Consider the following 56,411-nt stretch of genomic DNA (forward strand, 5'->3'; position numbering starts at 1 on the left):
CCGCCGCCGCTGCGGGGGGGCCGGGCGCCCGCCCCCGGCCCCCCCGCCCCCCCCCGGGCCCCCCCGGGCGGGGGGGGGGGGGCGGGGGGGGTGGGGGGGGGGGGGGGGGGCCCCCCCCCCCCACCCCTTCGTCGTGAGCGCCCCCGGTGGTGTGGGACGATGCAGGCTCACCCACACCGCTGGAGGGGACGCCTGGTGGAGACCGCGGTCGAGGCGAAGGCCGGACAGCAGACGGCGTCCGGCCGTACGGGGCCCGGGCACGCGCGAACTTCCCTCTGGCACTGGGCCCTTGCCCTGGCCGGCTGCGGAGCGGTGGTCGCCACCGCGCTCGCCGCCTCCCCGGCGACCGGCAGCCCGGTGCCCGTCCACGCCGCCCCCTCGGCGCTGCCCCCGGCCGCCGCACCAGATCCGGCCAAGGCCCAACTCCCGCTCGACTGCGGCCCGTTCCCGGTGAAGACGGCGCTCAGCGTGCCCGCGGTCCTGGCCGACGGCAAGCCCGCCACCCTCGTCGCCGCGCACTGCGACGCCGAGACCGGCAACCCGCCGGACGCCGTCTACCTGCTCGGCTTCGGCACCGACGGCGCGCCGAAGGTGCTCGCCACCCTGCTCTCCGAGCGCGACAACCTGACCGTCGGCCGGCTCGCGCTGCGCTCCGACGGCGCCATCACCGGCCACGCGCAGGGGTATTCGAGCGAGGACGTGCCGCGCTTCAGCCCCGACGTCTCGCTCGACCTCGTCTGGACGCGCAAGGGCGGCGGCTGGGAACGCACCCAGACCGCCGCCCCGGTCACCCGTACCTGAGCCCGCGCTAGTCCGCGTCCGGCCCGTACACCTCGACCCGGTCCGAGACCCGGCGCACGTGGATGCAGTCGCCGGGGCACTCCTTCGCCGAGTCCACCACGTCCTGAAGGATCGTCAGCGGCACCGGGGCGGTCTCCCCGGGCTGCTGGCGCAACTCCTCGTCCGGGCCCTTCACATAGGCCAGCCCGTCGATGTCCAGCTCGAAGACCTCGGGGGCGTACTGCGCGCAGATGCCGTCGCCGGTGCACAGATCCTGGTCGATCCACACCTCCAGCTGCTCGGCCTCCGTCGCCGTCTGCTCGGTCACCGACATGTCCCCTGCCGTTTCTGTCCCGGGTCGCCCCCATTCCGGGGGCAATCCCGCCATTCGTACAACGATCCGACCCCATAGCGCCGGTCGCGATCGGATATCGCTTCGCTCGACGATACATCTGGCCCGCTTTGGGCCGTGCGCGGTGGGTATCCCCTTAGCAGAGGGGAAGCACGCTGGGGCGAAGATCGGACACGCCCGTTCCATCTTTCTTGATCTAGGGGTTTACGGACCCCTGGTCCCAGGTAGGGTCTGGAAGCGTCCAGCTCCCCGGAGGAGGTGAGGACCGTGGCAGCCCACGATGACGACTACAACCGCAGCACCGGCAGGCCCGCTCGTGGTTCCGACGAGGCCGCTCAGGTCTCGTTCCTTGAGCAGGAAATCGCCGTGCTGCGCCGCAAGCTCGCCGACTCGCCGCGCAATTCGAGAATCCTCGAAGAGCGGATCGTCGAGCTCCAGACCAACCTGGCCGGCGTGTCCGCCCAGAACGAACGGCTCGCCTCCACCCTGCGCGAGGCCCGCGACCAGATCGTGGCCCTCAAGGAGGAAGTGGACCGGCTGGCACAGCCCCCGGCCGGCTTCGGCACCTTCCTCGAAGCGAACGAGGACGGCACCGCGGACATCTTCACCGGGGGGCGCAAGCTCCGCGTGAACGTCAGCCCCACCGTCGCCCTGGACGAACTGCGGCGCGGCCAGGAGGTGATGCTCAACGAGGCCCTCAACATCGTGGACGCGATGGCCTTCGAGCGCATCGGCGAGATCGTCACCCTCAAGGAGATCCTCGAGGACGGCGAACGAGCCCTGGTCATCGGCCACACCGACGACGAGAGGGTCGTGCGGCTGGCGGAACCGCTGCGGGGGATCACCATCCGGGCGGGGGACGCCCTGCTGCTGGAACCGCGCTCGGGCTACGTGTACGAGGTGGTGCCGAAGTCCGAGGTCGAGGAGCTCGTCCTCGAAGAGGTCCCGGACATCGACTACCGCCAGATCGGCGGCCTCGGCAACCAGATCGAGCTGATCCGCGACGCGGTCGAGCTGCCGTACCTGCACGCCGACCTCTTCAAGGAGTACGAGCTGCGCCCGCCCAAGGGCGTGCTGCTCTACGGCCCGCCCGGCTGCGGCAAGACGCTGATCGCCAAGGCGGTCGCCAACTCGCTGGCCAAGAAGGTCGCCGAGGTGACCGGACGCCCCCAGGGGAAGAGCTACTTCCTCAACATCAAGGGCCCCGAGCTCCTCAACAAGTACGTCGGCGAGACCGAGCGGCAGATCCGCCTGGTCTTCCAGCGGGCCAGGGAGAAGGCGAGCGAGGGCACGCCCGTCATCGTCTTCTTCGACGAGATGGAGTCGCTCTTCCGCACCCGGGGCTCGGGCGTCAGCTCGGACGTGGAGAACACCATCGTCCCGCAGCTGCTCGCCGAGATCGACGGCGTGGAGGGCCTGGAGAACGTCATCGTCATCGGCGCCTCGAACCGCGAGGACATGATCGACCCGGCGATCCTGCGGCCCGGCCGCCTGGACGTCAAGATCAAGATCGAGCGCCCCGACGCCGAGGCCGCGAAGGACATCTTCTCCAAGTACCTCAAGGACTCGCTGCCGTTCCACCCGGACGACCTCAAGGAGCACGACGGCTCCCTGGGGGCGACGGTGGCCGCGATGATCCAGTCCGTGGTCGAGCGGATGTACTCGGAGACGGAGGAGAACCGCTTCCTGGAGGTCACCTACGCCAACGGTGACAAGGAGGTCCTGTACTTCAAGGACTTCAACTCCGGCGCGATGATCCAGAACATCGTCGACCGCGCGAAGAAGATGGCCATCAAGGACTTCCTCGACCACGGCCAGCGCGGTCTGCGCGTCTCCCACCTGCTCGCCGCCTGCGTGGACGAGTTCAAGGAGAACGAGGACCTGCCCAACACGACCAACCCGGACGACTGGGCCCGCATCTCCGGCAAGAAGGGCGAGCGGATCGTCTTCATCCGCACCCTGGTCACCGGCAAGCAGGGCGCCGAGTCCGGCCGCTCGATCGACACCGTCGCCAACACGGGGCAGTACCTGTAAGCACCAGCGGTTCTCCGGAGCCGTACGCACAACCGTCCGGCTGTGGCGCCTCGCGGCCCCGCAGCCGGACGGCGCGTCTCGGGGCCCGCCCGTCAGTGCCGGGTTCTAGGCTCGACCCACCGTCCGCGGGCACAACGCCGGCGCCGGTGTTGTTCAGCGGTACGTCAGCGTGTTCCGCCCGTCCGGGGCGGAGCACCGGGCAAGGAGGGCCGCATGACCGTACGGCGCGTGATGGGGATCGAGACCGAGTACGGGATCTCCGTGCCCGGGCACCCCAACGCCAACGCCATGCTCACCTCGTCCCAGATCGTCAACGCCTACGCGGCGGCGATGCACCGGGCCCGGCGGGCCCGCTGGGACTTCGAGGAGGAGAACCCGCTGCGCGACGCGCGGGGGTTCGACCTCGCGCGCGAGGTGGCGGACGCCAGCCAGCTGACCGACGAGGACATCGGCCTCGCCAATGTGATCCTGACCAACGGGGCCCGGTTCTACGTGGACCACGCGCACCCCGAGTACAGCTCGCCCGAGGTGACCAACCCGCGCGACGCCGTGCTCTGGGACAAGGCCGGTGAGCGGATCATGGCCGCCGCCGCCCGGCGCGCGCTGGAGCTGCCCAACGGGCAGAACATCCTCCTGTACAAGAACAACACCGACAACAAGGGCGCCTCCTACGGCACCCACGAGAACTACCTGATGAAGCGGGCGACGCCGTTCGCCGACATCGTCCGCCACCTGACCCCGTTCTTCGTCTCCCGCCAGGTCGTCACGGGCGCCGGCCGGGTCGGCATCGGGCAGGACGGCTCGGCGCACGGCTTCCAGATCAGCCAGCGGGCGGACTACTTCGAGGTCGAGGTCGGCCTGGAGACCACCCTCAAGCGCCCGATCATCAACACCCGCGACGAGCCGCACGCCGACGCCGAGAAGTACCGCCGGCTGCACGTGATCATCGGGGACGCCAACCTCTCCGAGGTCTCCACCTACCTCAAGCTGGGCACCACCTCGCTGGTCCTGTCGATGATCGAGGACTCCTTCATCGCCTCCGACCTCGCCGTCGACCAGCCGGTGCGCACCCTGCACCGGGTCTCCCACGACCCGTCGCTCAAGCACCTGATCACCCTGCGCAACGGGCGCAGGCTCACCGCCGTCCAACTGCAGCTGGAGTACTTCGAGCTGGCCCGCAAGTACGTCGAGGACCGCTTCGGCACGGACGCCGACGAGCAGACCGTGGACGTGCTGGCCCGCTGGGAGGACGTCCTGGGGCGGCTGGAGAACGACCCGATGTCGCTCTCCCGGCAGCTCGACTGGATCGCCAAGCGGGAGATCCTGGAGGGCTACCGGAGCCGGGACGCGCTGGAGTGGGACAACTCCCGGCTGCACCTGGTCGACCTCCAGTACAGCGACGTCCGGCCCGAGAAGGGCCTCTACAACCGTCTGGTGGCGCGTGGCCGCTTCGAGCGGATGGTGACCGAGGAGGAGGTCGAGCGGGCCGTCTCGCAGCCCCCGGAGGACACCAGGGCCTACTTCCGAGGGCGCTGCCTCGACCAGTACGCGGAGCACGTCGCGGCGGCCTCCTGGGACTCGGTGATCTTCGACCTGCCGGGGCGCGACTCGTTGCAGCGCGTGCCCACCCTGGAGCCCCTGCGGGGCACCCGCAACCACGTCAAGGAGCTGCTGGACCGCTGCCGCACGGCGGAGGACCTCCTCCGTGTCCTGGCCGGCGGGTAACTTTTCGATCACCACGGGTGAACGTCCGCCGAATGGGAATCATCCGGGGTGGCAGCGGGTGTTGGACAGGAAGCGCCACGGCAAACCGGCAGCGGCCGTCGCACCTTGTGTATAGGGTCGGTGCCGAACGGCATCGACCGACCGACCAAACCGTGCCAGACGAATCGAGCGGGGTGAGGGAAATGGCGAGCAAGGACACCAGCGGCGGCCAGCAGCGGGCGAACCGCTCCTCCGAGGAGGTCGAGGAACAGGCCGCGGAAACCCAGAATTCCGACGACCTCAAGGAGCGCCAGGAAAAGCTGAGCGACGACGTCGACGCGGTTCTCGACGAAATCGACGAGGTGCTCGAGTCGAACGCCGAGGATTTCGTGCGCGGATTCGTGCAGAAGGGCGGGCAATAGCCCCGTACCCGGTATTCCGGAATTCACGGTCGCGACCGTCGAAACGCGGCCGGGCGGCCCCGCCGCCCGGCCGTCCGGCACCGGCCCTCCAGCCCCCGGTGATGATCGTCGGGCGGGTAGGGTGCGGGCAGCGCGCGCTTCAAGCTACCTGGAAGGAATCGTGTGGAAGCCAACACTCGTGGCACCGGGCGTCTACCGGCTGCCTTCCTGACCCCGGGGTCGTCCTCGTTCCTGGACTTCCTCGCCGAGCACAAGCCGGAGCTGTTGCCGGGCCGGCGCGGACTCCCCGAGGGGACCGTGGTCGAGGCGCCGCACGGGACGACCATCGTCGCCGCGGTGTTCGACGGCGGCGTGGTCATCGCCGGTGACCGCCGGGCGACGATGGGGAACGTCATCGCCCAGCGCGACATCGAGAAGGTCTTCCCCGCCGACGAGTACAGCGGGCTGGGCATCGCCGGCACCGCCGGCCTCGCGGTCGAGATGGTCCGGCTGTTCCAGCTGGAGCTGGAGCACTACGAGAAGATCGAGGGCACCACGCTCTCCCTGGAGGGCAAGGCCAACCGCCTGACGACCATGATCCGGGGCAACCTCGGCATGGCGATGCAGGGCCTGGCCGTCGTCCCGCTGTTCGCCGGATACGACCTCGACCTCGGTCGCGGCCGGATCTTCAACTACGACGTCACCGGCGGGCGTTCGGAGGAGCGCGGGTTCGCCGCCACCGGCTCCGGCTCGGTGTTCGCGCGGGGCTCGCTCAAGAAGCTCTACCGCGAGGACCTGACGGCCGAGCAGGCCTCCACCCTGGTCGTCCAGGCGCTGTACGACGCGGCCGACGACGACTCCGCCACCGGCGGCCCGGACCTCGCCCGCAAGATCTACCCGATCGTCTCGCTGATCACGGCGGACGGCTTCCACCGGCTCACCGAGACCGAGGTCGCCGCGATCGCCGTCGCGATCACCGACGAGCGCCTGACCCGCCCCAACGGCCCGCAGGCCCCGCTGATCTAGTCACTCCCAGCTGATCTGGCCACTCCTACAGGAAAGGGACGACCGCCGGTGTCGACACCGTTCTACGTCTCGCCCCAGCAGGCCATGGCGGACCGCGCGGAGTACGCCCGCAAGGGCATCGCGCGAGGCCGCAGCGTGGTCGTGCTCACCTACACCGATGGCATCGTCTTCGTCGCGGAGAACACCTCGCGGGCGCTGCACAAGGTCTCCGAGATCTACGACAAGATCGCCTTCGCGGCGGTCGGCCGCTACAACGAGTTCGAGAACCTGCGCATCGGCGGCGTCCGCTACGCCGACCTGCGGGGCTTCTCCTACGACCGGGCCGACGTCACCGCCCGGGGCCTGGCCAACGTCTACGCCCAGACGCTGGGCACCATCTTCTCCTCGGTCGGCGAGAAGCCGTACGAGGTCGAGCTGATCGTGGCCGAGGTCGGCCGCGACTCCGACCAGGACCAGATCTACCGGCTCACGCCGGACGGCTCGGTCGTGGACGAGAAGAACTACGTGGTGGTCGGCGGCAACGCCGACTCCATCGGCAACTACCTGGGCCAGCGCCACCGGGCCGGGCTGAGCCTGACCGAGGCCGTCAGGGTCGCGGTCGACTCGCTGGCACGGGACCCCAACGGGGGGAGCCCGCGCACCCTCACGCCGGAGCAGCTGGAGGTGGCCGTCCTCGACCGCCAGCGGTTCCAGCAGCGGAAGTTCAAGCGCATCCTCGGCAACCAGCTCGGCCGGTTGCTGGAGGGGGACGAGTCCGCCGAGGCGGACGACGAGGACAAGCCGGCGGCCACCCCGCCGTCGGACGAGTAGTGCCTGCGGAGTCCCGTGCGGCGGCCCAACCGCCGTACGGGGCTCCGGTGCCCCTGCGGCGCGTGCGTCGTGGAGGCGGTTTCGGACAGCTCCGACGAACAAGGGAGTGCTCATGGACCGCCGGATTTTCGGGCTGGAGAACGAGTACGGCGTGACCTGCACGTTCCGCGGGCAGCGACGGCTGTCGCCGGACGAGGTGGCGAGGTACCTGTTCCGCCGGGTCGTCTCCTGGGGCCGCAGCAGCAACGTGTTCCTGCGCAACGGCGCCCGCCTCTACCTCGACGTCGGCTCCCACCCCGAGTACGCCACCCCCGAGTGCGACGACGTCGTCGAGCTGGTGACGCACGACAAGGCCGGCGAGCGCATCCTCGAAGGGCTCCTCGTGGACGCCGAGCGGCGGCTGCACGAGGAGGGCATCGCGGGGGACGTCTACCTCTTCAAGAACAACACCGACTCGGCCGGCAACTCCTACGGCTGCCACGAGAACTACCTCGTGGCCCGGCACGGCGAGTTCTCGCGGCTGGCGGACGTGCTCATCCCGTTCCTCGTCACCCGGCAGCTGATCTGCGGGGCCGGCAAGGTGCTGCAGACCCCGCGCGGCGCGGTCTACTGCGTCAGTCAGCGGGCCGAGCACATCTGGGAGGGCGTGAGCTCGGCCACCACCCGCTCGCGCCCGATCATCAACACCAGGGACGAGCCGCACGCGGACGCCGAGCGCTACCGCCGGCTGCACGTGATCGTCGGCGACTCCAACATGTCCGAGACCACGACGCTGCTCAAGGTCGGTGCCACCGACCTGGTGCTGCGGCTGATCGAGGCCGGCGTGGTGATGCGCGACCTCACCCTGGAGAACCCGATCCGGGCGATCCGCGAGGTCAGCCACGACCTCACCGGCACCCACCAGGTGCGCCTGGCCAACGGCCGGGAGGCCAGCGCGCTGGACATCCAGGAGGAGTACTTCACCAAGGCCCTGGACTTCGCCGACCGCAAGGGGCTCAACACCGGCACCATCGCCCAGGTGCTCGACCTGTGGGGCCGCACGCTGGAGGCCGTCCGCAGCGAGAACCTCGACTCGGTGGCCACCGAGATCGACTGGATCATGAAGTACAAGCTCATCGAGCGCTACCGCGCCAAGCACGAGATGAGCATGTCCAACCCGCGGGTGGCGCAGATCGACCTCGCGTACCACGACATCCACCGCCGGCGCGGGCTGTTCTACCTGCTCCAGGGCAAGGGCCAGGCGAAGCGGGTGACCACCGACCTCAAGACCTTCGAGGCCAAGTCGGTGCCGCCGCAGACCACCCGGGCCCGGCTGCGCGGGGACTTCATCCGCCGGGCGCAGGAGCAGCGGCGGGACTTCACCGTCGACTGGGTGCACCTGAAGCTGAACGACCAGGCGCAGCGCACGGTGCTGTGCAAGGACCCGTTCCGGTCGGTGGACGAGCGGGTGGAGAAGCTGATCGCCGGGATGTGATCTTCGCGGCGTCCGGCCCCGGTGGTGTCTACCGGGGCCGGACGCGTGCCGGGCATACGCTGTCCGTCGAATCGGGGGAGCCGACTTCGACCGACAGTTAGGACCACCGTGCGCCGCACCGCCGGTTTGCTTCTCACGCTGCCGCTGCTGCTCGCCGTCGGGTGCAGCAGCTCGCCCAAGGCGGCCTCCCCGGCGACGCCGTCCCCGGCCAGTGCGCCCCCGACCGTGCCCGCTCCGGTCGGCGAGGCCTCGCCGATGCCCGTCCTGTCCGGCGGCGGCTTCGGCTCGAAGGCGACGATCACGATCCCCGAGGGCGCGCAGCCGAGCGGGCAGTTCGTGGTGAACACGGTGAGCGAGGGCGAGCGGTCGACCGTCGGCAAGGGCGACTGGGTGACGGTCAACTACACGGCGAAGGACTGGACGACGGGCAAGGACCTGCCCAGTTCGTACGACCCGAACGGCAAGCCGCAGCTGTACCAGGCGGGCAGCGGGCAGCTGGTGCCGGCGCTGGACCAGAGCGTGATCGGCAAGAAGGTGGGCGCCCGGCTGCTGGTGGTGGCCCCGCCGGCGGCGGCGTTCGGGGACCAGGGGTCGAACCAGCTGGGCGTGGCCAAGGGGGACACGGTGGTGTTCGTGCTGGACGTCATGGAGGCGCTGCCGCCGGACTCCACGCTGACCGGGGCGATGACCCAGCCGGCGGCGACGCTCCCGCAGGTCAAGGACAACGGCAAGGCGCCGATGACGATCACCGTCCCGGCGGGGCAGGCGGCTCCGACCGACCTCCAGCAGGCGGTGCTGGTCAAGGGCGAGGGCAAGCCGGTCAAGAGCGGGCAGACGCTGGTGGTGCAGTACACCGGGGTGCTGTGGGCCAACGGCCAGCAGTTCGACGCCTCCTGGACGCACGGCGGCGCGCAGGCGGTGCAGATCGGCACGGGCAGCGTGATCGAGGGCTGGGACAAGGGCCTCGTCGGGCAGAGCGTCGGCAGCCGGGTGCTGCTGGTGGTGCCGCCCGCGCTGGGCTACCAGGACAAGGCGCAGGGCGCCGTGCCCGCCAACTCGACCCTGGTCTTCGTGATCGACATTCTGGAAGCGGTCTAGGAAGTCGACCGGGGGATTCCGTAGGCTTGGGCGGACGCTCGCAGATCGCGGCGTCCGCCCTCATCCTGAGCTGTCATACTGCCCTCGCACTGTGGCAGGCGCCCCCCGGCGCCCAGGTCCGGGGCGGGCGGTGCGACGGGCGGCCCGGCTCTCACCACGCCGGGTGTGGACCTAGGACCTCGTGGCGAGATGGATGGGGAGTCATGACTGAGAAGACGCCGAGCCCGGGCGGCGACGGCACCGCGGCGAACGGCCCTGCCGGTGACCCGGCCGCCTCGCGACCCGGCGGCCCGATCGCGGCGGATCGCGAGTCGATCGTCGTGCCCCCGGCGATCCTCGCGCAGCAGGCGGGCTGGGCGCAGCCGGGCGAGCAGCCCCGGCCGTCCGGCGCGTCCAAGGAGGACGGCGACGACGCCCCGCAGATCTTCGCCAGCAACGTCCGCCGTGCCGACGTCTCGGAGGCGGGGTACGACGAGAACCCGCCCGGGGTGGGTCGGCTGGGTGTGATCCTCGGCTCGATCCTGACCGTCCTCCTGGTCGGCAGCGCCGTGACGCTCTACCTGGTGAACAAGGACGGCGGGACGAAGGACGAGCCCGCGGCCGCCAAGCCGGACGCGGCGACGACCGCGCCGCCCACGCCGACCGCCGCGCCGGTTCCGCCGATCAAGGACAGCGCCAAGGTGCTGCCGACGATCGGTGGCGACTTCGGCAAGAAGGCCGACATCCAGGTGCCCGGCGAGAAGTCGGACGGCACCTTCGTGGTCAAGGTCCTCTCCGAGGGCAGCGGCCCCAAGGTGGAGAAGAACAACTGGACCTCGGTGGACTACACCGCCAAGGACTGGAACACGGGCAAGGACATCCCGAGCTCGTACGACAACAGCGGCAAGCCGCAGATCTTCCAGGCCGGCACGGACGCGCTGATCCCGGCGCTGGACCAGGCCGTGGTCGGGAAGAAGGCCGGTTCGCGCGTGCTGGTGGTGGCCCCGCCGGCCGCCGCGTTCGGCGACAAGGGCAAGGCCGACATGTCGATCGGCGCGAAGGACGACCTGATCTTCGTGATCGACATCCGCAACACCAACGCGCCGGACTCGGTCGTGAGCGGCACGGTCACCCCGCCGCCGGCGGACTTCCCGCAGGTCAAGGACAACGGCAAGAAGCCGGCGGAGATCACCCCGGTCGCCGGGGCGAAGGACCCGACCGAGCTCAAGTCGCACGTCCTGATCAAGGGCACGGGCCCGGCGGTGGAGAAGGGCGAGAAGGTCGTCGTCCAGTACACCGGCGCGCTGTTCAAGGACGGCAAGGTCTTCGACTCCTCGCTCAGCAAGGGCCAGGCGTTCTCCTTCCCGGTCGGCGGCGGCCAGGTCATCCAGGGCTGGGACCAGGGGCTGGCGGGCCAGACCGTCGGCAGCCGGGTCGAGCTGGTGATCCCGGCGGCGATGGCCTACGGGGACAAGGGCCAGGGCGACATCCCGCCGAACGCCGCACTGGTCTTCGTGGTGGACATCCTCGACGCGGGTCAGGGCTGATCCACTTTCGGGTGACAATGGTGGGCGTGTGACCTACGGGTCCGGCCGCGTGGCCGGGCCCGGACGGGCGGCGGGTGCCCGTACGGTGGTCTGCCAGGCTCTTGGTGTCTGGGCGGACCGGCGTGCGGATGCCCGCCGCTCGGTCGTGTACGGAATTGCGAATGTGAGAAGAGGGACCATGGCTGTCAACCTGAACGAGAAGCCCGAGATCGACTTCCAGGACGGCGACGCCCCCACCGAGCTGCAGGTCCGCGACATCGTCGTGGGCGACGGCGAGGAGGCCAAGCCTGGCCAGGTCGTCAGCGTCCGCTACGTGGGCGTGACCCGTGAGACCGGCGAGGAGTTCGACGCGAGCTGGAACCGCGGCACCACGCCGTTCCAGTTCCCGCTGGGCGCCGGCCGGGTCATCAAGGGCTGGGACCAGGGCGTCGCGGGCATGAAGGTCGGCGGCCGTCGCGAGCTGACCATCCCGTCGCACCTGGGCTACGGCGCCCAGTCGCCGACCCCGGCGATCCCGCCGCACTCGACCCTGATCTTCGTGGTCGACCTGCTGGCCGTCTGAGCCTGCTCGGACCGCGGGCCGGACCCCTTCGGGGGCCCGGCCCGCAGCCGTATCGACCGGCGGCTTTTGCGGTGCGTACCGCTACCGGTACGGTCGGTCTCGCCGGGTTCTGGATCGCCCGGTTGGCGCACCCCGCGCGCGGCGCGGCACACCGGAAGGGTCAGCGATGGCGATCGCCAAGGCAGAGCGGCTGATGAATCTCGCCCTGTGCCTGATGAACACCAGACGTCCGCTCTCCAAGAAGGAGCTGCGGGAATCCATCGAGGCGTACCGCGAGGCCTGGCAGCACAGCAGCGAGGACGCCTTCAACCGGATGTTCGAGCGGGACAAGGACGACCTGCGCGAACTCGGTCTGGTGATCGACGTCGACGAGAGCGCGCTGGACGGGGAGCTGGGCTACCTGGCCCGCCCCGACCGCAACCGGCTGCCGGAGATCGCGCTGGACGCCGAGGAGGCGGCCGCGCTGACCCTGGCCGCCCGGGTCTGGCAGCAGGCCAAGATGTCCGGCGCGGCCAGCGGCGCGCTGCAGAAGCTGCGGGCGGCCGGGGTGCCGTTCGCCGAGGCCGAGGGCCGTACCGCCCTGGAGCCGCGCATCCCCGCCCGGGAGGCCGCGTTCGAGCCGCTGCTCACCGCCGCCCGGGACCGCCGCCCCGTGACCTTCGAGTACCGCAAGGCCGGCGCCGCCGCCGCGGACCTGCGCAGTGTGGAGCCGTGGGCGCTGGAGTGCTGGCGCGGGCACTGGTACCTGGCCGGGTACGACCGTGACCGGGGCGACGCCCGGGTGTTCCGGCTCAGCCGGATCACCGGCAAGGTGCGCAGCAGGCCGGGCGCCTTCGCGGCGCCGGTGCCCGAGCACGTGGACGTGCGCGCCACCGTCGCCAAGTTCGCCGGGGAGGGCGCCACCGCCACCGCGACCGTACGGGTCCGGCGGGGCGCGGGCTTCCCGCTGCGCACCAAGGCGCTGAGCAGCGCCCGGGTCGACGAGGGCTGGGACGAGCTGGAGATCCCGTACGGCAACGGGCTGGGCGCCGACCTCGCGGAGTTCGGGCCGGACGTGCTGGTGCTCGGGCCGGAGGAGCTGCGGGCGGATGTGATCGACCGGCTGCGGGCGGTCGCGGGTAGCGAGGATGTGCGGGCATGAGCAATGCGATCGACCAGACGCGGCGGATGCTGTCGCTGGTCACCTATCTGCGGGAGCGTCCCGGGGCCGAGGTGGCCGAGGTGGCGCGGGCGTTCGGGATCTCCGAGCGGGAGCTGATCGGGGACCTCAACGTGCTGCCGATGTGCGGCACCAGCTTCCGCGGCGGGGACCTGCTCGACATCGACACCGACGGCGAGCGGATCTGGTGGCACAACGTGGACGACGTGGCGCAGCCGCTGCGCCTGGCCGCCGACGAGGCGACCGCGCTGCTGGTGGCCGCCCGCGCGGTCGCCGGGCTGCCGGGGCTGCGCGTCGGTGACCGCGAGGCGCTCACCCGGGCCGTCGCCAAGATCGAGAACGCGGCCGGGGAGAGCGCCGAGGGCAGCGCCCGGGTCGGGGTGACCTTCGAGGCGGAGAGCCACGTCTTCGCGGACATCGACCGGGCGCTCAGCGAGGGCCGGCGGCTGTGGCTGCGGTACTACTCGCACGGGCGCGGCGGGATGACCGAGCGGGAGGTGGACCCGATCCGGCTGCTCACCGAGGGCCACACCTACCTGGAGGCCTGGTGCAGGACCTCGGAGGACCACCGGATGTTCCGGTTGGACCGGGTCGCCGAGATCCGCGTGCTGGACGTCCCGGCGGACCCGCCCCGGCGGGAGCCGCGGGACCTGAGCGGCGGGCTGGTCAACCCGGCGGCGGACGACCCGGAGGTGGTCGTCGAGGTGTCCTCGGGCGGGCGCTGGGTGGCCGAGTACTACACCCACGACAAGGCCGAGGAGCTCGCGGACGGCGGGCTGCGGATCACCCTGCGCAGCGCCGACCCCTCCCAGCTGCGCCCGCTGGCGCTGCGGCTGGGCCGGGACGGGCGGATCGTCTCGCCGCCGGAGCTGGCGGAGCAGGCGCGTTCGGCCGCGCGGGAGGCGCTGGCCGCCTACGGGGAGGGGCGGGCCTGAGGGGTGGAAGCCGGGACGAGGTTCAAGGTGTACTGCTCGGAGTGCCGCGAGAAGGTGGAGCTCCCGGCGGAGGAGTTCCGGCTGACCCTCGGGCGCACGCCGGAGCAGGCGCACTACAGCTTCGGCTGTCCGCGCTGCGGGGCGGGGGTGCGCAAGCCGGCGGGGGAGAAGATCGTCGAGGCGCTGACGGCGGCGGGGGTGCGCACCATGCGGCTCGTGCCGGTGGAGGGGTGACCTCCGCCGTATAGGCTGGGGCGCATGTCCTGGATGCTCGTCGCCGTCGTCCTGCTCGCCACCGCGGGCCTGCTGGTCCTCGGGGTCCTCGCGATCCGGCTCTGGGCGGACGTGCGGGCGCTGGCCAAGGGCGTGGACGCGGCCTCGCGGGCGCTGACCGAGGCGGCGGAGGAGCTGGCGGCCGCGGCTCCCCGCTGACGGTGCACTGATCACGGGTGCCGTAGCACACGTCACGGTTCGGTGGTACCGGGACTGATGCGGGGGTGTGAGGGCGCGTTACGCTCTCAGGTGACTCCTGAACCTGTCCGCCGGGGGTCGCTGTCCTGTTCGGGCGGCCTTCGTCGGGGCGTCATCCGCAGCGGTTACCATCCGCGCGGACGGTCCGGTGGGCCGCCATGAGTGAAGGTGGTCGCGCATGCGCATCTCGATGACCGCGATCGTGGTGGTCGTGATCTTCGCCATCGTGCTGTTCGGAGCCAAGAGGCTGCCGGAGGTGGCGCGGTCGCTGGGCCAGTCCCTGCGCATCCTCAAGAGCGAGGCCAAGGCGATGCGTACGGACGGCGAGGAGGAGGCCGCGCCTGCCGCGCCCGCCTCGCCCTCCTCGTCCGTCGAGGGCGGCGCCGCGCATCAGGCCAAGACCATCCAGACCGCGCCGGGGGCCTCCTCCACGGCCCGTCCGGTGGCCGAGCGCGAGGCCGAAGGGCCGCGCTGAGCCGCCCGTACGCGTGACGCAGCTGGCGTACGCGACCACGCGGGCCCGTCGACCGGCGGGCTCCACGCACGATCTTCCGAGGACCGGGGTTGAGCAAGTTGTCCAAGGCGCCGAAGGCGTCCAAGAATCCTGAGGGGCGGATGGCCCTGGCCGACCACCTCCGGGAACTGCGCAACCGGGTGGTGAAGTCGGTCCTGGCGATCGTGGTGATCACGATCGTCGCCCTGATCTACCACAAGCAGATCGAGACGTTCCTGCTGAAGCCGCTGCCGCAGTGCAACACCCAGGAGGAGATCGCGCACTACCACGGCAAGTGCGCCCAGGTCTCCAACATCGGTCTGACCTCCGGTTTCACCTTCATGCTCCAGGTGGCGCTGACGGCCGGCGTGGTGGGCGCGGTGCCGGTGTGGCTGTGGCAGGTGTGGGCGTTCGTGGCGCCCGGTCTGCACAAGCACGAGAAGAAGTACACCGTCATCTTCATGGTCTGCGGGGCGCCGCTGTTCCTCGCGGGCGTGGCGGTGGCCTTCCTGGTGCTGCCGACCACCGTCCAGGTCCTGATCGCGTTCACCCCGGACAAGACGACACCGATCCTGCCGCCGAACGACTACTTCGACATGGCGACGCGGATGGTGCTGGTCTTCGGCCTGGCCTTCGAGTTCCCGCTGCTGCTCGTGATGATGAACATGGTCGGCATGGTCACGGGCAAGCGGCTGCTGGGCTGGTGGCGCGGGATGATCATGGCGATCACCGTGTTCACGGCCTTCGCGACGCCGAGCGCCGACCCGCTGAGCATGCTGGCGCTGGCCGCGCCGATCTGGGCGCTGTACTTCGTCGCGGTGGGCATTGCGCTGCTCAACGACCGGCGCAAGGCGCGCCGCAACCCCGACGCGGGCCTGGACGACGAGGAGGCCTCGCACCTGGACCTGTCGGTGCAGCCGGTCGCGGGCATCGAGGAGGTGCACGCCTCGGGCGCCCCCGCCGCGAGCGCGGCCCCCGTCCCGGCGGCGCGCCGCGAGCAGATGGACGACATCACCTGATCCGGTGAGCGTGAGGAGCCCCGGCCCGTCGGCCGGGGCTTTTCGCTGTTCGGGCGCCCTCGGCGGGTGCCCTTGGCAGGATGAATGGCATGTGACATATTACTGGCGTGTTGATGAGTCGGAGACCTCCCCTGGACGTCGTCGTGGTCGGCGCCGGCGTCGTCGGCGCGGCCTGTGCGTACTACGCCGCCCGCGCCGGGCTCGCCGTGGCCGTCGTCGACCGAGGGCCCGTGGCCGGCGGGACGACCGGCGCCGGCGAGGGCAACCTGCTGCTCTCCGACAAGGGCCCCGGGCCCGAGCTGGACCTCGCGGTGCTGAGCAGCCGCCTCTGGCGCGAGCTCGCCGAGGAGCTCGGTGCCGCCATGGAGTACGAGCCCAAGGGCGGCGTGGTCGTCGCCTCCACCGAGGCCGGCCAGCAGGCGCTGCGAGAGTTCGCCGCGACGCAGTCCGCCGTCGGGGTGGAGGCCGAGGAGGTGCCCGCCGAGCGGCTGCACGAGCTGGAGCCGCACCTCGCCCCCGGGCTGGCCGGCGGCTTCCACTACCCGCAGGACGCCCAGGTCCAGCCCGCCCTCGCCGCCGCCCACCTGCTGCGCGAGGCCCGCCGGATGGGCGCCGAGCTGATCACCGGCGAGAGCGTCACCGCGATCGACCTCGGCCCGGACGGCGCCGTGCGCGGCGTACGGACCGCGCAGCGCGAGCTGGCCGCCCCCGCCGTCGTCAACGCCGCCGGGACCTGGGGCGGGGAGCTGGCCCAGATGGCCGGGGTGCACCTGCCGGTGATGCCCCGGCGCGGCTTCGTGCTCGTCACCGAGCCGCTGCCCAGGATCGTGCGGCACAAGGTGTACGCCGCCGACTACGTGGCCGACGTCGCCAGCGGCTCGGCCGACCTCCAGACCTCCGGCGTCGTCGAGGGCACCCCCGGGGGGCCGGTGCTGATCGGCGCCAGCCGGGAGCGCGTGGGCTTCGACCGCACGCTCTCCCAGGAGGTGCTGCGCCGGCTCGCCGGGCAGGCCGCCGCGCTGTTCCCGGTGCTCGCCGAGGTGACCGTCATGCGGGCCTACCGGGGCTTCCGCCCGTACCTGCCCGACCACCTGCCGGCCATCGGGGCCGACGCCCGGGTGCCCGGGCTGTACCACGCCTGCGGGCACGAGGGGGCCGGCATCGGGCTGGCCCCGGCCACCGGGCTGCTCATCAGCGAGCAGCTGACCGGCAAGCGGCCGGAGCTGGACCTCGCGCCCTTCGGCGCGGACCGGTTCGCGCGGTGAACCCCGGCCTGGGAGTCGGCCCGGAAGCGGGCCTGGAGGTCGGCCTGGACGTCGGCCTCGAAGTCGGCCTGGAGGTCGGCCTGGAAGTGAACATCCGTCTGGATTGGAGAGGCCGCCGATGAGCCGCCGCACCCCCGCCGGGCTGGTCGGGGCCGAGCCCGGGCCCGCCCACCACATCGAGTTCGACGGCCGGGCCGTGCCCGCGCTGCCCGGGCAGTCCATCGCCGCCGCGCTGTGGGCCGACGGCGTGCTCGCCTGGCGCACCACCCGCGTGGGCGGGCGGCCGCGCGGGGCGTTCTGCGGCATCGGCGCCTGCTTCGACTGCCTGGCCGTCGTCGACGGCCGGCCCAACCAGCGCACCTGCCTGCTGCCCGCCGAGCCGGGCACCGTCGTCACCACCCAGGAGGGCCACGGCCGTGCCGACCTCGCCGTCTGACTTCGACCTGGCGGTCGTCGGTGCCGGGCCCGCCGGGCTGGCCGCCGCCGTCACCGCCGCGGACCTCGGGCTGCGCTGCGTCCTGCTGGACGGGGCCTCGGCCACCGGCGGGCAGTACTACCGCCACCCGGCGCCCGGGCTCGGCGCCGCCCGGCCGGGCCGGCTGCACCACGGGTGGTCCGTCTACACCGGGCTGGCCTCGCGGCTGCAGGCCGGGAACGCGGAGTTCCGCGGCGGGCACCAGGTCTGGGCGCTGGAGCGCACGGAGGCCGGGTTCACCGTGCACGTCACGCGCGGGCCGGACGCCCAGGACCGTACGGCTCTGAGGGCGAAGGCCGTGCTGCTCGCCACCGGGGCGTACGAGCGGCAGCTGCCCTTCCCCGGCTGGACGCTGCCCGGCGTCGTCACCGCCGGGGGCGCGCAGGCCATGCTCAAGTCCGGCCTGGTGCTGCCCGGGCGGCGGATCGTGGTGGCCGGGAGCGGGCCGCTGCTGCTCGCGGCGGCCTCCTCGCTGGTCACCGCCGGGGCCCGGGTGCCCGCGGTGGTCGAGGCCACCCGCTACCTCGGGTACGCCCGGCGCCCCGATGTGATGGCGGCCGTCCCCGCCAAGCTCGTCGAGGGCGCCGGGCACGGGTCCGCGCTGCTGCGCCACCGGGTGCGGCTGCGGCTGCGCAGCGCCGTCGTCGAGGCGCACGGGACGGACCGGGTCACCGGCGTCACCGTCGCCCGGCTGGACGGCGACTGGCGGCCGGTGCCCGGCAGCGAGCGGCGGATCGACTGCGACGCGCTCGCCGTCGGCCACGGGCTGCTGCCGCAGATCGACCTGGCCACCGAGCTGGGCGCGGCCACCCGGGCCTGCCCGGACGGCGCCGTGGCCCTGGCCGTCGACGCGACGATGGCGACCAGCGTGCCCGGGCTGTGGTCGGCGGGGGAGACCAACGGCGTCGGCGGCGCTGACCTCGCGATCGCCGAGGGCGTCCTGGCCGCGCACGCCGTGGCCGACGCGGCTCCCTCGGGCGGGCTGCTGCGCCGCCGGGGGCGGCTGCGGGCCTTCGCCGAGCTGATGGCGGGCGCGCACCGGCCCGGGCCGGGCTGGACGGGCTGGCTGCGGCCGGACACCGACGTGTGCCGGTGCGAGGAGGTGCCGGTCTCCGCGGTGCGCGAGGCGGTGGAGGAGCTGGGGGCGGGCGACGCCCGTACCGTCAAGCTGCTCACCCGGGCCGGGATGGGCTGGTGCCAGGGGCGGATGTGCGGCCCCGCCGTCGCCTGCCTGGCGGGCTCCTCGCAGGAGCCGGGGCCGGACCGCAGACCGCTGGGGTGCCCGGTGCCGCTGGCGCAGCTGGCGGCGGGCGAACCGTCCGAATCGTGAACCAGTCGTGAACCAGTGGCCGGAGGCTCTTGTCTCCGGCCTGTCCCCACTAATAAAATGTCACACCTCACCAAGGAGAGCACCGTGTCCAACACCCCCCGTGACACCACCCGTCCCTGGCGCGGCATCATGGTCGCCACCACGATCCCGCTGCGCCCGGACCTTTCCGTCGACTACGACGCGTACGCCGAGCACGTGCGCTGGCTGATCGAGTCCGGCTGCGACGGCGTCGTCCCCAACGGCTCGCTCGGCGAGTACCAGACGCTCACCGCCGAGGAGCGCACCCGCGTCGTCGAGGTCGCCGTCGAGGCGGCCGGTGACGGCTCCCGGGTCATGCCCGGCGTGGCCGCGTACGGCAGTGCCGAGTCCCGCCGCTGGGCCGAGCAGGCCGCCGAGGCCGGCGCCGGCTCCGTGCTGCTGCTGCCGCCGAACGCCTACCGGGCCGACCACGCCTCGGTGCGCGCGCACTACGCCGAGGTCGCCAAGGCCGGGGTGCCGGTGGTCGCGTACAACAACCCGATCGACACCAAGGTCGACCTGGTGCCCTCGCTGCTGGCCGAACTGCACGCGGACGGCTCGATCGTCGCCGTCAAGGAGTTCAGCGGGGACGTGCGCCGGGCGTACGAGATCGGCGAACTGGCCCCCGGGCTGGACCTGTTGATCGGTGCGGACGACGTGCTGCTGGAGCTGGCGCTCGCCGGTGCCGTCGGCTGGATCGCCGGATACCCGAACGCGCTGCCGGAGGCGTCGGTGGAGCTGTACCGCGCCGCCGTCGCGGGGGAGCTGGAGACGGCGCTGCCGCTCTACAAGTCCCTGCACTCGCTGCTGCGCTGGGACTCCAAGACGGAGTTCGTCCAGGCGATCAAGCTCTCCATGGACATCGCCGGGCGCCCCGGCGGGCCCGTCCGCGCGCCGCGCCTGCCGCTGACGCCGGAGATCGAGGCGGCCGTGCGGGCCGCCACCGAGAAGGCGCTGGCCGAGGGCCTCGCCTGATCCTGTGAGACCGTTCCGACCGGCTGCGGGGGCAGCCGGGTCGGACCCCACCCGGGAACTCCACCCAGGAACCCCGCCCGGGAACTCCACCCCACCCTCACCCCACGGGAGTTGTGCGTCATGCGCAGCCGTCATGTGTTCCACGCCGTCGACTCGCACACCGAGGGCATGCCGACCCGGGTCATCACCGGCGGGTTCGGCGTCATCCCCGGTGCGACCATGGCCGAGCGCCGGGTGCACTTCCAGGAGAACCTGGACCACTACCGGACGCTGCTCATGTACGAGCCGCGCGGCCACGCCTCGATGAGCGGCGCGATCCTGCAGCCGCCGACCCGGCCGGACGCCGACTACGGGGTGCTGTTCATCGAGGTCTCCGGGCTGCTGCCGATGTGCGGGCACGGGACGATCGGGGTGGCCACCGTGCTGGTGGAGACCGGGATGGTGCCGGTCGTCGAGCCCGTCACCACCGTCCGGCTGGACACGCCGGCCGGGCTGGTCGTCGCCGAGGTGCGGGTGGAGGACGGCGCGGCCAAGGCCGTGACGATCCGCAACGTGGCCTCGTACTCCGTCGGCCTGGACCGCACGATCGAGGTCCCCGGGTACGGCACCGTGACGTACGACCTCGCGTACGGCGGCAACTTCTACGCGATCCTGCCGCTGGCCGAGTTCGGGCTGCCCTTCGAGCGCGAGCGCAAGCAGGAGATCCTGGCCGCCGGCCTCGCGCTGATGGACGCCATCAACGGGAGCCCGGAGCGGCCCGTCCACCCCGAGGACCCGTCCTTCCACAGCTGCCACCACGTGTACCTCGCCGCGCCCGGCTCCACCGCCGAGCACTCCCGGCACGCGATGGCCATCCACCCCGGCTGGTTCGACCGCTCGCCCTGCGGCACCGGCACCTCGGCGCGGATGGCGCAGCTGCACGCGCGCGGGGAGCTGCCGCTGGGGCGGGACTTCCGCAACGACTCCTTCATCGGGACGACCTTCATCGGCCGGCTCGTCGAGGAGACCGAGGTCGCCGGGCAGCCGGCCGTGGTGCCCACCGTCACCGGGCGGGCCTGGGTCACGGGGACGGCCCAGTACATGCTCGACCCGTCCGACCCGTTCCCGGCGGGCTTCCTGCTCTGAACCCCCCTGCTTCGTCAAGCCGTTGAAGGGCCGATAGTCATGACCATCACCTCCTACAACCCCGCCGACCCGGACGACCTCGTCGTCTCGGTGGAGGAACCGGGCGCCGAGGCCGTGCGCTCCGCCGTGCTGCGGGCGCGGGCCGCGCAACGCGGCTGGCTCGGGGCCGGGGCGGGCGCCCGCTCGGCGGCGCTCGGGCGGATCGCCGACGCGGTCGACGCCCACGCGGGGGAGCTGGCCGCGCTGATCGTGCGCGAGGTCGGCAAGCCGCTCGCCGAGGCGCGCGGCGAGGTCGCGCGGACGGCGGCGATCTGGCGCTACTACGCGCAGGCGCCGTACGCGGCCGGCGGGGAGGTGCACGAGACGGCCGGCGGGCCGGGGCTGCTGCTCACCCGGCGGCGCCCGTACGGGGTGGCCGGGCTGATCGCGCCCTGGAACTTCCCTCTGGCGATCCCGAGTTGGAAGGCGGCTCCGGCGCTGGCCGTCGGGAACACGGTGGTGCTCAAGCCGGCGCCGGAGGCCACGGCCTGTGCGCTGCGGCTCGCCGAGCTGGCCGTCTCGGCCGGGCTCCGGGAGGACGTGTTCACGGTGCTGCCGGGTGGGGCCGAGGAGGGCGCCGCGCTGGTGGAGGCGGCGGACGTGGTGTCGTTCACCGGCTCCACCGGGGTCGGCCGGGCCGTGGTGCGGGCCGCCACCGAGCGCGGGACGCCCGTGCAGGCCGAACTCGGCGGGCTGAACGCCGCGTTGGTGCTGCCGGATGCCGACATCGCGCTGGCCGCCGAGCACATCGCGGCGGCCGTCGCCGGGTACGCGGGGCAGAAGTGCACCGCCACCAGCCGGATCATCGCCGTCGGCGCCGCGTACGGGCCGCTCAAGGAGGCGCTGGTCAAGGCGCTCGCGGCCGTGGACGACTCGGTGTGCGGGCCCGTGATCAACGCGGGCGCGCGGGAGCGGCTGGTCGGCGCCGTCGTCTCGGCCGTCGAGGCCGGGGCCACGCTGCTCCACGGCGGGGCCGTGCCCGAGCGGCCCGGCTGGTACGTCGAGCCGACCCTGCTGACCGACGTCCCGGCCGAACACCCGCTGGCGCGCGAGGAGTTCTTCGGCCCGATCGCCGTGCTGCACGCGGCGGCCGACCTGGACGAGGCGATCGAACTCGCCAACGACACCCCGCACAGCCTCGCCACCTCGGTGCACACCCGCGGCCTGGACGCGGCGCTCGCCGCCGCCGACCGGCTGGACGCGGGCATGATCCGGGTCAACGCCCCCTCCAGCGGCGTGGACTTCCACCTGCCCTTCGGTGGCACCAAGGGCGCGAGCCACGGCGACCGCGAACAGGGCCGGGCCGCACTGGACTTCTACACGGTCGGCCGGACGGTCAGCGTGCTGCCGGGCGGGAGCCTGTGATGCGGGTGCGGACGGTCGACTACCACACGGCCGGGGAGCCGTTCCGGATCGTGCTGGACGGCGTCCCCGCGATCCCCGGCGACACCGTCGCCGAGCGGCGGGCCATCGCGATCGGCGCGGGCGGGAGCGCGACGGCCCCCCGGCCCAGCGAACTCGACCGCGTGCGGCAGCTGTTGGCGCAGGAGCCGCGCGGCCACGCCGGGATGTACGGCGGGTTCCTGGTGCCGCCGGACGACGAGGAGGCGCACCTGGGCGTGCTCTTCTGGCACAAGGACGGCTACTCGACGGCCTGCGGGCACGGCACCATCGCGCTCGGCGCGTGGGCCGTGGACTCCGGGCTCGTCGCCGCCCCCGAGGACGGGACGGCGCGGGTGCGCATCGACGTGCCGTCGGGGCGGGTGACCGCGCTGGTACACCGCTCGGGCGGGCGGACCACGGGGGTGACCTTCCGCAACGTGCCCACCCGGGTCGCTGAGCTGAAGCTCCCGCTGGAGACCTCCTGGGGCCCGGTCGAGGTCGCCGTGGCGCACTCCGGCGCCTGCTACGCCTCGGTGCCGGCCGCCGCCCTCGGGTTGGCCGTGGAGCCGGGCCGGCTGCCCGAACTCACCGCCGCCGGGCGGGAGATCAGGGACCTGCTGGCCGGGACGGCCGCGGTGGCGCACCCGACGGACCCCCGGCTGTCCGGGGTCTACGGGGTGATCCTCCACGACGAACTCGGCGCCGAGGACGGGGTGTTGAACCAGCGCAACGTCACCGTCTTCGCGGACGGGCAGATCGACCGCTCCCCCTGCGGCTCCGGCACCTCCGCCCGGCTGGCGATCCTCGCCGCCGAGGGGCGCCTCGCGCCCGGCGAAGACCTGCGGCACGAGTCCATCATCGGGACGGTCTTCGGCGGGCGGGTCCTCGCGGGGGGCGACCCCCTGGGCGAGGGCGTCGTCACCGAGGTCACCGGCACGGCGCACCGCACCGGCGAGCACGCCTTCCTGCTGGAGGACGGGGACGAGCTGGGAGCGGGGTTCCTGCTGTGAGCGCCGCGAGGTCAATGGAACAGCCCGGTACGGCGGTTGTGCCGCTCCAGTACGCCGTACCGGGTGTCGGCGGGGTCGGGCCCGTCGACGCTGTGCGGGCGATCGAGCGGGTGCTGCGGGAGGGGTTCGACCCCGAGCCGGCACCCGCCCGGTCGGCCGTACCCGTGCCCGCCGGGGAGCTGCTGCTGATGCCGGCCGCCGCCGGGCCGTACGCCGGGGTGAAGATCGCCGGGGTCGCGCCCGCGAACCCCGAGCGGGGGCTGCCCCGGATCACCGGCAGCTACCTGCTGCTGGACGGGCCGACGCTGCAGCCGCTCGCGCTGCTCGACGGCGCGGCCCTCACCGCGCTGCGCACCCCCGCCGTGACGGCCGCCGCGCTGGGGCGGCTGGCCGACCCGGGAGCCGCGCACCTGGTGCTGTTCGGCGCCGGTCCGCAGGCGTACGGGCACCTGGACGCGCTGCTGGCGCTGCGTCGGCTCACCCGGCTCACCGTGGTGGCGCGCAACGCCGAGCGGGCGGAGGTGCTGGCCGCGTACGGGCGCAGCCTCGGGCTCGCCTCCTCGGTGGGCACGCCGGAGGCCGTCGCCGGGGCGGACGTGGTGGTGTGCTGCACCACCGCGCGCACCCCGCTGTTCGACGGCGGGGCCGTGCCCGACCACGCGGCGGTCGCGGCCGTCGGCTCGCACGAGCCGGACGCGCGGGAGGTGGACGAGGCGCTGGTGCGGCGCGCCGAGCTGTACGTGGAGGCGCGGGCCGTGGCCGAGCGGGAGGCCGGGGACCTGATCATGGCCGGCGTCGGCGGGCGGCAGGTGTGGAACCTGGCGGAGCTGGTGCGCGGGGACGCGCTGGTGCCCGAGGGGCGGCCGCGGTTCTTCAAGAGCGTCGGCATGGCCTGGGAGGACCTGGCGGTGGCGGCGGAGGTGTACCGCTCCTCGCTGTAGTCCCCGAGCTCTAGTCTCCGAGGAAGATGAGCCAGCTGCCGGGGGTGGCCGCGCAGTTGGCGAGCAGGTTGCGCAGGTCGCGGACTGCCGCCCGCTGCCCCTCGGTGGTGCAGCGGGCGAGCAGGGCGGTCGCCTCGTCGAAGGCGACCGCCGCGTCCTGTTCGTTGAGCAGGGTGTCGCCGTACGGGTCGACCGCGCCGAGGCGGCCGCCGGGGGCGGCGTGGGCCGCGAGGGCCTCGGCGAGGGCGGGGCCGTGGGCCGTCGACAGGTGCAGGGAGCGGGCGGGCAGGCGGCTGCGCTTGGGGTGGCCGTCGTACAGCGCGATCTCGATGCCCAACTGTGCTCCCTCGGCGGATGGTTGCAGGTCGTGTGCCGTTTTCCGTTGTCAGGCCGCGTTGTCGCTGTCACGATGTGTCGCGCAGGGGTTCGGAACGTGGACGGTCGCGCACGCAACGTAACGTGACATTGTACACTGGTGTCCTGCACCCACCCGGAGGAACACCATGGCCGACCTCAAACCCCGCACCCTGATCTCCGTCCAGGAGCGGCTCCGCGACCAGGTCGCCCACGCACTCCGCGCGGCCCTCATCTCCGGTGAGCTGCGCCCCGGCGTCGTCTACTCCGCGCCCGCGCTCGCCGCCGACTTCGGCGTCTCCGCCACCCCGGTGCGCGAGGCCATGCTCGACCTGGCGCGCGAGGGGCTCGTCGAGGCCGTCCGCAACAAGGGCTTCCGCGTCACCGAGCTCACCGAGCGCGACCTCGACGACTACACCGAGATCCGCGCCCTCATCGAGGTCCCGACCGTCGGCCGGGTCGCCCGCACGGCCACCCGCGAGCAGCTGGAGCGGCTGCGGCCGCAGGCGGAGGCGATCGTCGCCGCCGCGCGCAAGCACGACCTCATCGGGTACCTGGAGGCGGACCGGCAGTTCCACCTCGACCTGCTGGGGCTGGCCGGCAACGCGCGGCTCGTCGACGTGGTCGGGGACCTGCGCAAGCGCTCCCGGCTGTACGGGCTGACCCGGCTCGACGAGCAGGGGCAGCTGGTGTCGTCGGCGCAGGAGCACCTGGAGTTGCTCGACCTGATGATCGCGGGCGACGCGGCGGCGGCCGAGGAGTGCATGACGCGCCACCTGAGCCACATCCGCTCCCTCTGGGCGGGCGAGGGCGAAGCCGAGGAGGGCCGGCCGGCCCTGCGGCTGCGGGCGCGGTAGGGGTAAACCACCCGTTTGGGTGAAGGGTGAGGATCGGGTGCCGGAAAGGGCCCGCGTTCTACGATGATGGTCCCGACATCGGCAGTCAGGAGGGACTCCATGTCCGCCGCAGCAGTGGAAGAACCCTTCGGGCAGATGACACTGCTCGAGGAGGCGGAGCTGGTCGCGCAGCGGCTCGTGGGGCACCGGGTCGAGATCCTCGGAGGACAGATCACAGTGACGCCGCCCCCGGACGGCCAGCACGGTGAGGCCCTCACCAACGCCAGCGTTCCGTTCCTCGCCGCCGGCCTCCACGGTCGGGCGACCAGGGTGATCCAGGGCATCGGGCTCTGGCTGCCCGATGGCCCGTCGGACTACGCGATCCCGGACCTGTCGATCGTCGACGCCGACTACGCGGACCATCTGATGGAGCGCAACTGCTACGACCCGGCGGTGTTCCGGCTCGTGGTCGAGGTGACCTCGTCGAACGACAGGGCGGACCTGAAGGCCAAGCCGCCGCTGTACGCCGGAGCGGGCGTGCCCGTCTACGTCATCGTCGACCGGCGGAACCGACGGGTCATGGTGCTGACCGAGCCGCAGGGCCGGGAGTACCGGGTGCACGCCGTTCACCACCCCGGGCAGTCGTTCACGCTGCCCGGGTCGATCGGGGCCACGGTGACCCTGGTGGTGGACGACCTGCTGATCTCCAAGGTCTAGAGCACGACCGACCCCTGTGGGCGCGGGCAGCGGTGCGGGCTGCTCGCGCCTCTGTGCGTTCTTCAGGGGGTTCGGACGACGGTGGCCGGGAGCGTCAGCCTGCCGTCCCGGACCTCGGCGATCTGGTCGATGGCGGTGAGGTGGGTGCGGTCGTGGGTGACCAGGACCGTGGCGGTGGCGCGGCGGTGGGTGAGGGTGGTCAGGAGGTCGAGGACGGCGGCGCCGCGTTCGTGGTCGAGGGCGCTGGTGGGTTCGTCGACGAGCAGCACCGTGGGGTCGTTCATCAGGGCGCGGGCGATGTTGACGCGCTGGCGCTGGCCGCCGGAGAGCTGGTGGGGGCGGCGGGCGGCCTGGTCGCGCAGGCCGACGGAGTCGAGCAGGTCGAGGGCGCGGGGGAGCGCCTCGCGGGGGTTGCGGCCGTCGAGGTGGGCCATCACCTGGAGCTGTTCGACGGCGGTGAGCGAGGGCAGCAGATTGGCCTGCTGGAAGACGATGCCGATGCGCGTGCGGCGCAGCGCGGTGAGTTCGGCGCGGCCGAGGCCCGTGGTGTCGGTGCCGTCCACGACGACGCGGCCGGAGTCCGGGGTGATCAGGGTCGCGGCGACGGCCAGGAGGCTGGACTTGCCGGAGCCGGAGGGGCCGATCACGGCGGTGACGGAGCCCTTGGGGACGCTGAGGGAGACCTCGTCCAGGGCGGTGAGGCGGCCGTCGCCGTCCGGGTAGGTGAGGGTGACGCGATCGAGTTCGAGGGTCATCGGGCGCTCCCGAGGGCGGTCAGCGGGTCGACGGAGGTGATCCGGCGGATGGACAGGCCGGCGCCGATCGCGCCGAGGGCGATCATGACGAGGGCCGGGAGGAGGACGGTCGGCGCGTCCAGGACGAACGGGACGGCGGAGCCGATCAGCGCGCCGAAGCCGGAGGCGATCGCCGTGCCCGCCAGGGTGCCGAGGACCAGCAGCAGGACGGCCTGGCCGAGGGCGTCGCGCAGCAGGTAGCGGGTGGAGGCGCCGAGGGCCTTGAGGACGGCGACGTCGCCGCTGCGCTGGATCGTCCAGACGGTGAAGAAGGCGCCGATGACCAGGGCCGAGATCGCGAACAGGAAGCCGCGCATCAGCTGCAGCGAGCCGTTCTCGGAGGTGTAGGAGCCGATCGCGGACAGCGCGTCGTCCTTCGTACGGGTCACGGTGCCGTGGCGGGCGTCGGCGCCGGCCAGGTCGGCGCCCTTGCCGGTGGAGAGGGCGAGGACGGTGGCGTGGTCCTTGCCGTCGGGGGCGATGCGCTGCCAGTCGGCGAGGCTGGTCCAGACGACCGGCGTGTGGCTGTACGCGGCGTCGCCGTCGACGGCGGCCACGGTGAGGCGGAGGCCGGCGAGGGTGAAGTCGGCGCCGGGGGAGAGGTGGCCGAGGTTCTCGGCGGCGGTCGTGGAGAGCACCGCCTGACGGGAGGCGATCTCGGAGCCGTGCGGGGCGAGGGGGGAGCCCTCCGGGACGCCGAAGACGGAGAGGGCGGCGGTGCGCTGCCCGGCGGCCGCCTTGGTGGTGGTGATGCCGATCGGCTGGGCCGAGGTGACGCCGGGCTCGTTCGCCCAGGCCCGCCACTGCTCCTGGGTCACCTGGGAGTCGGTGAAGGAGAGCTTCTGGCCGTCCGCGGGCCTGCCGAACACCAGGTGGTCGGCGGGCAGGCCGGTGATCGCCGAGATGTTCTGCCGGCCGAGCCCGGCGGTCAGCCCGGACAGCAGGCCGACCAGGACGGTGATCAGGACGATGACGGTACCCATCAGGGCGAACCGGCCCTTGGCGAACCTCAGGTCCCTCCAGGCGACGAACACGGTGCTGGCCTTCCTCTGCACAGGTGGTTTCCGACGCTTCCAGCCTGCTGGCGGCGGGGGCCCCGGGGCATCGCACGCGGGATTGCATCCTCGGCATCGAAGGGCAGAGCCGGAGTTCAACCTTTTGATTGATGCCGCGCCCGGGCGAGGACCCTAGGCTGGAGGGATGGCGACCGAACGACCCCGTATCACCCCCGTCGCCCGCGTCCTCCAGGTCTGCCTGCACCTGCTCGTGGCGGGCCTGCTCGTCCTCGCCGTCGCCCGGGCCGTGTTCGGCCGCGACGGCGATCCGCTCGCCGTCGGCGCCGCCGCCTCCGCGATGGCCGTCTGCTACGCCGTGGGGCCGAGGCTCGCCTCCGTCCAGCGGTCGCGGCGGGCCGCGGCGCTGTGGATGGCGCTGCTCGGGGTCACCTGGGTGGGCGTGCTGGTCGCCACCCAGGACGGCGTGTGGCTGGCGTTCCCGCTGTACTTCCTGGAACTGCACCTGCTCGGGCGCCGGGGCGGGCTCACGGCCGTCGCCCTCACCGCGCTCGCCTCGATCGTCGCCTGGTCCTGGCACCTGCACGGGTTCAGCTTCGCCGCCTCCATCGGGCCCGCCCTCGGCGCCGCCGTCGCCACCGCGACCGTCCTCGGCTACCAGGCGCTCTACCGGGAGAGCGAGGAGCGGCGCCGGCTCATCGACGAGCTCACCGCCACCCGCGCCGACCTCGACGCCGCCCACCACACCGCCGGGGTGCTCGCCGAGCGCGAGCGGCTCGCCCGGGAGATCCACGACACCCTCGCGCAGAGCCTCAGCTCCATCCAGCTGCTGCTGCGCGCCGCCCAGCGGGCCCTGCCCGAGCGCACCGACGCCGCCTCCGGGTACGTCGAGCAGGCGCGGCAGGCCGCGCAGGACAACCTGGACGAGGCCCGGCGCTTCGTCCGGGCGCTCACCCCGCCCGCGCTCGACGGGGACCCGCTGCCCGTCGCGCTGGAGCGGCTGTGCGCCACCACGACGGCGCACAGCGGGCTCGCCGTGCACCTGCACGTCTCCGGGGAGCCGGTGCGGCTGCCCGTGCCGCAGGAGGTGGCGCTGCTGCGGATCGCGCAGTCGGCGCTCGGCAACACCGTTCAGCACGCGGGGGCCTCGCACGCCGAGGTGACGCTCAGCTACATGGAGGGCGAGGTGGCACTGGACGTGTTCGACGACGGGGCCGGGTTCGACCCGGCGGCGGTCGCCGGCCGTACGGGCGGGGGCGACGGCGGGTTCGGGCTGCCCTCGATGCGGGCCAGGGCGCGGGCACTGGGCGGGAGCTTCACCGTCGAGTCGGCGCCCGGGGAGGGGACGGCGCTGGCCGTGCAGCTGCCGCTCGGGGAGGGGAGCGCGTGATCCGGCTGCTGATCGCCGACGACCACCCGGTGGTGCGGGCCGGGCTGCGGGCCGTGCTGGAGGGCGAGCCGGACTTCGCCATCGTCGCGGAGGCGGCCACGGCGGAACGGGCCGTCGAACTCGCCCTGGAGGGCGGGGTGGACGTGGTGCTCATGGACCTCCAGTTCGGGCCCGGATCGGCGCTCAACGGGGCGCAGGCCACCGCCCGGATCACCGCCGTCGCCGGGGCGCCGCGGGTGCTCGTCGTCACCACGTACGACAGCGACGCCGACACCCTGCCCGCGCTGGAGGCGGGCGCCACCGGGTACCTGCTCAAGGACGCGCCGCCGGAGGAGCTGGCGCAGGCCGTCCGCTCGGCGGCGGCGGGGCGCTCGGCGCTCGCGTCCAGCGTCGCGGACCGGCTGCTGGAGCGGATGCGCACGCCGGCCGCGGCGCTCAGCGGCCGGGAGACGGAGGTGCTGCGGCTGGTCGCGGACGGGCTCACCAACCAGCAGGTCAGCCAGCGGCTGCACCTGAGCCAGGCCACGGTGAAGTCGCATCTGGTGCACATCTACACCAAGTTGGGGGTGGACTCGCGCACGGCGGCGGTGCGGGAGGCGCGGGGGCGGGGGCTGATCCGCTGAGCGTACGGTGGGGGTCCGCGACTGTGTGAGGAGTCTCCGATGGCCACCGTCCGACTCGATCAGCTCGCCGTGCCCGTGATCGGCGCACCGATGGCGGGCGGGCCCTCCACCCCGGAGCTGGTGGCGGCGGTGAACCGGGCGGGAGGGCTGGGGTTCCTGGCGGCCGGGTACCGGAGTGCGGGGGCGATGGCCGAGCAGGTCGCGGCGGTGCGGGAGTTGACGGGCGGGGCGTTCGGGGTGAACCTCTTCGTGCCCTCCGCGCCGGGGGACGCCGGGGCGGTCGCCGCGTACCGGGAGCGGCTGCGGCCGGAGGGCGAGCGGTGGGGGGTGGCGCTGCCCTCGGCGATCCCGCCGGACCGCGACGACTGGGAGGCCAAGATCGCCGCGCTGGTCGCGGACCCGGTGCCGGTGGTCTCGTACACCTTCGGGCTGCCGGGCGCGGCCGAGGCGGCGGCGGTGCGGTCGGCGGGGAGCCTGCAGATCGGCACGGTGACCACGCCGGAGGAGGCCCGGGCGGCGGAGGCGGCCGGGATGGACGCGCTCTGCGTCCAGGGGCCGGAGGCGGGCGGGCACCGGGGCACCCACCGGGTGGCCGATGTTCCCGGGGAGCTTCCGCTGCTCCAACTGCTGCCAGTCGTACGGGCGGTGACGACGCTGCCCCTGATCGCCACCGGTGGGCTGGGGGACGGTGAGGCCATCGCGGCGGCCCTGCGGGCGGGGGCGGTGGCGGTGCAGCTGGGGACGGCGCTGCTGCGCACGGACGAGTCCGGCGCCTCGGAGGCGCACCGGGAGGCGCTGGTCTCCTCGGGGGAGACGATCGTGACCCGCGCCTTCACCGGCCGCCCGGCGCGCGGCCTGCGCAACGCCTTCATCGACGCCCACGGCCCGTACGCCCCACCCGCCTACCCCGAGGTCCACCACCTCACCGCCCCCCTGCGCACGGCCGCCGCCCGCCGCGCCGACACCACGGCGATGCACCTCTGGGCCGGCACCGCCCACCGCCGGGCCCGTTCGGGCCCGGCGGAGCGGGTGGTGGCGGCCCTGTGGCGCGAGGCGCGGGGGTAGCGCGGAGGGCGCGCGGGGGATGGGCGTGTCGTCCCTCGGATGGGTGGATTGAATGGGAAGGCGCGCGGTAGCTTATAAGGGCCAACTTAAAGTTGGCGACTATGTGGGAGATCACGCTTCTGGCGCCGGTGGAGGAGTGGTACTTGCAAATCTGCGAGGACGACCCCAAGACGGCGGACGGCATTCTGGATGCACTGGACCTGTTGGCCGACGTGGGGCCGATGCTGGGACGGCCGGCGGTGGACCTCATCCACCGCAGTCGTTTGCACAATCTCAAGGAACTGCGGCCGGGGTCGTCAGGCGGTACCGAGGTGCGCATGCTCTTCGTCTTCGACCGGGAGAGGGAGGCCATCATCCTGGTGGCGGGAGACAAGTCTGGCCGGTGGTCGGAGTGGTACGACAAGTCGATTCCTCTGGCGGAAGAGCGCTACGCGGATTACGTGGAGGAGCAACGGAACGGAGCACGCTCGTGAAGGGGCGTAGTTGGACCGAGGTGAGGGCCGAGGCGCTGAGGCGGTTTCCGGAACTGGGAGCTCCGGAGGCGGAGGTGCGGCGGGCCCGGATTCGTCAGGAGATGCTGGCCCAGATCCGAGGGCATGAACTCGCTGAACTGCGGAAGGCGGCGGGTCTTGCGCAGAAGGACGTGGCCGCGCTGATGGGTGTGAGCCAGGCGCGGGTGTCGCAGATCGAGCACGGGCAGGTGGACAGCCTGGACAACCTGCGGGCGTACGCCGCCGCGATCGGCGGCGAGGTCGAGGTCTCGGTGCGGCAGGGGGAGCGGACGGTCAAGGTGGCTTGACCGTCCGCTCGGGGTCAGCCGAGGAGGGTGGACATCCAGGATTCGACGTCCGGCGCCGTCCTCGGGAGGGCGCTGGACATCAGGTGGGCGCCGTCCTTCGTGATGACCAGGTCGTCCTCGATGCGGATGCCGAGGCCGCGGAGTTCGAGGGGGAGGGTCTCGTCGTCGGGCTGGAGGTAGAGGCCGGGTTCGACGGTGAGGACCATGCCCTCCTCGAGGGTGCCGTCGAGGTAGCGGTCGGCGCGGGCGCGGGCGCAGTCGTGGTAGTCGAGGCCGAGCATGTGGCCGGTGCCGCAGAGGGTGTAGCGGCGGTGGAGGCCGTTGTCCTCGGCGAGTGACTGTTCGGCGGGGATGCGCAGGACGCCCCAGTCGGCGAGGCCCTCGGCGATGACGCGCATGGCGGCGTTGTGGAAGTCGCGGTAGCGGGCGCCGGGGCGCAGGGCGGCGATGCCGGCGCTCTGGGCGGCCAGGACGAGGTCGTAGGCCTGGCGCTGGACGGGGGTGAAGGTGCCGCTGAGCGGGAGGGTGCGGGTGATGTCGGCGGCGTAGAGGGTGTCGGTCTCGACGCCGGCGTCCAGCAGGAGCAGGGAGTTGGGGTCGAGGGCGCCGTCGTTGCGGATCCAGTGCAGGACGCAGGCGTGGGCGCCGGAGGCGGCGATGGTGGTGTAGCTGGTGCCGTTGCCCTCGGCGCGGGCGCGCAGGTCGAAGACGCCCTCGATCCAGCGTTCGCCGCGCGGGTGGCGCAGGGCGGTGGGCAGGGCGCGGACGACGTCCTCGAAGCCGGTGACGGTGTGGTCGACGGCGAGTTGCAGCTGGCCGACCTCCCACTGGTCCTTGACCAGGCGCAACTCGGCGAGGACGGCCGCCAGTTCGGCGTCCGAGGAGCCCGGGGCGGGCCGTCCGGCGGTCTCGTCGACGTACGGGTCGACCCCGGCGAGCACCCGGGTGGGCGGCTGTGATCCGGTGAGCAGTTTGCCCAGGTCGTCGAGGTGTTCGGCGCGCACCCCGGTGAGCTGCGCCGTCTCGGCGAGGTCGGGGCGGCGGCCGACCCAGAACTCCCCGTAGCGGCGGTCGCGGTAGAACTCCCCGCCGGAGCGCGGTGAGCGCGGGTGGACGTACAGCACCGGCTCCCCGGTGGGTTCGAGGACGAGGACGTGGTCGGCCTGGTCCTCCCCGGTGAGGCCGGTGAGCCAGGTGTACGCGCTGTGCGGGCGGAAGCGGTAGTCGAGGTCGTTGCAGCGGACCTTGAGGCGCCCGGCGGGGATGACGAGGCGCTCGCCGGGGAAGGCGGCCGCAAGCCGTGCGCGGCGGCCGGGGAAGAGGTCGTGGCCGGGGACCCGGAGGTCCGCCGGGAGGGGGCTGGGGGCCCACTGGGTGGCCATGTGGGCGTCGAGCGCGGGGGACACCGGAAGGTCGTGGCTGCCGGTGTTCAGGCCGGCTGGGGCGAGGGTCACGATGAACTCCTGGGCGGGGCGGGGGAGATGCGCGGCACGGACACAGGCACGGACACAGCTCGGTAACGGCGGCTGTCACCTCTTGTGCAGTGCAATTTCACATTACTATGTTACGGGTCACACAGCGCAGCGGCCAGATCCGGCCATCCACAGCGGAGTTGCTACATGACCAGGCGCACCCACGCCGCCCTCGCGGCGGCCCTCGCGGCGACCCTCACCCTCGGTCTCGGGGCCTGCAAGAACGACAAGAGCGACAGCGGCGGCGACGCTGCGCCCTCCAGCACGAAGGGGCCGGGGGCGGAGAGCGGCACGATCATCGGCGGCACGCCCGTCAAGGGCGGCACCCTCACGGTCCTGACCAACCAGGACTTCGCCCACCTCGACCCGGCCCGCAACTGGACCGTCCCGCACATGGACTTCGGCACCCGGCTGCTCTACCGGACGCTGACCACCTTCAAGTCCGAGCCGGGCGCGGCCGGGAGCGAGATCGTCCCCGACCTCGCCACCGACCTGGGCAAGTCCTCGGACGGCGGCAAGGTGTGGACCTTCACCCTGAAGGACGGCCTCAAGTACGAGGACGGCAGCCCGATCAAGTCCGCCGACGTCAAGTACAACGTCGAGCGCTCGTTCTCCCCGGACCTCACCGGCGGACCCGACTACGCGGCCCAGTACCTGGCCGACGGCGAGAACTACAAGGGCCCGCTCACCGGTCAGCACCTGTCGAGCATCGAGACCCCCGACGACAAGACGATCATCTTCCACCTGAAGCGTCCGGTCGCCGAGTTCTCGCAGACCGTCACCCTGCCGACGTTCTCCCCGGTGCCGCAGTCCCAGGAGAAGGGCACCCAGTACGACTCCCGGCCGTTCTCCTCCGGCCCGTACAAGATCGAGAGCTACGACCGCGGCAAGCAGCTGGTGCTGGTCCGCAGCACCGGCTGGGACCAGGCCACCGACACCGTCCGCAAGGCCTACCCGGACAAGATCGTCGTCACCGAGGGCATCAAGGGCGGCCAGGCCGACGACCGGATCATCGCGAGCGACGGCGCCGACGCCAACGCCATCAACATGCCGTGGATGCAGCACGAGTCCATCGCCAAGGTGCTGCCCAAGGCGGACGTGCGCTCGCGCATGGCGGCCGAGCGCACCGGCTGCACGGACATGCTGTACCTGAACACCTCCAAGGCCCCCTTCGACGACCCGAAGGTCCGCGAGGCGATGATGTGGGCCGTCGACCGCGAGGCCCAGGTGACGGCCTTCGGCGGCCCGGCGGTGACCGACGTGGCGACCAGCTTCCTCCCGCCGAACCTGACCGGCGGCGAGAAGTCCGACCCGCTGAAGATCCCGGCCGCCGGGGACCCGGAGAAGGCCAAGCAGCTGCTCAAGGAGGCCGGCAAGACCGACCTCAAGGTCGCGCTGACCGTCTCGCTCGGCGACAAGACCCGCGCCGAGGCGATCCAGCAGTCCCTCGCCAAGGTCGGGGTGCAGGTCACCGTCAACACCGTGGACCCGTCCGCCGTGACCGACACCCTCGGCGACACCAAGAACGCCCCCGAGCTGACGATCAACGGCTGGTGCCCGGACTACCCGTCCGCCGCGACCTTCCTCCCGTTCCTGTTCGACGGACGGACCATCAAGGAGAAGGGCAACCAGGGCAACTACAGCCAGTTCCGCGACCAGGCCACGATGGACCGGATGGACCAGATCGCGGCCATGACGGACGTGAACGAGGCCAACAAGGCGTGGAAGCAGCTGGACGAGGACCTCATGAAGAAGGCCCCGGCCGTCCCGCTGATGTGGCAGCGGCGCCCGCTGATGGTCGGCACCAACGTGGCCGGCGCGTTCGGCAACTCCGGCTTCGCGGGGATGCTCGACCTCGCCGTCATCGGCCTCAAGGACCCCTCCAAGGGCAAGGGCTGAGGGGCCGCCGCCGATGAGTACCACCACTGAGCCCGCCGCCGTGGCAGACGCCGCGGCGGCGGGCCCCGCGAAGGACGTCGGGCGCGGGCCCTGGCGGCTGGTCTGGGACCAGCTGTGGGCCAAGGGCTCGGCCCGGTTCGGCCTGGTGACGGTCGCCGTGCTGCTCCTGACGGCCGTCCTGGCCGGTCCGCTGAGCTCGCTCGGCGGCTGGTCCCCCGAGGAGTTCGACAAGCGCTCCGTGGACTCCTACCTGGGAGGCACGCCCAAGGGCGACTTCGGCGGCATCAGCGCCCGGCACTGGCTGGGCGTCGAGCCCACCACCGGCCGCGACCTGTTCGCCCGGGTGCTGCACGGCGGCCAGGTCTCGCTGCTGATCGCCTTCACCGCCACCGTCCTGGTCGTGGTCGTCGGCACCCTGGCCGGCATCGCCGCGGGCTACTTCGGCGGCCGGACCGACTCCGTGCTGTCCAGGCTGATGGACCTCACGATGTCCTTCCCCTCGCTGATCTTCATGATCGCCATGATGTCGGTGGCCGAGGACGTCAACCGGATCCTGCTGATCACCATGGTGATCGGCCTGTTCACCTGGCCGGGCATCGCCCGCGTCGTCCGGGGCCAGACCCTGTCGCTCAAGCACAGCGAGTACGTCGAGGCCGCCAAGGTCGGCGGCGCCCGCTCCTGGCGCATCCTCACCAGGGAGATCCTGCCGAACGTCTCCGGGCCGGTCATCGCGTACACCACGCTGCTGATCCCCGGCATGATCGCCACCGAGGCCGCGCTCAGCTACCTCGGCGTGGGCGTGCGGCCGCCGACCTCCTCCTGGGGGCAGATGATCGCCGAGAGCATCAAGTACTACGAGACCGACCCGACGTACTTCCTCATCCCGACGGTCTTCCTCTTCCTCGCCGTGCTCGCCTTCACCCTGCTCGGAGACGCGCTGCGCGACATCCTCGACCCCCGGGGAGGCCGGTCGTGATCCTCTACCTCGGCCGCCGCCTGCTCGGCGTGGCGGGCATCCTGCTCGCCATCTGCGCCATCACCTTCACCATCTTCTACCTGCTGCCCAACGACCCGGCCGCCGCTGCCTGCGGCAAGACCTGCAGCCCCGAACGGCTCGCCGACGTGAAGGCGGCGATGGGCCTGGACAAGTCGGTCTGGCAGCAGTTCGCGGACTACCTGATCGGCATCTTCGCCGGCCGCGAGTACGGCACCGGCCCGACCGCCGTGCACTGCGGCTTCCCCTGCCTCGGCTACTCCTACGAGTACTCGCTCCCGGTCTGGGACCTGCTCACCGACCGCCTGCCGGTCTCGATCTCGCTCGCCATCGGTGCGGCCGTGCTCTGGCTGCTCCTCGGCCTCGGCGCGGGCGTCACCTCCGCGCTGCGCAAGGGCGGGTTCACCGACCGGACCCTGATGGTGCTCTCGGTCGGCGCCGCCTCGCTGCCGGTCTACTTCACCTCGATCATGCTGATCTGGGGCGTCGTCAGGACGGCCGGGCTGCTGCCGTACCCCTCGTACCACGCGTTCGCCGACAACCCCTTCGACTGGGCCTCCAACCTGCTGCTGCCCTGGATCGCGCTGGCCCTGCTGTACGCGGCCATGTACGCGCGCCAGAGCCGCAACTCGATGATCGAGGCGATGGCCGAGCCGTACATCCGCACCGCGAGGGCGAAGGGCCTGCCGCTGCGCACGGTCACCTTCAAGCACGGGCTGCGCTCCGCGATGACGCCGATCCTGACCATCTTCGGCATGGACCTCGGCGGGCTGCTCGCCGGGGCCGTCATCACCGAGTCCATCTTCGGCCTGCCCGGCGTCGGCCGGCTCTTCTACGACGGGCTGGCCCGCTCGGACCAGCCGGTCATCCTCGGCGTCACCCTGCTCGCGGCCTTCTTCATCGTCGTCGCGAACCTGCTGGTCGACCTGCTCTACGCGTTCGTCGACCCGAGAGTGAGGTACTGATGAGCGCACTGCTGGAGGTCGAAGGGCTCAAGGTCGCCTTCACCACCCCGCGCGGCATCGTCCGGGCCGTGGACGGCATCTCCTTCGCCGTCGAGGCCGGCCGCACCCTCGGCCTGGTCGGCGAGTCCGGCAGCGGCAAGTCCGTCACCTCGCTCGCCGTCATGGGCCTGCACCAGGGCGCCGCCGTCGAGGGCTCGATCCGGCTCAACGGGCAGGAGCTCAACGGGCTCGGGGAGCGGGAGTTGAGGACGGTACGGGGCCGGCGGATCGCGATGATCTTCCAGGACCCGCTGTCCAGCCTGCACCCCTTCTACACCGTCGGCGAGCAGATCGCCGAGCACTACCGGGTGCACTTCAAGGCGAGCCGCAAGGCCGGCCGCGCCAAGGCGATCGAGATGCTGGCCGAGGTCGGCATCCCCGAGCCGACCCGGCGCGTGGACGAGTACCCGCACCAGTTCTCCGGAGGCATGCGCCAGCGCGTCATGATCGCCATGGCGCTGGCCTGCGAACCCGAGCTGCTCATCGCCGACGAGCCCACCACCGCCCTCGACGTCACCGTCCAGGCGCAGATCCTCGACCTGATCGCCCGCATCCAGCAGGAGCGCGGCCTCGGCGTCGTGATGATCACCCACGACCTGGGCGTCGTCGCCCGGGTCGCCCACGAGGTGCTGGTCATGTACGGCGGCCGGGCCGCCGAACAGGCCTCCGTGGACCGGCTGTTCGCGCAGCCAGCCCACCCGTACACCCGGGGGCTGCTGGACTCGCTGCCCCGGCTCGACGACGGCGACGACGCCCCGTTGCGGGCCATCCCGGGGACCCCGCCCTCGCTGCTGGCCCCCGCCCCCGGCTGCTCCTTCGCCCCGCGCTGCGCCCGCACCACCGCGGCGCAGGCCGAGGAGCACGCCCGCTGCCTGGCCGAACGGCCCGAGCTCGGCCCCCTCGGGCCGGGCCACCTGGCGGCCTGTCATCTGCCGCTGGTGCGTGTTTCGGAGAAGGTGCTGTGATGCCGCTGCTGTCCGTGAAGGACCTGGTGAAGACGTTCCCCGGCCGGCGCAGCCGCAGCGGCCGGGCCGGTGCGCCGATCCGGGCCGTGGACGGGGTCAGCTTCGACCTGGAGGCGGGGGAGACCCTGGGCCTGGTCGGCGAGTCCGGCTGCGGGAAGTCCACCACCGGGCGGATGCTCGTCCGGCTGCTCGACCCGACCTCGGGCACCGTCACCTTCGACGGCACCGAGATCGGCGGGCTCTCGCAGGCCCAACTGCGGCCGCACCGGCGGAACCTGCAGATGGTGTTCCAGGACCCGTACTCCTCGCTCAACCCCCGGCAGACGGTCGCCCGGATCATCTCCGAGCCGCTGCTGGTGCAGGGCTCCTCCGCCGCCGACGCGCGCAAGCGGGTCGTCGAGCTGATGGAGCTGGTCGGGCTGATCCCCGAGCACGTGGACCGCTACCCGCACGAGTTCTCCGGCGGCCAGGCGCAGCGCATCGGCATCGCCCGCTCGCTGGCCACCTCGCCGAAGCTGGTGATCGCGGACGAGCCGGTCTCCGCGCTGGACGTCTCCATCCAGGCCCAGGTGGTCAACCTGATGGAGCGCCTGCAGAAGGAGCTGGGCCTGGCGTACGTGTTCATCGCGCACGACCTCTCGGTGGTCAAGCGGGTCTGCGACCGCGTCGCGGTGATGTACCTGGGGCGGATCGTCGAGATCGGCGACAAGGCCGACGTGTACGGCGAGCCGGCGCACCCGTACACCAGGGCGCTGCTGTCCGCCGTGCCGCTGCCGGACCCGGCGGCGGAGCGGGAGCGGGAGCGGATCGTCCTTCTCGGGGACCCGCCGAGCCCGGCGAACCCGCCGAAGGGGTGCAGCTTCCACCCGCGCTGCCCGAAGGCGCAGGAGGTGTGCCGCACGGAGCGGCCGCTGCTGCGGATCGTCGGGACGGGCGAGCGGCAGGCGGCGTGCCACTTCCCGGAGGGTGGCGAGGCCCTCCAGACCCCCTAGACCCCCGGTCGGGCGTGGCGGGGAACCTCATGAGGGCCACGTCCGACCGGGTTCCACCTGGTCTCAGGCCTCCGCCTCCGTGTCACCGAGGTGGGGCAGCAGCCGCGGGCCGGGCCCCTCGGCGGCGAGTTCGTCGCCGGGGTTGAGCACCCGGCAGCGGCGCAGCGAGACGCAGCCGCAGCCGATGCAGCCGGTCAACTCGGCCTCCAGGCGCTCCAGTTCGAGCCGCCTCGCGCGCAGCTGCTCCGTCCAGCGGCGGGAGATCCGCTCCCAGTCGTGCTTGCCCGGCATCCGGTCCTCCGGGAGGGCGGCGAACACCTCGGCGACCTCGGAGAGCGGGATGCCGAGCCGCTTGGCGACCAGGACCAGCGAGAGCCGGCGCAGCACGTGGCGCCGGTAGCGGCGCTGGTTGCCGGTGGTGCGCTCGGAGGAGATCAGCCCCTGCTCCTCGTAGAAGCGCACGGCCGAGGTGGCGATCCCGGCCCGCCGGGCCACCTCCCCGACGCTCAGCAGGTCGACCGGCGCGGTGGTCATGGCGGCTCCTCGACGTCCTTGACTTCAAGTTCTGTTGAAGTCCTAGCGTATCGGACGTGAGCGAATCCTCTGCCGTCAAGAACCTTGGCATACCTGCTGACCAGGGAAGTCGTCCGACGACGCCGTCACCCGCCGAGAGCGCGGGCGGATGGGGCGAACTCTTCTCCCGCCGGTTCGCGGCGGCCGCGTCGATCCTGGCGGGCGGGGTCGCGCTGTACGCGATGAACCTCTACTTCACCGCCGCCCTGATGCCCTCGATCGTGGCCGACATCGGCGGCGAGCGGTACTACGCCTGGGTGGCCACCGGCTTCCTGATGGCGGCCGTGATCGCCTCCATGCTCGTCAGCCGACTGCTGGACCGGCTGGGCGCCGCCCGGGCGTACGTCCTGGGGTTCCTGGTCTTCGGTGCGGGGGCGGTGGTCAACGCGGCCAGCCCGTCGATGGCGGCGCTGATCCTCGGCCGGGTGGTGCAGGGCCTCGGCGGCGGGCTGGTGGCCGGGCTCGGCTACGCCGTCATCCGCAGCGCGCTGCCGCAGCGGCTGTGGACCAGGGCGGCCGGGCTGGTCTCCGCGATGTGGGGCATCGGCACGCTCGTCGGCCCGTCGCTGGGCGGGCTGTTCGCGCAGCTGGGGGCCTGGCGCGGGGCGTACCTGCTGTTGCTGCTCGCGGCGCTGGTGCTGGCCGCACTCGCGCACCGGGTGCTGCCCGGGCCGTCCGGCGACGGGCCGGGCCCGGGGCGGGTGCCGCTCGTGCCGCTGGTGGTGCTGACGCTGGCCGCGGCGGCGTTCAGCGTCAGCTCGACGGTGCCGCGCGGCTGGGCCACGGGCGCCTGCCTCCTGGCCGGGCTGGCCCTGCTCGTGGGCTTCGTGCTGGCCGAGCGGCGCGGCCCGGCGACCGTCCTGCCGCACCGGACGTACCGGGCGGGCAACGGCCTCAAGTGGCTCTACCTGACCGTCGCGGTGCTGTGCGGCGGAGTGATCCCGGAGAACTTCATCCCGCTGTTCGGGCAGGGTCTGGGCGGGCTGGGCCCGCTGGTGGCCGGGTTCCTGGGCGCGGCGATCTCGGCGGGCTGGACCTCGGCGCAGCTGTTCAGCGTGACGATCACCTCGGCGGCGGGCCGGGCCCGGGCGGTCCGTACCGGCCCGGTGGTGCTGACGGCCGGCCTGGTGGCGTACGGGCTGCTGCAGACCGGCGAGGCCTCGGGGCCGCGGATCGCGCTCTGGGCGGCCGTGCTGTTCCTCGCCGGGACGGGCATCGGGCTGGCCTTCCCGCACCTGAGCGTGGCGGCGATGAGCAGCAGCGAGGACCCGGTGGAGGGCGGCAAGGCGGCCGCCGCGCTGAACACGACCCAGCTGATCTCGTACGCGGTGGTGTCGGCGCTGGCCGGGACGCTGATCAGCCTGGGCGGGGAGGACCTGCTGGCCTCCGCCCGCTACATGACCTTCGGGATCGCCGGGATCACCCTGCTCGGGGTGGCCACGGCCTCGCTCACCGCGCGCCGGGCGCGGTGAGCCGCTGAGACCGGCCCCGGTCCGTCCCTTTTCGTCGGGGGGACGGGCCGGGGCCCCTGTTTCACCGTGTGCTGTACTCGACGGCCACGCTGACCACCACCAGGGCCCCGTACACCCGGGCCAGGGTGGGGTGGCCGGTGGCGTGCAGGGCGAGGGCGGCGGTGCCGAGGACGAGCAGTTTGAGCACGATCTCGACGGCGAGCGGCTGGCGGAACCTCGGGCCGCCCGCCGCGAGGAACAGGCCCCAGACCGTGCCGGCCGCGACGGGTGCGCCGAGGCCGAGCAGCAGTCGGGTGGCCAGGTTGGAGCCGGTCCTGAAACCCCAGTAGCACAGGGCCGCCAGCAGGGCGAGCTCCAGCCCGAAGGCGAGGCCCGCGTTGGTCGCCGTCAGCGGTGTCCACTGGTGCTCGGGTCTTCCGGTCTTCATCTCTGCGAACTCCCCCGTCCGTGCTGTCTGGGCGGGGGGAGTCTGCCAGCCCGGGGTGTCCGGGATCAACGGATCACGCCAGGGCGCCGCGCAGGAAGGCGAGTTCGGCGAGGGCGAGCTGCTCGTTGAGGCCGCCCGGGGTCATGTGGGTGACGCCCGGCAGCGGCAGGACGCTGTGCGGGCGGCCGGCGCGGGTGAGGGCCTGGGAGAGCAGCAGGGTGTGCGAGGGGTGGACGTTGTCGTCGGCCAGCCCGTGGATCAGCAGCAGCGGACGGTCCAGGGAGGGTGCGTCGGTGATCAGGCAGTCGTCGGCGTAGCCCTCGGGGTTGTCCTGCGGCAGGCCGAGGTAGCGCTCGGTGTACGCGGTGTCGTAGAGGCGGAAGTCGGTGGGCGGGGCGCCCGCGCAGGCGGCGTGGAAGACGTCGGGGCGGCGCAGCACGGCGAGGGCGGCGAAGTAGCCGCCGTACGACCAGCCGCGCACGCCGACGCGGCCGAGGTCGAGGTCGGGGTGGTGGGCGGCGAGGGCGTGCAGGGCGTCGACCTGGTCGTCCAGGGCGACCTGGGAGAAGCGGCGGAAGATCGCGCGGGTGAAGTCGGGGGAGACGAACGGGGTCCCGCGGTTGTCGGTGGTGACCACGGCGAAGCCCTGGTCGGCCCACCACTGGCGCAGCTGCCAGCGGCGCGGCTCGGTGGCGACGGCCTGGAAGCCGGGCCCGCCGTAGACGTCCAGGAGGACGGGCAGGCGCCGGCCGGGCACGTGCGCGCGGGGGTAGACGACGGCGGTGGGCAGGGCGCGTTCGGTGACGCGGGCCAGGCGCGGGCGCACGGTGTACGGCAGGGCGGCGGCGAGGTCGGTGAGCGGCAGTTCGCGGCCCTCGCGCAGCAGGGTGCGGCGGATGCCGTCGGGGGTGGCGGAGGTGAGGAGCAGGGTGAGGCCGGCGGCGAGCGCGGAGTGGACGCCCGGGCCGCCCTGGACGAGGACGGGGGCGCCGCCGTCCGGGTCGATCAGGTGGACGTGCTGGTCGGCCGGGTCGCCCTGGCCGGTCTCGCAGAGCAGCGCGCCGTCCAGGCGGCCGACGACGCGGCGGATCTGGAGGCCCTCGGTGTCCAGGGGCTTGCCGTCGAGGGCGAGGCCGCGGGCCTGCGGGGTGTCGTGGACGGTGAGGAGGCGGCCGTCCGGCAGGCGGGCGGGGGTGCCGGGCAGGTCGTCGACCCAGAACTCGTCGGTGGTGCGGGAGAGTTCACTGGTCTCGCCGGTCGCGGGGTCGGCGGTGAGCAGCAGCACGTTCTGCTGGAGGCGGTCGGCGACGGTGAGCAGCACCTCGCCGTCCGAGGCCCACTCGGCGGCGCAGACGTACGGGAACTCGGCGGCGTCCCAGCGCAGTTGGACGCGGGTGCGGTCGAGGCCGAGGACCCAGAGCTGGACGTCGGCGTTGGGGCCGCCGGCCAGCGGGTAGGCGAAGTCCTCGCCGGGCTCGCCGGGGGCGGCCGGGTCGGCGAAGTAGCGGCGGGGGAGGGCGGATTCGTCGACGCGGGCGGCGAGCAGGGCTCCGCCGTCCGGGCGCCACCAGTGGCCGCGGGAGCGGCCGAGCTCCTCGGCGGCGGCGAACTCGGCGACGCCCCAGCGGGCGCCGTCGGCGGGGGAGAGCGGCTCGGCGTCGGGGGTGACGTGGAGGGCGTCGGAGGCGACGTAGGCGGTGCGCTCGCCGGTGGCGTCCGGGCGGGGGTCGAACGCCGCTGCGGGGACGGGGAGTTCGGCGGTGGTGCCGGTGGCGGTCTCGGTGCGGAAGAGGCGGCCGTCGAGGGTGAAGACGGCGACGGCGAGGTCGGGGGTGGCGGCGAAGGTGCCGATGCCGGCCGCCGTCAGCCGGACGCGCTCGCGCAACCGCCGCTCGACGGGCGGGAGTTCGTCGCGGGCGCCGGTGCGGTCGGGGGCGAGGGCGGTCGGGTCGGCGACCAGGCGCTCCTCGCCGGTGGCGGCGTCCAGCAGGTACAGGCGGTCGACGGGATCGTCCGAACCGGTCGAGCGGAGCAGGAGGAGCCGGGTACCGTCCTCCGCGAGGGTGAGGGCGCGCGGCGCGCCGGAGGTGAACCGGTTGGTGCGGGCGCTGAGGGCCAGGAAGGGGTCGGCGAGGGTCATGGGCCGATCGTGGTCGTCCGGGGCGTTGACCTGCCAGTCTTATGTCATGTGAAATGTCACACACCACGCTGTCGTGCATGTGAAGGGGAGGCCGTCGTGACCGAGGACCGGACGGAAGAGCTGTGGGCCGCCGAGGCCCCGGAGCCGCTGCCCGCCGCCGAGGGACTGTTCGCCGTCTCCGAGGGCGCGGCCCACCTCAACCACGGCTCGTACGGCGCGCCGCCGCTGCCCGTCCTGCGGCTGCGGGAGCAGCTGCGGGCGCAGGAGGAGCTGGACCCGGACGGCTTCTTCGCCGACCTGCCCGCCCGCGTCGCCGGGGCCCGTACGGCGATCGCCGCCGACCTGGGCGTCGACCCGGCCGGCCTCGCCCTCGTCTCCAACGTCACCGAGGCCGTCTCCATCGCCCTGGACAGCCTGCCGCTGGCCCCCGGCGACCGGGTGCTCGTCACCGACCACGGCTACGGCGTCGTCAACCGGGCCGCCGCCCGCAGGGCCGCCGAGGCCGGGGCCGAACTGCGCGTCGTCGAGCTGCCGCTGGACGCGCCCGACGAGGCGGCCGTACGGGAGGCGGTGCTCGCCGCCGTCGACGGGCGCACCTCCGTCGCCGTCCTCGACCAGATCACCTCCCCCACCGCCCGGCTGGTCGCCGGCCCCGGGCTGCTCGCCGAGCTGCGCCGGCGCGGGGTGACCACCGTGGTGGACGGCGCCCACGCGCCCGGCATGCTGGCCGCGCCCGTCGACCCGGACGCCGACTTCTGGTTCGGCAACCTGCACAAGTGGGCCTTCGCCCCGCGCCCCTGCGGCGTGCTCGCCGTCCACCCCGAGTGGCGGGCGCGGGTGCGCCCGCTCACCGTCTCCTGGGAGGACCACCGGGGCTTCCCGGCGAGCGTCGAATGGCGCGGCACCGGCGACTACACGCCCTGGCTGGCCGCCCCGGCGGGCCTCGCCCTGCTGCGCGGGCTGGGCGCCGCCGCCGTGTCCGGGCACAACGCGGCGCTCGCCCGGTACGGCCAGCGGGTGCTCGCCGAGCGGGCCGGGCTGCGGCCGCTGCCCGCCACGCCCGGGGTGTGGATGCGGACGGTGCGGCTGCCCGCCGGGTGGGCCGAGGCGGAGGAGGGCGCGCGGGAGGTCATGGGCGAGGTGTGGCGGCGGCTCGGCACCCGCGTCGCCGTCCGCCCGTGGGAGGGCGGCGGGGTGCTGCGGATCAGCGCGCAGCTGTACAACCGGGCCGGGGAGTACGAGCGGCTGGCGGACGGGCTGGCGGGGCTGCTGAAGGCGTAGGCGCAGGCCTAGGGCGTGTCTTTCGGATCACGCCAGGCGGACGCCGCCGGGGCACGCACCTCGCCGGCTTCTCGTCAGTCGCCGATGCTCCGCATGGACTCCCTCCTCGGCGCCGCCGATGCACGCACCCCAACGACGCCCGCTGATCCGACGTGATCCGAAAGACACGCCCTAGCCCGTCGGGCGTTCGCCGGTCGCGCGCAGTTCGGCGAGCAGGACGCTGCGGTCGGCGAGCAGCCCGGTGAGGATGCGCCGGGCCGAGCGCAGCAGGTCGGCGACGTCCCCGCCGGCCAGCGCGTACACCACCGTGCCGCCCTCGCGCGTCGCCGTGACGATGCCCGACCGGCGCAGCACCGCGAGCTGCTGGGACAGGCTGGACGGCTCCACGTCCAGCTCGGCGAGCAGGCCGCGCACGGGCGTGGGCCCGGCCTGGAGCAGTTCCAGCACCCGGATGCGGACGGGGTGGCCGAGCATCCGGAAGAACTCGGCCTTGGCCTGGTACAGCGCCACCGTCACGACGCTCCCTCCGGTCGGATTCCTCGGACGTGTCAGATCTCCAGGGAGGTCTCGATCAGCTTGAGCTGGTGGCGGGCCATCGCCAGGTTGGAGCGGCCGCGGTTGAGTGCCAGGAAGAGGAACAGGCCGCGCCCGCTGGGCGTCGTGATCGGCCGGACCATGTGGTACTGGCTGGTGAGGCTGATCAGGATGTCCTCGATCTCGTTGTCGTGGAGGTTGAGCATCTCCATCGCCCGCATCTTGGCCCGCACGACGTCGGTGTTGCCGGCCGCGGCGACGTTGAGGTCGAGCTCGTTGCCGTCGCCCAGGCTGCCGAGGGCCATGCCGCTGCCGTAGTCGACCAGGGCGACGCCGATCGCGCCGTCGATCGTCATGGCCTGCTTCAGGGACGTCTCCAGGTCCGCCATGGTGGCTGTCCTCCCGTGAGTCGGTGACGTGGTTGTGGTGGCTGTGGCTCATGAAGGTAGGGAGCGGGCGGCGGATTCCACAGGGGATGACCGGAGACGTTCGAACCTGATCCGACCTTGATCCGATGCTGATCACTTGAAGACATTTGCAACTATGGATTTGGGAGAGGAGTGATCTCGTCAGCCCCGGTTGACGTCCGCCGACCCGCTGCGCGGGACGGACACCCGCGCGAAAAAGGGTGCTATCGATGTCACCCCTCCCGGGTAACCTCTCGCTGAGATGCGAGATCACACCAACCACACCCGGACGGCGATGAACACCCCTGATCCAGAGCCCCAGGCCAGCCTGGAGCTCAGCCCCGCCGAGGCTTACGCGGCCAGCCGTCGCCGGGCCGCGGAGCAGGCCACCGCCCTGTACGGCTTCCAGCAGCTGTACGACTTCCCGCTGGACGCCTTCCAGGTCGAGGCCTGCGAGGCCCTCGAAGCCGGATCGGGCGTGCTCGTCGCCGCCCCCACCGGCTCCGGGAAGACCATCGTCGGCGAGTTCGCCGTGCACCTGGCCCTGGCCGCCGGGCGCAAGTGCTTCTACACCACGCCCATCAAGGCGCTCTCCAACCAGAAGTACGGGGACCTGGTCAGGCGCTACGGCGCCGACAAGGTGGGCCTGCTCACCGGCGACAACACCGTCAACGGCGACGCCCCCGTGGTGGTCATGACCACCGAGGTGCTGCGCAACATGCTCTACGCGGGCTCCAGCACCCTCGACGGCCTCGGCTACGTCGTCATGGACGAGGTCCACTACCTCGCCGACCGCTTCCGCGGCGCCGTCTGGGAGGAGGTCATCATCCACCTCCCCGAGTCGGTCACCCTCGTCTCGCTCTCCGCGACCGTCTCCAACGCCGAGGAGTTCGGCGACTGGCTCGACACCGTCCGCGGCGGCACCAAGGTGATCGTCTCCGAGACCAGGCCCGTGCCGCTGTGGCAGCACGTGATGGCCGGCAACCGGATGTACGACCTGTTCGCCGACCCCGACCGCGACGGCCGGCCCAAGCACAACCTCAAGAACCCCGGCAAGGCCGTCAACCCCGAACTCGTCCGCCTCGCCCGCTCCGAGCTGGACCGCAACCCGCGCGACCGCTTCGGCCGCGGCCGGGGGCGCTCCATGCCCAACGGCCGTCCCGGCAAGGTCTGGACGCCCGGGCGCGTCGACGTCATCGACCGGCTCGACGCCGAGGGCCTGCTGCCCGCGATCACGTTCATCTTCAGCCGGGCCGGCTGCGAGGCCGCCGTCCAGCAGTGCCTCACCTCCGGCCTGCGGCTCAACAAGGAGTCCGACCGCGCCGTCGTCCGCACCCTCGTCGAGGAGCGCTGCGCCGACATCCCCGACGAGGACCTCCACGTCCTCGGCTACTTCGAGTGGCTGGACGGGCTGGAGCGCGGCATCGCCGCCCACCACGCCGGAATGCTGCCCCGGTTCAAGGAGGTCGTCGAGGAGCTGTTCGTGAAGGGCCTGGTCAAGGCCGTCTTCGCGACCGAGACGCTCGCCCTCGGCATCAACATGCCCGCCCGCTCGGTGGTCATGGAGAAGCTCGTCAAGTGGAACGGCGAGACCCACGCCGACGTCACCCCCGGCGAGTACACCCAGCTCACCGGGCGCGCCGGGCGGCGCGGCATCGACATCGAGGGCCACGCCGTCGTGCTCTGGCAGCGCGGCCTCGACCCGGAGGCCCTGGCCGGGCTCGCCGGCGCCCGCACGTACCCGCTCAAGTCCTCCTTCCGGCCGTCCTACAACATGGCCGTCAACCTCGTCGCCCAGTTCGGGCGGCACCGCTCGCGCGAACTCCTCGAGACCTCCTTCGCGCAGTTCCAGGCCGACCGCTCCGTCGTCGGCATCGCGCGCCAGGTGCAGCGCAACGAGGAGGGGCTGGACGGCTACCGCGAGTCCATGACCTGCCACCTCGGCGACTTCGACGCGTACATGGAGCTGCGGCGCACGCTCAAGGACCGCGAGAACGAGCTCGCGCGCGAGGGCACCAGCCAGCGCCGCGCCGCCGCCGTCGAATCCATCGAGCAGCTCAAGCCGGGCGACGTCATCCACGTCCCCACCGGCAAGTTCGCCGGCCTCGCCCTCGTCCTCGACCCCGGCCTGCCGCCCGTCAACCGCTCCGGCCGGGGCGGCCCGCGCCACCCCGACTACCAGGACGGGCCGCGGCCCGTCGTGCTCACCGCCGAACGGCAGGTCAAGCGGCTCGCGATGATCGACTTCCCGCACCCGGTGGAGGCGATCGAGCGGGTGCGCATCCCCAAGTCCTTCAACCCGCGCAGCCCCCAGTCCCGCCGCGACCTCGCCTCCGCGCTGCGCACCAAGGCCGGCCACCTCGAACCCGAGCGGTTCCGGCGCGGCCGCGCGGCCGCCGCCGACGACCCCGAGATCACCCGGCTCCGCGCCGAGATCCGCCAGCACCCCTGCCACGGCTGCTCCGACCGCGAGGACCACGCCCGCTGGGCCGAGCGCTACCACCGGCTCCACCGCGACACGGAACTGCTCGAACGCCGGATGCGCTCGCGGACGCACACCATCGCCCGCACCTTCGACCGGGTGTGCGGACTGCTGACCGACCTCGGCTACCTGCGCGGCGACACCGTCACCGACGACGGCAAGCGGCTCGGACGGCTGTACGGCGAACTCGACCTGCTCGCCTCCGAATGCATCCGCGAAGGCGTCTGGAGCGGCCTCGCCGCCGCCGAACTCGCCGCCTGCGCCTCGGCACTGGTGTACGAGTCCCGCCAGTCCGACGACGCCGCAACCCCCCGCGTACCGGAGGGCGGTGCCAAGGAGGCGCTCGGCCAGATGGTCCGCATCTGGGGCCACCTCGACGCTCTCGAGGAGCAGCACCGCATCAACACCGCGGAAGGCGTCGGCCAGCGCGAACCCGACCTCGGCTTCGCCTGGGCCGCCTACCGCTGGGCCCTCGGCCACAGCCTCGACCAGGTCCTGCGCGACGCCGAGATGCCGGCCGGCGACTTCGTCCGCTGGACCAAGCAGCTCATCGACGTCCTCGGCCAGATCCAGGACGCCGCCGGCGAGGACGCCGACCTGCGCAAGACCGCCCGGAAGGCCATCGACAGCCTCCGCCGCGGCATCATCGCGTACTCCTCCGTGGGCTGACCGACTACCAATGGACGAGGCCGCCCGGGCGGCCTCGTCCTGTGGGGTGAACACCCGCGCGTCATCAGCTTCGCTTCGGAGTTCTACCGCCGTTCCCCACCATCCACCCCCCACCCGCCTCCGGCGGGTGCCCGCCCCGGGCCCGGCCGCGTGAGGCGTGTGTCGTGACTACCGGTGCCGATGTTCGGCGAGCTGAGCTGGTCAGTGACAGGCCGAACCATCTCTGGACGCTACCTGCCTTGCGTGCACTCGCCATTGTGCACACCAGCTCGGACGAGGCCTGGGCGCTCGTCGAGGGAGCGGAGACCCTGCGGCAGCAGCAGGTTGCCGTGATCCCTCCGTGGAGCGAGGGTGCTCACGTCACCGAGGACGGGCGGGCCGTGACCTTCTGGCAGGATCCCGGGAAACCGAGCAGCGACACCTCCCTGTCCGCCTGGGTGACGGCTCTCACGCACAGGATCGATCCCGCAACGGCTCCCCGGCTCGGGGAGCACGACCCGTTCGACGGGCTGTTGGACGGTCTGGACTCCGCTCCGCTCGACGATTCCGCCCGCCGGTTCCTCTGCGGGCGCGAGGCCCAGTTGCGTGAGGAGTGGGACTACCTCGACTGGCCGTCTCCGGACACGGTCATCCTCGGAGGCCTCCGCATGGTGCCGTGCCACGACAACGGGGTCCGCGTCGGCTTCCTGCTGCGCCGCCCGCTCCAACGAGGCCATCGTGAATGGGATCTGGTCGCCGCCCGCTGGCGCTCCGAGCAACTGATCGGCCCACGCGAGGACCACGGGCGCTTCGCCGACACCTACCTCTCGTACGAGGACCGCCCCCTGGAGCGCGCCTACATCGGGGCCTGGTCCGGCTACCAGGTCGTGCGCGACCTCGTCGTGCTCACCGAGGTGATGGAGGTGGTACGCCGTGCCCACCTCGACGCCCACACCCGTCGGCAGGCCATGTACCGAGTGGCGTGCCTGCGCGGAGCCCATCGGATTCCCTGGAACTGGGGGCCGCGATGAACCGACCCGGGAACGGAGTTCGCACGGACGTGACCCGAGGGGTCTTCGTCACCCTCGACGGACTCAGCGCGAGCGGGAAGACCACCGTCGCGCCCTTGATCGCCGCACTCGTCAACGGTGTTCACCTCACGGACCGGACGCTGCCGACCTTCCCGCGTATGCGGGCAGAGGTCGATGCCACCGGCGTCCTGCCGGCGAGGTTCCACTGGTGGATGATGGCGAACCACATCAAGTCCGAGACCGCGCGGGCCCTAGTCGAGGCCGGCCGGACGGTCGTGGTCGAGTCCTACTTCCCGCGCACCGTCGCGACGCACAGGGCGATGGGCCACGACTGCGCGCCGAGGTATCCGGACGAGGCCCTCGTCCCGGACGTGGCGATCCTGCTGGAAGTGGAGGAAGGCGTCCGCCAAGAGCGGCTTCGCGGGCGTGCCGAGCGAGGGGCGCTGTCGTACTGGCACCAGCGCGAGGAACCGAACGTGGCGGAAAGCACCCGCGTGTACCGGGAGTTCGGCCTGCTGCCGGTGGACGGCACCGGCCGTACGGCCGACGAAGTGGCGCGCGGCATCGCCGATGCCGTGCGTGCGTACCGCATCGAGGAAGGCAAGCATCTGTGACCGCAATCGAGTTCGAGGCGAAGATCCTCAACATCGAGGCGGAGGCCATCCGTTCTCGTCTGGCAGAGGTTGGTGCCGAGCACCTGCGTGACCGGCTCCAGCGCCGCTACGTCTACGACATCCCCGGTCGGCCGGGCGCGTGGGTACGGCTGCGCGACACCGGCTCCGACGTCACGCTGTGCGTCAAGGAGATCCACTCCGACGCCACCGACGGCGTCACCGAAACGGAGACGAGCGTCGGTGACTTCGACACCACGAACGCGATCCTCGGCAAGCTCGGCTACCGGCCGAAGGCGTACCAGGAGAACCGTCGGTCCTCCTGGACGTTCGGGGGCGCGGCCGTCGAGATCGACCACTGGCCACTGATTCCCCCGTACCTGGAGATCGAGGGCGACAGTGCCGAGCACGTCCATGCGACCGCTCTTGCGCTGGGGCTCCCGTTGGACGAACTGACCAGCGAGAACACGACCAAGGTCTACCACCGCTACGGGATCGACATCGAGGCGATCCCTCGGCTCACGTTCGAATGACAGGAGACGAACGTTGCCAGCATTCAACCGACCGGCGGTCCGCATCGTCCGTGACAGGACCATCCGCATCAAGGTGATCGACGACTGCGGGCTGGCCTGCACGTTCTGCCACAACGAAGGAACGCCCGTCACTGCCGATCATCGAGGCCGCACCGAGCCGCCCTTCGCGGCCGGGCCTGGTAGGACCGGCCGCGTATGGCTCCGAACCTGTCGTTCCGGCGGGCGGTGCGAACCGTGGCGAGGGCGTTCGGCGCCGACGAGGTGCACCTCAGGGGCGGCGAGCCGACCCTTCACACCGAGGTGCCCGCACTGGTCGCCTCGCTCACCCGCGTTGGCCTGAGCGTCGGCATGACCAGCAACGGGGAGCGCGGACGGCAGGTGATGGCGGAGTGCTCGGCGGCGGGCCTCCACAGGGTGAACGTCTCGGTCTTCGGCACGACCGCCGAGGATTTGAGTGAGGAGCGGGATCGTGGAAGAGGTGGAGGCGTTCAAGAACGCCGAAGTCCGGCGGCTGGCAGGCGAGTACAAGGTTTCGTAGGGCGGTGGACACGGCGGAAGGCCGGGGCACGGTGGTCCGTGCTCCGGCCTTCCTTGGAACAGAGGTTAGTTGTAGAGGGTGAAGATGGAGTCGGGGCGTCCGGTGTAGCTGTTGTTGAGGGCGAAGACGTGGGTGCTGGGGCGGAAGATGCCGTAGGTGGTGCGGCCGGCGCCCTGCCAGTCGCCGACGACGGGGACGTCTCCGGTGGCGCCGTAGGTGGCGGTGGAGATGCTGCCGTCGTCGTGGCGGAGGATGAAGGTGTTGGCCTCACCGGGGTTGCGGCCGGGGCGGAAGAGGCCGAACTGGGCGTGGTGGACGCCGTCCCAGTCGCCGACGACGGGGAGGTCGCCGGTGTCGCCGAAGGTCATGGTCGTCACGCTGGCGTTGTCGTGGCGGACGGCGAGGGTGCGGGTGCTGGGGCGGTAGATGGCGAGCTGGTCGTGGCCGTTGTGGTCCCAGGCGCCGACGGCGGGGATGTCGCCGGGCTCGCCGAACGGGACGGCTACGGCGGCTCCGCTGCTCACTCGGAGGGCGAAGGTGCTCATGCTGGGACGGTAGATGCCCAGCTGGCACTGGCAGTCGTAGTCCCAGCCGCCGACGAAGGGGATGTCCCCGCGGTCGCCGAACGACCCGTAGACGGGGGCCGGGCCGGTCGTCTTGGTGTAGTTGACGTACCAGTTGCCGTTGTCGAAGATGCCGACCTGGGTGGTCGGGCCGCCGAGGCCGTTGGTGAAGGGCACCCCGACCCGGGGGCCGGTGACCTTGGTCGGGACGGATGCGGTGGCTGTGCGGCCGTGGTCGTCGAGGACGGTCTCGGTGATGGTGTACGTGCCGCCGACACCGTACTCGTGGGTCAGGCCGGTGGGCGGGTTCGGGCCCTCGGTGACGACGGGGGCGGAGCCGTCGCCGAAGTCGACCGTGTAGCGGGTGACCGGCCAGGGGCTGACGGTGTTGTCCTGGAAGGAGACCCGCGCTGTGGGCTCGTTGACGGTGCCCGCCCGGGGGTTCAGCGAGATGGCGGGGACCGGGGCGACCGTGAACGTGGCGGGAACGGCGCGGACCGGGCTGGTCTTGGTGGCCGCGATGGCCTTCGCCGTGTACGTGCCGGGGCCGGGGTAGTCGTGGTTGATCTCGGTGTACCCCTGGACCAGGGTCACCGCGGGGCTGCCGTCACCGAAGTCGAGCGTGGCGCCGTCCGGAGCCCAGCCGGGGGAGTACTGGACCTGGAGCTGGATGTTCAGCGGGTGGCCGGGAGGGGTGTAGAGCACGGACTTGAGCGAGATGGAGGTCTCGTCCCGGAGTTCGACCGCGCCGCGGTCGTAGTAGCCGACGCCGGTGCCGGTGTTGGCGATGCGGGGGTGATCGGCGCGGGGCTTGTCGTAGAAGTCGGTGTCCAGCGTGCCGGGCGCGGTGGCGTCGGCGGCGTCCGTCAGGCCTTCGACGGCCTGGGGCTTGTACTCGGAGTCGAACGCCGGGTTGACGGCGTTGTCGTGGGCGCCCTGTCCGGTGGCTCGGAAGTCGGCGGGCGTGGCGTACGGGGTCGCGCCCCACTGGTAGCCGGCACCGCCCGCCTCGGGCACGATGCTGTTGTAGTCGACCTTGGTCCCGGACACCGAGTCGGCCGAGACCGACAGGGCGGTGGCGGCCTTGAGGGCCGGGTCGGAGCAGCTACCCGCAGGGGCCTTGGTGATCACGTTGTTCACCACCGTGGACCCCGAGGAGTTCCCGGTGAGGAGCACGTCGTTGCCGCAGTTCTTGGCGAAGGAGTTGCTCGCCACGACGGTGCCCGGGGCGCCGGTGACCACGAGGCCGCCGGTCCGGCTGTACCCGATCTCGTTCGTGGTGACGACCGTTCCGGTGACCCCGGCCTCCACGGCGAGGCCGATCGTTCCGTCGCCCTGGAGCCTGTTGCGGCTCACCGTGGTGTCGGCGGTCTTCCCGGTGATGCGCAGGGCGGGCGTCGGGTTCGGGTAGGACCGGCGGCCCTCGAACACGGGGTTGCCGCCGAGGAGGATGTTGCGGTTCAGCGTGATGCGCTCGGAGTCCTGGACGAGGACGCTCTCCTGCGGCGCGTCGAACTGGAAGCCGGACACCGTGATGTCGTGCACCCCGGAGAGCACGAGCGCGTGCGCGGCCGGCGGTGTGTTCCCGTTCCAGGAACGGGTGCCGAGGTTCGTCGACGGATCGCGGTAGGGGATGTCGGCCTTGATGGTGATCGGCTTTCCGGGCTCGCCCGAGTGCTTGACCGTGACCGGTTCGCGATAGGTGCCACCCGGCGTGACCTGTACCGTCTGCCCCGGCTGCGCGACGTCCACGGCGGCCTGGACGGTGCAGAACGGCTGGTCCTGTGTCCCGCTGCCGGTGTCGCTGCAGTACGGGATGCCTTGGGCGTTGAGCGTGTTGTCGACGTAGATCACGCTCTGGTCCGCCGCGTGCGCGACCGACGGAAGAACGACCCCGGCTATCGCCGAGCCGGCTACCGCGGCGGCCAGGCCGACGCGATGACGAATGGTCACAGTTGCTCCCCCTTGGGTGAATGACCCCGGATGTGTCCAATTCGGGAAGCACGTGTGGCGGTTGTGTTCCCGGTTGCTCGGCGAAGAATATCGTCAACGATCGAGTGGCTGTCACTTGGATTAATCGGCGGGGGACAGTGACTGAGGGAGCGTCAACTTCCAAATGGCGGAAGGCCGGCACGCAAGACGCGTGCCGGCCTCCGGCGGTGGAACAGGGGTCAGTTGTAGAGGGTGAAGATCGGGTCGGCGGCGCCGGTGTTCGGGTTGTTCAGCGCGAAGACGTGGCTGCTGGGCCGGAAGATGCCGTACGTCGTACGCCCGGTGCGCTGCCAGTCGCCGACGACGGGGAGGTCTCCGGTGGCGCCGAACGAGGCGGTGGAGACGCTGCCGTCGTCGTGGCGGAGGATGAAGGTGTTGGAGTCGCCGGGGTTGCGGCCGGGGCGGAAGAGGCCGAACTGGGCGCGACGGCCGCCGTCCCAGCTACCGACGATGGGGATGTCGCCGGCGTCGCCGAACTGGAAGGTGGTCACGGCAGTGTTGTCGTGGCGGACGGCGAGGGTGCGGGTGCTGGGACGGTAGATGGCCAACTGGTCGTGGTTGTTGCGGTCCCAGGCACCGACGACCGGGATGTCACCGGGCTCACCGAAGGGGACCGCGACGACGGCTCCGCTGCGTAGCCGGAGGGCGAAGGTGCTCGTGCTGGGCCGGAAGATGCCCAGTTGGCACTGGCAGGTGTCCTCCCAGGCGCCGATCACGGGGATGTCTCCGGGGTCGCCGAAGGAATCGTGGCCGCTCGGTGTGCCGTTCCGCTTGTTGTAGTCGATGTGCCAGCGGCCGTTGTCGAAGAGGCCGACCTGGGTGGTCGGGCCGCCGAGGTAACCGGCGAACGGCACGCCGGCGTGGGGGCCCTTGACGTGCGCCGTGAAGGAGGCGGTGCCCGTACGGCCGTGGTTGTCGACGACGGTCTCGGTGACGGTGTAGTCGCCGCCGACGCCGTAGTCGTGGGTCAGGCCGATGGGCGGGTTCGCGCCCTCGGTGACGACGGGGGCGCTGCCGTCGCCGAAGTCGACGGTGTAGCGGACGACCGGCCAAGGGCTGGTGGTGTTGTCCCGGAAGGAGACCCGCGCTGTCGCCTGGTCCTCGGTGCCGGTCTGCGGGTAGAGCGAGATGGCGGGGACCGGGGAGATCGTCAGTGTGACGCTGAACGTGCGCACCAGGCCGGTCTTGGCGGTCGCGGTGGCCGTCGCCGTGTATGTTCCGGGCGCGGTGTAGTCGTGATCGATCTGGCCGCTTCCCTGGACGAGGTCCTCCTGGCCGCTGCCGTCGCCGAAGTCGAGCCTCGCCCCGTCCGGTGCCCAGCCGATGTGGTACTGGGTCTGGAACTGTGCGTGCAGGGGGTGGCCGGGAGTCGGGGAGACGGTCCCGTGGAGCCACACCGAGGTCTCGTCCTGGAGTTCGATCGCGCCGCGGTCGTAGTAGCCGATGCCGGTGCCGGTGTTGGCGATCTGGGGGTGGTCGGCGCGCGGGTTGTCGTAGAAGTCGGTGTCCAGCATGCCGGGCGCGGTCGCGTCGGCCGCGTCCGTCAGGCCCTCGGCTGCCTGGGGCTTGAAGTCGGCGGTGTAGTACGGGATCTTCGGGTCGGCGGCGTTGTCGTGGGCGCCTTGTCCGGTGGCCCGGAAGTCGGCGGGCGTGGCGTACGGGGTCGCGCCCCACTGGTAGCTGACGCCGTCGACCGCCGGAACGATGCTGTTGTAGTCGACCTTGGTCCCGGTGACGGAGTCGGCCGAGACCGACAGGTTGGTGGCGGACTTGAGCGCCGGGTCGCTGCAGCGCGGCGGGAAGATCTTGGTGATCACGTTGTTGACCACCGTGGCCCCGGAGGAGTTCCCGGCGAGG

Annotated in this window: 55 protein-coding genes and 1 pseudogene (1 of these 56 running past the window's edge); 43 read left to right on the forward strand and 13 right to left on the reverse strand. The window is 72.4% G+C overall.

The window, feature by feature from the left end:
• Positions 1-195: 195 nt before the first annotated feature.
• Entirely contained in the window at positions 196-801 is a 606-nt protein-coding gene (locus tag ACIRRS_RS20430; RefSeq protein WP_402972528.1) for a hypothetical protein, read from the forward strand.
• A 7-nt stretch (positions 802-808) separates the two neighbouring features.
• Here ACIRRS_RS20430 and ACIRRS_RS20435 read toward each other — a convergent pair whose 3' ends face one another.
• Positions 809-1,114 carry a ferredoxin gene (locus ACIRRS_RS20435; RefSeq protein WP_402972530.1) on the reverse strand — a complete coding sequence of 102 codons (306 nt, stop codon included), beginning with the start codon at positions 1,112-1,114 and terminating at the stop codon, positions 809-811.
• Between the two features lie 285 nt (positions 1,115-1,399).
• On the opposite strand from ACIRRS_RS20435, the gene arc reads away from it, so the two are divergent.
• From arc to ACIRRS_RS20555, 24 genes and pseudogenes are all read left to right on the forward strand, one after another.
• Positions 1,400-3,166, forward strand: a complete 1,767-nt coding sequence (gene arc, locus ACIRRS_RS20440; protein ID WP_402972532.1) for a proteasome ATPase — start codon at positions 1,400-1,402, stop codon at positions 3,164-3,166.
• Positions 3,167-3,379: 213 nt separating this feature from the next.
• Positions 3,380-4,891, forward strand: coding sequence for a depupylase/deamidase Dop (gene dop, locus ACIRRS_RS20445; protein WP_402972534.1), 1,512 nt, complete (start codon positions 3,380-3,382; stop codon positions 4,889-4,891).
• Positions 4,892-5,073: 182 nt separating this feature from the next.
• On the forward strand, positions 5,074-5,292 hold the full coding sequence (locus ACIRRS_RS20450; RefSeq protein ID WP_402972536.1) for a ubiquitin-like protein Pup: 219 nt from the start codon (positions 5,074-5,076) through the stop codon (positions 5,290-5,292).
• A 133-nt stretch (positions 5,293-5,425) separates the two neighbouring features.
• Positions 5,426-5,503: pseudogene (locus ACIRRS_RS20455) on the forward strand (recombination endonuclease VII); the annotation flags it as partial.
• On the forward strand, positions 5,500-6,297 hold the full coding sequence (gene prcB / locus ACIRRS_RS20460; RefSeq protein WP_402972928.1) for a proteasome subunit beta: 798 nt from the start codon (positions 5,500-5,502) through the stop codon (positions 6,295-6,297). The pseudogene ACIRRS_RS20455 and the gene prcB, both read left to right, overlap by 4 nt.
• Before the next feature lie 48 nt (positions 6,298-6,345).
• Entirely contained in the window at positions 6,346-7,107 is a 762-nt protein-coding gene (gene prcA, locus ACIRRS_RS20465; RefSeq protein WP_402972538.1) for a proteasome subunit alpha, read from the forward strand.
• A 112-nt stretch (positions 7,108-7,219) separates the two neighbouring features.
• Positions 7,220-8,581, forward strand: a complete 1,362-nt coding sequence (pafA, locus tag ACIRRS_RS20470; RefSeq protein ID WP_402972539.1) for a Pup--protein ligase — start codon at positions 7,220-7,222, stop codon at positions 8,579-8,581.
• Between the two features lie 108 nt (positions 8,582-8,689).
• Positions 8,690-9,679 carry an FKBP-type peptidyl-prolyl cis-trans isomerase gene (locus tag ACIRRS_RS20475; RefSeq protein ID WP_402972541.1) on the forward strand — a complete coding sequence of 330 codons (990 nt, stop codon included), beginning with the start codon at positions 8,690-8,692 and terminating at the stop codon, positions 9,677-9,679.
• Between the two features lie 203 nt (positions 9,680-9,882).
• Positions 9,883-11,205, forward strand: coding sequence for an FKBP-type peptidyl-prolyl cis-trans isomerase (locus ACIRRS_RS20480; RefSeq protein WP_402972543.1), 1,323 nt, complete (start codon positions 9,883-9,885; stop codon positions 11,203-11,205).
• A 178-nt stretch (positions 11,206-11,383) separates the two neighbouring features.
• Positions 11,384-11,767, forward strand: coding sequence for an FKBP-type peptidyl-prolyl cis-trans isomerase (locus ACIRRS_RS20485; protein WP_402972545.1), 384 nt, complete (start codon positions 11,384-11,386; stop codon positions 11,765-11,767).
• A gap of 166 nt (positions 11,768-11,933) precedes the next feature.
• Positions 11,934-12,908: a helix-turn-helix transcriptional regulator gene (locus ACIRRS_RS20490; RefSeq protein ID WP_402972547.1), complete on the forward strand. Its 975-nt coding sequence runs from the start codon at positions 11,934-11,936 to the stop codon at positions 12,906-12,908.
• Positions 12,905-13,861 carry a helix-turn-helix transcriptional regulator gene (locus ACIRRS_RS20495; RefSeq protein WP_402972549.1) on the forward strand — a complete coding sequence of 319 codons (957 nt, stop codon included), beginning with the start codon at positions 12,905-12,907 and terminating at the stop codon, positions 13,859-13,861. Before ACIRRS_RS20490 ends, ACIRRS_RS20495 begins: the two co-directional genes overlap by 4 nt.
• Before the next feature lie 3 nt (positions 13,862-13,864).
• Positions 13,865-14,095, forward strand: coding sequence for a hypothetical protein (locus ACIRRS_RS20500; RefSeq protein ID WP_402972550.1), 231 nt, complete (start codon positions 13,865-13,867; stop codon positions 14,093-14,095).
• 24 nt (positions 14,096-14,119) lie between these two features.
• On the forward strand, positions 14,120-14,293 hold the full coding sequence (locus tag ACIRRS_RS20505) for a hypothetical protein (RefSeq protein WP_402972552.1): 174 nt from the start codon (positions 14,120-14,122) through the stop codon (positions 14,291-14,293).
• Between the two features lie 217 nt (positions 14,294-14,510).
• A complete protein-coding gene (gene tatA, locus ACIRRS_RS20510) occupies positions 14,511-14,807 on the forward strand; it encodes a Sec-independent protein translocase subunit TatA (protein ID WP_402972554.1) in 297 nt (98 codons plus the stop codon).
• A 140-nt stretch (positions 14,808-14,947) separates the two neighbouring features.
• Complete coding sequence (tatC, locus tag ACIRRS_RS20515) at positions 14,948-15,844, forward strand: twin-arginine translocase subunit TatC (RefSeq protein ID WP_402972930.1); 897 nt, start codon at positions 14,948-14,950, stop codon at positions 15,842-15,844.
• A gap of 113 nt (positions 15,845-15,957) precedes the next feature.
• Positions 15,958-17,109 (forward strand): NAD(P)/FAD-dependent oxidoreductase, encoded by a 1,152-nt coding sequence (locus tag ACIRRS_RS20520; RefSeq protein WP_402972556.1) that lies wholly within the window; start codon positions 15,958-15,960, stop codon positions 17,107-17,109.
• Between the two features lie 118 nt (positions 17,110-17,227).
• Complete coding sequence (locus ACIRRS_RS20525) at positions 17,228-17,545, forward strand: (2Fe-2S)-binding protein (RefSeq protein ID WP_402972557.1); 318 nt, start codon at positions 17,228-17,230, stop codon at positions 17,543-17,545.
• Entirely contained in the window at positions 17,526-18,914 is a 1,389-nt protein-coding gene (locus ACIRRS_RS20530) for an NAD(P)/FAD-dependent oxidoreductase (RefSeq protein WP_402972558.1), read from the forward strand. The genes ACIRRS_RS20525 and ACIRRS_RS20530 overlap by 20 nt, the downstream gene beginning before the upstream one ends.
• 57 nt (positions 18,915-18,971) lie before the next feature.
• Entirely contained in the window at positions 18,972-19,907 is a 936-nt protein-coding gene (locus tag ACIRRS_RS20535) for a dihydrodipicolinate synthase family protein (protein ID WP_402972559.1), read from the forward strand.
• Positions 19,908-20,027: 120 nt separating this feature from the next.
• Positions 20,028-21,032 carry a proline racemase family protein gene (locus tag ACIRRS_RS20540; protein WP_402972561.1) on the forward strand — a complete coding sequence of 335 codons (1,005 nt, stop codon included), beginning with the start codon at positions 20,028-20,030 and terminating at the stop codon, positions 21,030-21,032.
• Positions 21,033-21,071: 39 nt separating this feature from the next.
• Positions 21,072-22,436 carry an aldehyde dehydrogenase family protein gene (locus tag ACIRRS_RS20545; RefSeq protein ID WP_402972563.1) on the forward strand — a complete coding sequence of 455 codons (1,365 nt, stop codon included), beginning with the start codon at positions 21,072-21,074 and terminating at the stop codon, positions 22,434-22,436.
• Positions 22,436-23,464 carry a proline racemase family protein gene (locus ACIRRS_RS20550; protein ID WP_402972564.1) on the forward strand — a complete coding sequence of 343 codons (1,029 nt, stop codon included), beginning with the start codon at positions 22,436-22,438 and terminating at the stop codon, positions 23,462-23,464. The genes ACIRRS_RS20545 and ACIRRS_RS20550 overlap by 1 nt, the downstream gene beginning before the upstream one ends.
• Positions 23,465-23,502: 38 nt before the next feature.
• Positions 23,503-24,405: an ornithine cyclodeaminase family protein gene (locus ACIRRS_RS20555; protein WP_402972565.1), complete on the forward strand. Its 903-nt coding sequence runs from the start codon at positions 23,503-23,505 to the stop codon at positions 24,403-24,405.
• A 10-nt stretch (positions 24,406-24,415) separates the two neighbouring features.
• Here ACIRRS_RS20555 and ACIRRS_RS20560 read toward each other — a convergent pair whose 3' ends face one another.
• Positions 24,416-24,742, reverse strand: coding sequence for a hypothetical protein (locus ACIRRS_RS20560; RefSeq protein WP_402972567.1), 327 nt, complete (start codon positions 24,740-24,742; stop codon positions 24,416-24,418).
• Positions 24,743-24,908: 166 nt separating this feature from the next.
• Between ACIRRS_RS20560 and ACIRRS_RS20565 the strand changes: the two genes are divergently transcribed.
• Positions 24,909-25,616, forward strand: a complete 708-nt coding sequence (locus ACIRRS_RS20565) for a GntR family transcriptional regulator (protein WP_402972569.1) — start codon at positions 24,909-24,911, stop codon at positions 25,614-25,616.
• Positions 25,617-25,715: 99 nt separating this feature from the next.
• Complete coding sequence (locus ACIRRS_RS20570) at positions 25,716-26,312, forward strand: Uma2 family endonuclease (RefSeq protein WP_402972571.1); 597 nt, start codon at positions 25,716-25,718, stop codon at positions 26,310-26,312.
• Positions 26,313-26,374: 62 nt separating this feature from the next.
• On the opposite strand, the gene ACIRRS_RS20575 is transcribed toward ACIRRS_RS20570, so the two are convergent.
• Together ACIRRS_RS20575 and ACIRRS_RS20580 are read right to left on the reverse strand one after the other, a co-directional pair.
• Complete coding sequence (locus ACIRRS_RS20575) at positions 26,375-27,067, reverse strand: ABC transporter ATP-binding protein (protein WP_402972572.1); 693 nt, start codon at positions 27,065-27,067, stop codon at positions 26,375-26,377.
• Positions 27,064-28,140: an ABC transporter permease gene (locus ACIRRS_RS20580; protein WP_402972574.1), complete on the reverse strand. Its 1,077-nt coding sequence runs from the start codon at positions 28,138-28,140 to the stop codon at positions 27,064-27,066. The genes ACIRRS_RS20575 and ACIRRS_RS20580 overlap by 4 nt, the downstream gene beginning before the upstream one ends.
• A 166-nt stretch (positions 28,141-28,306) precedes the next feature.
• Between ACIRRS_RS20580 and ACIRRS_RS20585 the strand changes: the two genes are divergently transcribed.
• The 5 genes from ACIRRS_RS20585 to ACIRRS_RS20605 all read left to right on the forward strand — a co-directional run bounded on the left by ACIRRS_RS20585 (position 28,307) and on the right by ACIRRS_RS20605 (position 31,996).
• The gene (locus ACIRRS_RS20585) at positions 28,307-29,509 is read left to right on the forward strand and encodes a sensor histidine kinase (protein ID WP_402972576.1); all 1,203 of its coding nucleotides are present in this window, start codon (positions 28,307-28,309) and stop codon (positions 29,507-29,509) included.
• Positions 29,506-30,132 (forward strand): response regulator, encoded by a 627-nt coding sequence (locus ACIRRS_RS20590; RefSeq protein WP_402972578.1) that lies wholly within the window; start codon positions 29,506-29,508, stop codon positions 30,130-30,132. The genes ACIRRS_RS20585 and ACIRRS_RS20590 overlap by 4 nt, the downstream gene beginning before the upstream one ends.
• 39 nt (positions 30,133-30,171) lie before the next feature.
• Entirely contained in the window at positions 30,172-31,197 is a 1,026-nt protein-coding gene (locus tag ACIRRS_RS20595; RefSeq protein ID WP_402972580.1) for a nitronate monooxygenase, read from the forward strand.
• A 101-nt stretch (positions 31,198-31,298) separates the two neighbouring features.
• A complete protein-coding gene (locus ACIRRS_RS20600; protein WP_402972582.1) occupies positions 31,299-31,670 on the forward strand; it encodes a type II toxin-antitoxin system RelE/ParE family toxin in 372 nt (123 codons plus the stop codon).
• A 20-nt stretch (positions 31,671-31,690) separates the two neighbouring features.
• Positions 31,691-31,996 (forward strand): XRE family transcriptional regulator, encoded by a 306-nt coding sequence (locus ACIRRS_RS20605; RefSeq protein ID WP_402972932.1) that lies wholly within the window; start codon positions 31,691-31,693, stop codon positions 31,994-31,996.
• 14 nt (positions 31,997-32,010) lie between these two features.
• On the opposite strand, the gene ACIRRS_RS20610 is transcribed toward ACIRRS_RS20605, so the two are convergent.
• Complete coding sequence (locus ACIRRS_RS20610; protein ID WP_402972584.1) at positions 32,011-33,450, reverse strand: aminopeptidase P family protein; 1,440 nt, start codon at positions 33,448-33,450, stop codon at positions 32,011-32,013.
• Positions 33,451-33,615: 165 nt separating this feature from the next.
• Here ACIRRS_RS20610 and ACIRRS_RS20615 point away from each other — a divergent pair, with 165 nt between their 5' ends.
• The 5 genes from ACIRRS_RS20615 to ACIRRS_RS20635 are packed head-to-tail and all read left to right on the forward strand — an operon-like array spanning position 33,616 to position 39,322.
• Positions 33,616-35,367, forward strand: coding sequence for an ABC transporter substrate-binding protein (locus ACIRRS_RS20615; RefSeq protein ID WP_402972585.1), 1,752 nt, complete (start codon positions 33,616-33,618; stop codon positions 35,365-35,367).
• 13 nt (positions 35,368-35,380) lie between these two features.
• Positions 35,381-36,343, forward strand: coding sequence for an ABC transporter permease (locus ACIRRS_RS20620; protein ID WP_402972587.1), 963 nt, complete (start codon positions 35,381-35,383; stop codon positions 36,341-36,343).
• Positions 36,340-37,326 (forward strand): ABC transporter permease, encoded by a 987-nt coding sequence (locus ACIRRS_RS20625; RefSeq protein ID WP_402972589.1) that lies wholly within the window; start codon positions 36,340-36,342, stop codon positions 37,324-37,326. Before ACIRRS_RS20620 ends, ACIRRS_RS20625 begins: the two co-directional genes overlap by 4 nt.
• Complete coding sequence (locus ACIRRS_RS20630; RefSeq protein ID WP_402972591.1) at positions 37,326-38,330, forward strand: ABC transporter ATP-binding protein; 1,005 nt, start codon at positions 37,326-37,328, stop codon at positions 38,328-38,330. Before ACIRRS_RS20625 ends, ACIRRS_RS20630 begins: the two co-directional genes overlap by 1 nt.
• A complete protein-coding gene (locus tag ACIRRS_RS20635) occupies positions 38,330-39,322 on the forward strand; it encodes an ABC transporter ATP-binding protein (protein ID WP_402972593.1) in 993 nt (330 codons plus the stop codon). The genes ACIRRS_RS20630 and ACIRRS_RS20635 overlap by 1 nt, the downstream gene beginning before the upstream one ends.
• Positions 39,323-39,385: 63 nt before the next feature.
• Here ACIRRS_RS20635 and soxR read toward each other — a convergent pair whose 3' ends face one another.
• On the reverse strand, positions 39,386-39,856 hold the full coding sequence (gene soxR / locus ACIRRS_RS20640) for a redox-sensitive transcriptional activator SoxR (protein WP_402972594.1): 471 nt from the start codon (positions 39,854-39,856) through the stop codon (positions 39,386-39,388).
• Between the two features lie 56 nt (positions 39,857-39,912).
• On the opposite strand from soxR, the gene ACIRRS_RS20645 reads away from it, so the two are divergent.
• The gene (locus tag ACIRRS_RS20645) at positions 39,913-41,367 is read left to right on the forward strand and encodes an MFS transporter (protein WP_402972596.1); all 1,455 of its coding nucleotides are present in this window, start codon (positions 39,913-39,915) and stop codon (positions 41,365-41,367) included.
• Between the two features lie 61 nt (positions 41,368-41,428).
• Here the strand turns inward: ACIRRS_RS20645 and ACIRRS_RS20650 are convergent, their stop codons facing one another.
• Both ACIRRS_RS20650 and ACIRRS_RS20655 read right to left on the reverse strand, forming a co-directional pair.
• Positions 41,429-41,794, reverse strand: coding sequence for a YrdB family protein (locus ACIRRS_RS20650; RefSeq protein WP_402972598.1), 366 nt, complete (start codon positions 41,792-41,794; stop codon positions 41,429-41,431).
• Positions 41,795-41,867: 73 nt separating this feature from the next.
• Positions 41,868-43,934, reverse strand: coding sequence for a prolyl oligopeptidase family serine peptidase (locus ACIRRS_RS20655; RefSeq protein WP_402972600.1), 2,067 nt, complete (start codon positions 43,932-43,934; stop codon positions 41,868-41,870).
• Between the two features lie 96 nt (positions 43,935-44,030).
• Between ACIRRS_RS20655 and ACIRRS_RS20660 the strand changes: the two genes are divergently transcribed.
• Positions 44,031-45,215, forward strand: coding sequence for an aminotransferase class V-fold PLP-dependent enzyme (locus tag ACIRRS_RS20660; protein ID WP_402972601.1), 1,185 nt, complete (start codon positions 44,031-44,033; stop codon positions 45,213-45,215).
• Between the two features lie 171 nt (positions 45,216-45,386).
• Here ACIRRS_RS20660 and ACIRRS_RS20665 read toward each other — a convergent pair whose 3' ends face one another.
• Both ACIRRS_RS20665 and ACIRRS_RS20670 read right to left on the reverse strand, forming a co-directional pair.
• Positions 45,387-45,731, reverse strand: coding sequence for an ArsR/SmtB family transcription factor (locus ACIRRS_RS20665; RefSeq protein WP_402972602.1), 345 nt, complete (start codon positions 45,729-45,731; stop codon positions 45,387-45,389).
• A 32-nt stretch (positions 45,732-45,763) separates the two neighbouring features.
• The gene (locus ACIRRS_RS20670) at positions 45,764-46,138 is read right to left on the reverse strand and encodes a hypothetical protein (protein WP_402972604.1); all 375 of its coding nucleotides are present in this window, start codon (positions 46,136-46,138) and stop codon (positions 45,764-45,766) included.
• A 313-nt stretch (positions 46,139-46,451) separates the two neighbouring features.
• Between ACIRRS_RS20670 and ACIRRS_RS20675 the strand changes: the two genes are divergently transcribed.
• The 4 genes from ACIRRS_RS20675 (at position 46,452) to ACIRRS_RS20690 (ending at position 51,461) form a co-directional block, all read left to right on the forward strand.
• Entirely contained in the window at positions 46,452-49,307 is a 2,856-nt protein-coding gene (locus ACIRRS_RS20675) for a DEAD/DEAH box helicase (RefSeq protein WP_402972934.1), read from the forward strand.
• 257 nt (positions 49,308-49,564) lie between these two features.
• Complete coding sequence (locus tag ACIRRS_RS20680; RefSeq protein WP_402972606.1) at positions 49,565-50,317, forward strand: hypothetical protein; 753 nt, start codon at positions 49,565-49,567, stop codon at positions 50,315-50,317.
• Positions 50,318-50,346: 29 nt separating this feature from the next.
• Complete coding sequence (locus ACIRRS_RS20685; RefSeq protein ID WP_402972608.1) at positions 50,347-50,931, forward strand: hypothetical protein; 585 nt, start codon at positions 50,347-50,349, stop codon at positions 50,929-50,931.
• On the forward strand, positions 50,928-51,461 hold the full coding sequence (locus tag ACIRRS_RS20690) for a class IV adenylate cyclase (protein WP_402972610.1): 534 nt from the start codon (positions 50,928-50,930) through the stop codon (positions 51,459-51,461). Before ACIRRS_RS20685 ends, ACIRRS_RS20690 begins: the two co-directional genes overlap by 4 nt.
• A gap of 290 nt (positions 51,462-51,751) precedes the next feature.
• On the opposite strand, the gene ACIRRS_RS20695 is transcribed toward ACIRRS_RS20690, so the two are convergent.
• From ACIRRS_RS20695 to ACIRRS_RS20705, 3 genes are all read right to left on the reverse strand, one after another.
• Positions 51,752-51,898, reverse strand: a complete 147-nt coding sequence (locus tag ACIRRS_RS20695; protein ID WP_402972612.1) for a hypothetical protein — start codon at positions 51,896-51,898, stop codon at positions 51,752-51,754.
• 166 nt (positions 51,899-52,064) lie between these two features.
• A complete protein-coding gene (locus ACIRRS_RS20700) occupies positions 52,065-54,515 on the reverse strand; it encodes a PKD domain-containing protein (RefSeq protein ID WP_402972614.1) in 2,451 nt (816 codons plus the stop codon).
• Between the two features lie 218 nt (positions 54,516-54,733).
• On the reverse strand, positions 54,734-56,411 hold the 3' portion of the coding sequence (locus ACIRRS_RS20705; RefSeq protein ID WP_402972616.1) for a PKD domain-containing protein. 779 nt of this gene lie beyond the right edge of the window; the window shows 1,678 of its 2,457 coding nt (coding positions 780-2,457); its start codon lies off the right edge, out of view — the gene reads right to left on this strand; the stop codon is at positions 54,734-54,736.

It is taken from the genome of Kitasatospora sp. NPDC101183, assembly GCF_044767945.1.
In the GTDB taxonomy this organism is placed as follows: Bacteria; Actinomycetota; Actinomycetes; order Streptomycetales; family Streptomycetaceae; genus Kitasatospora.

Bases quoted from the DNA above. Each gene is read 5' to 3' on its own strand.
- ACIRRS_RS20670 (WP_402972604.1), bottom strand. From the start codon at position 46,138: ATGGCGGACCTGGAGACGTCCCTGAAGCAGGCCATGACGATCGACGGC.
- ACIRRS_RS20525 (WP_402972557.1), top strand. From the start codon at position 17,228: ATGAGCCGCCGCACCCCCGCCGGGCTGGTCGGGGCCGAGCCCGGGCCC.
- ACIRRS_RS20600 (WP_402972582.1), top strand. From the start codon at position 31,299: ATGTGGGAGATCACGCTTCTGGCGCCGGTGGAGGAGTGGTACTTGCAA.
- ACIRRS_RS20520 (WP_402972556.1), top strand. From the start codon at position 15,958: ATGAGTCGGAGACCTCCCCTGGACGTCGTCGTGGTCGGCGCCGGCGTC.
- ACIRRS_RS20485 (WP_402972545.1), top strand. From the start codon at position 11,384: ATGGCTGTCAACCTGAACGAGAAGCCCGAGATCGACTTCCAGGACGGC.
- ACIRRS_RS20630 (WP_402972591.1), top strand. From the start codon at position 37,326: ATGAGCGCACTGCTGGAGGTCGAAGGGCTCAAGGTCGCCTTCACCACC.
- ACIRRS_RS20450 (WP_402972536.1), top strand. From the start codon at position 5,074: ATGGCGAGCAAGGACACCAGCGGCGGCCAGCAGCGGGCGAACCGCTCC.
- ACIRRS_RS20575 (WP_402972572.1), bottom strand. From the start codon at position 27,067: ATGACCCTCGAACTCGATCGCGTCACCCTCACCTACCCGGACGGCGAC.
- ACIRRS_RS20675 (WP_402972934.1), top strand. From the start codon at position 46,452: ATGAACACCCCTGATCCAGAGCCCCAGGCCAGCCTGGAGCTCAGCCCC.
- pafA (WP_402972539.1), top strand. From the start codon at position 7,220: ATGGACCGCCGGATTTTCGGGCTGGAGAACGAGTACGGCGTGACCTGC.
- ACIRRS_RS20540 (WP_402972561.1), top strand. From the start codon at position 20,028: ATGCGCAGCCGTCATGTGTTCCACGCCGTCGACTCGCACACCGAGGGC.
- ACIRRS_RS20620 (WP_402972587.1), top strand. From the start codon at position 35,381: ATGAGTACCACCACTGAGCCCGCCGCCGTGGCAGACGCCGCGGCGGCG.
- ACIRRS_RS20495 (WP_402972549.1), top strand. From the start codon at position 12,905: ATGAGCAATGCGATCGACCAGACGCGGCGGATGCTGTCGCTGGTCACC.
- ACIRRS_RS20585 (WP_402972576.1), top strand. From the start codon at position 28,307: ATGGCGACCGAACGACCCCGTATCACCCCCGTCGCCCGCGTCCTCCAG.
- ACIRRS_RS20655 (WP_402972600.1), bottom strand. From the start codon at position 43,934: ATGACCCTCGCCGACCCCTTCCTGGCCCTCAGCGCCCGCACCAACCGG.
- ACIRRS_RS20505 (WP_402972552.1), top strand. From the start codon at position 14,120: ATGTCCTGGATGCTCGTCGCCGTCGTCCTGCTCGCCACCGCGGGCCTG.
- ACIRRS_RS20565 (WP_402972569.1), top strand. From the start codon at position 24,909: ATGGCCGACCTCAAACCCCGCACCCTGATCTCCGTCCAGGAGCGGCTC.
- ACIRRS_RS20635 (WP_402972593.1), top strand. From the start codon at position 38,330: ATGCCGCTGCTGTCCGTGAAGGACCTGGTGAAGACGTTCCCCGGCCGG.
- ACIRRS_RS20545 (WP_402972563.1), top strand. From the start codon at position 21,072: ATGACCATCACCTCCTACAACCCCGCCGACCCGGACGACCTCGTCGTC.
- ACIRRS_RS20550 (WP_402972564.1), top strand. From the start codon at position 22,436: ATGCGGGTGCGGACGGTCGACTACCACACGGCCGGGGAGCCGTTCCGG.
- ACIRRS_RS20435 (WP_402972530.1), bottom strand. From the start codon at position 1,114: ATGTCGGTGACCGAGCAGACGGCGACGGAGGCCGAGCAGCTGGAGGTG.
- ACIRRS_RS20650 (WP_402972598.1), bottom strand. From the start codon at position 41,794: ATGAAGACCGGAAGACCCGAGCACCAGTGGACACCGCTGACGGCGACC.
- tatC (WP_402972930.1), top strand. From the start codon at position 14,948: ATGGCCCTGGCCGACCACCTCCGGGAACTGCGCAACCGGGTGGTGAAG.
- ACIRRS_RS20490 (WP_402972547.1), top strand. From the start codon at position 11,934: ATGGCGATCGCCAAGGCAGAGCGGCTGATGAATCTCGCCCTGTGCCTG.
- ACIRRS_RS20570 (WP_402972571.1), top strand. From the start codon at position 25,716: ATGTCCGCCGCAGCAGTGGAAGAACCCTTCGGGCAGATGACACTGCTC.
- ACIRRS_RS20535 (WP_402972559.1), top strand. From the start codon at position 18,972: ATGTCACACCTCACCAAGGAGAGCACCGTGTCCAACACCCCCCGTGAC.
- ACIRRS_RS20480 (WP_402972543.1), top strand. From the start codon at position 9,883: ATGACTGAGAAGACGCCGAGCCCGGGCGGCGACGGCACCGCGGCGAAC.
- ACIRRS_RS20595 (WP_402972580.1), top strand. From the start codon at position 30,172: ATGGCCACCGTCCGACTCGATCAGCTCGCCGTGCCCGTGATCGGCGCA.
- soxR (WP_402972594.1), bottom strand. From the start codon at position 39,856: ATGACCACCGCGCCGGTCGACCTGCTGAGCGTCGGGGAGGTGGCCCGG.
- dop (WP_402972534.1), top strand. From the start codon at position 3,380: ATGACCGTACGGCGCGTGATGGGGATCGAGACCGAGTACGGGATCTCC.
- ACIRRS_RS20615 (WP_402972585.1), top strand. From the start codon at position 33,616: ATGACCAGGCGCACCCACGCCGCCCTCGCGGCGGCCCTCGCGGCGACC.
- tatA (WP_402972554.1), top strand. From the start codon at position 14,511: ATGCGCATCTCGATGACCGCGATCGTGGTGGTCGTGATCTTCGCCATC.